This is a genomic window from Streptomyces sp. NPDC058985 (assembly GCF_042740985.1).
Taxonomy (GTDB): domain Bacteria; phylum Actinomycetota; class Actinomycetes; order Streptomycetales; family Streptomycetaceae; genus Streptomyces.
This window is the reverse complement of sequence record NZ_JBHYJX010000032.1, coordinates 1-56,290: the sequence shown is the minus strand read 5'-3', so window position 1 is coordinate 56,290 and position 56,290 is coordinate 1. Positions and strand designations below refer to the sequence as shown.

Sequence of the window (56,290 nt, the reverse complement as noted above, 5' to 3'; positions counted from 1 at the left end):
TCGGCGAGCCAGGACCGGATGTCGCGTTCGAGGGCCTGGACCGAGCGGTGGACGCCGCGCTTGAGTTTCTTCTGCGTGAGTTCGGCGAACCACCGCTCGACCAGGTTCAGCCAGGACGCGCTGGTCGGCGTGAAGTGCAGGTGGAACCGGGGGTGGGCCAGCAGCCACTTCTTGATGTCGGGTGTCTTGTGGGTCGCGTAGTTGTCCAGGATGAGGTGAACGTCGAGGTCCTCGGGGACTTCTTTGTCGAGTTTGGCGAGGAACTTCTTGAACTCTGCCGCTCGGTGGCGGCGGTGCAGGGAGCCGATGACCTTGCCGGTGGCGACTTCAAGGGCGGCGAAGAGCGTCGTGGTGCCGGCCCGGACGTAGTCGTGACTGCGGCGTTCAGGAACGCCTGGCACCATCGGCAGGACCGGCTGGGACCGGTCCAGTGCCTGGATCTGCGACTTCTCGTCCACGCAAAGCACCAGGGCCTTCTCCGGCGGATCGAGGTAGAGGCCGACGACGTCGCGGACCTTGTCGATGAACAGCGGGTCTGTGGACAGCTTGAACGTCTGTGAGCGGTGCGGGGCCAGGGCGAATGCCCGCCAGATCCGCGAGATCGTCGACTGCGACATCCCTGTGGCGGCCGCCATCGATCTGGTCGACCAGTGGGTGGCGTTCTTCGGGGTTTCCTCGAGCGTCTTGACGATGACCTGCTCGACGTCCGCGTCGGTAATCTTCCGCGGGACGCCGGGCCGCGGGTCGTCGCACAGGCCGTCCAGACCTCGCTCCAGGAAGCGGCGCCGCCAGGTGCGGACCGTGTCCGGAGTGACCCGTAACCGGCGGGACACTTCCATAATCGAGTGTCCCTCGGCGCACTCCAGCACGATCCGCGACCGCTGGGCAAGCGCCTGGGCCGTCGTCCGACGACGGACCCAGCCCTCCAACGCAACCCGTTGGGCATCAGTCACTGACAACGGCGGAATCTTCGGACCCGGACGACTCATGCCCAACCAACGACAAATCTTCGACTCAGGTCACTAGACGGTCACCGCTCGTTCTTCTTCCGGAGGAACACCAGCACCGCACCGCCGATGACCACGAGGCCGATCGCCGCGCCGCCGATCAGCGGGGTCGCCCCGGAGCTGCCGGTCTCGGCGAGGTTGGGGTTCGGGGTGGGGGTGACGGCCGTGGCGGGGGCCGGTTCGCCGAGGGTCTGGGTGGTGTCGCCCGTCGTGGCGCCCTGGGTGCGGCAGTCGAGGACGCCGGAGAAGCGCTGCTCGAAACCGGCCGGGCCGCGGATGGTGAAGTCGTAGGGCCGGTCCTCCGGCAGCGGGACGGTCACCGTGCGCGTCTCACCGGCCGCGATGGTGTACTCGGCGTCGAGCAGCGCGAAGGTGAACGGCTCGTCGCCCTTGTTGACGGCGGTGATGTCCAGGCCGCCTTCGGCGCAGTTCTTCTCGGCGGACAGGGCGGGTATCGCCCCCTGGCCGGCCCAGGTGGCCGTGGCCGTCGCCGCGACCGTGGACTCGCTGGAGCCCGCCAGGATCTGGGTCTGGCTGCGGCTCTCGGAGGCGAAGGCCCGGCCGACCGGCACGGTGGTCGACGCCTGGACGGTCAGCTCGGACGTACCGGCCTCGGCGTCCTCGGGCACGTCGAAGAAGATCTGGGCGCCGTCGGTGACCTCGGTGACCGGCTCACCCTTCTTGTCGACGATCCGCACGCCGCTGGTGGTGGCGTCCACCGGGGGCGTCACCGTCGCGCCGCCCGCGTTGGTGCGGACGGTCACCGGACCGATCCGCTCGCCGGGGCGACCCGAGACCGCGGGCGGGTCCAGGGTGAGCGAGGCCGCCGGCTCGGTGAGGCCGCGGGCGTTCTCCTCCAGGTAGTCGGCGAGCCGCTCGGCCTGCGGGTCGGTCGCCTCGACGTCCGTGTGGTCGGAGTAGCGCCAGATGGCCACCTGGGTGCCGGCCGCCGCGTCCTGTTCGGTGAGCCCGCCGCGGACACCCGCCTTCTTCGCGAGCTCGGCGAGGTTGTTGACCTGGGGGTAGGAGTTGTCCAGGATCCAACGGATGCGGCCGGCGTCCTTGTTGGTGCCCAGCGAGGTGCCGCTCCACGGCGTCTCGTAGTACTTGGCGTCCTTCTGCGTCGGGTTCTGGATGTCGACGCAGTACGACTGCAGCATCCCGCCGCCCTCGACGGACATCTCGAACAGGCCGGCCGGCACCTCCTGGTCGCCGTCCTCCCCGTGGATGACCGCGGTGCCGTGCGTCTTGAGCCCGCCTATGGTGGCCGTCGCCCCGCCCTGACCCCCCGCTCCGTCCTGGGCGGCGGCCGGTCCCGCACCGGTCACCAGACCGGCGACGGCGGCAGCGGACACCAGGGCCGCGGCGGCGGTACGCGCCGTCCTCCGGCCGGGCAGAGACAGCGCAGCGAGCGAAGAAAACACCAAATTCCCCTTCGAGCAGGACCCGTTGGCGTGGGGGGAACGGTCCCACCAGCAGAATCAGCAGCCCCACAGGGCTCGTTCGGCATCCTAAGGACCTGACGGACCGTGACCCCGGGTGATGTCCGCCCGCGCGGTGATCCGAATCGGAATCGTTATCGCCGACCGGCCCTGTGAGCAGGGCTTATCGACAAATCCACCCGGGCTTGCCCGGGCGCATGGGTCGATAAGCCCGTACTTCGGTCAGTTCCGGCGGACCACTCGTGTCAGGCCACGGCGGCGGGCTCCGGGCGTTGTTCGAGGTCCGTGACGGCCGGCTCCCCCGCCGGTGTCTCCCAGTTGGGCTCCGGCCGCGGCGGGGAGGCCGAGACCTCCGGCGCCTCCGCCTTCCCGGTGCGCCTGAACGCGGCCGTGCCGCGCGCGAGATCGTGGCCGATCGCCACCGCGTCGATGTCCGCCGAGGTCCAGTTCTGCCCCTCGCGCACGTCCGTACGGACCTTCAGCCTGCCCTGGACGACGACGGGGTCGCCCACCGCCAGCGACGCCGACGCGTTGGCGGCGAGCTGCCGATTGGCCCACACGGTGAAGAAGTTGGTGTGACCGTCCGTCCAGGCGCTCTTCTCGCGGTCCCAGTAGCGCGCGGTGACGGCCAGCCGGAAGCGCGCCGACGGCCCGTTCGCCAGCTCCCGGAAGACCGGCTGCGTGGCCACGTTGCCCACGGCGCAGATCATCGTCTCGTTCATCGCGAGTCCTCCCTCCCGCACGGGCCCGTCCCGTACGGCTGCGTCCGGCGACCGCGTTCGTCACGACCGCCGCGAGGCCAGACTGCCCCGCCCGGCGCCCGGCCCGCCGAGGGCTGTGGACCGTCACCCCGCCTGTGGAGAACTCCCTCACCCGTGCGGGTGAGAGTCGCCGATCCGCTCCGAAGCCGAAGCCGCAGTCGGAGGCAAAGTCGGAGTCGGAGTCGCCGATCCGCGCCTACCTCGCCGCAGTCCCCACCCCCGTGACCCGCCCGTATTGCTCCCGCACTTCCCGGTACCGCAGCAGTTCCGCCGCCAGCGGATCCAGCACCCTGGCCCGGCCGCACCCGGCGGCCGCCTCCCGCAGCAGGCGTTCCGCCTCCTGGCCGTAGCGACGGGCCGGTCCGCGCGCCGCCATGCGGCAGGCCCACTCGATGAGGGGGCCGCCGATGATGCCCGCCAGCATCAGCAGCACCGGCACGCCCAGGTTCGGCGGCAGGAAGCCGACGATCTGGCCCAGCAGCCACAGGCCGCCCACCAACTGGATCAGGGTCATGGACGCCTGGGCCAGCACGGCCACCGGCCACCAGCCCGGCCGCGGTGGGCGCCCCGGCGGCAACCCCGTGCGCTCCGCCAGCTCGTCCAGGGCCTCGGGCAGCCCCTGGGCGCCGCGCACGGCCGCCTCGCGCATCGCCTGCGCCCACGGCGCCGGCAGCCCGGCCGACGCCCGCTCGGAGACCGTGCGCACCGCCTGCTCGACGCGCTGCCGTGCGGTGGCCTCCTCGTCCGGCTGGGCGCGCAGCTGCAGCCGCCCCGTGGCCGGTTCACGCCGCTCGTGGTACCAGCGCCACAGCCGCAGCCAGGGCGTGCCGCACGCGCGGTTGGCGTTGCGCAGCCAGGCCCGCTCGGCCGCGTCGCCCGCCGCGGTGGCGCCCACCGCGTCCGCGAGCCGGTCCGAGAACTCCTCCCGGGCCTCCTCGCTGAGGCCGGTCCGCCGCCCGGTGACGTACACGGAGCGCAGGCGCCGGGCGGCGGCGTCCACGTCGGCCGCGATACGGCGCGCCGGGGCCTGCCGCTCGGCCACGAACTGGCCGAGCACCTCACGCAGCTCGCCGATGCCCTCCCCGGTGAGGGCGGACAGGGCGAGCACGGTCGCGCCGGGTTCGCCGTACTCCCCCAGCGCGACGCCGTCCTCGTCGAGCAGGCGGCGCAGATCGTCCAGGACCTGTTCGGCGGCCTCGCCGGGCAGCCGGTCGATCTGGTTGAGGACGACGAGGGTGACCTCCGCGTGGCCCGCCATCGGCCGCAGATAGCGCTCGTGGAGGACCGCGTCGGCGTACTTCTCCGGGTCGACGACCCAGATGACGGCGTCGACCAGCTCCAGAATGCGGTCCACCTGCTCGCGGTGCTGGACGGCCGCCGAGTCGTGGTCGGGCAGGTCGATCAGGACCAGTCCGCGCAGCGGCGACTCGGAGTCGGGGTGCTGGATCGGGCGGCGGCGCAGGCGGCCGGGGATGCCGAGGCGGTCCAGGAGGCTGGCGGCGCCGTCGCTCCAACTGCACGCGATGGGCGCGGCGGTGGTCGGCCGGCGGACGCCCGTCTCGGAGATCGTCACCCCGGCGAGGGTGTTGAACAGCTGCGACTTGCCGCTGCCGGTCGCGCCCGCGATGGCGACGACGGTGTGCTGCCCGGAGAGCCTGCGCCGCGCGGCGGCCTCGTCGAGGACCCGCCCCGCCTCGGCGAGGGTCCCGCCGTCGAGCCGGGTCCGGGAGAGGCCGACCAGCTCGCGCAGGGCGTCCAGCCGGGACCTGAGCTGTCCGTCGTAGGCGAGCGGCATCAGGGCGGCCGAGGTGGCGGCGGGCCTGCTGGGCAGGACCGCGTACTGCTCCGTGCCACCGTTCTCGTCCACCCGCCGCGCGATCAGCCCGTCACCCCACGCACCCTCCCCGTCCCCGGAACCGGGGCCGGAGCCCGAGCCGGAGCCGGAGGAACCACCGGATCCGGAAACTCCACCGGGACCAGACGGACTACCGGAGCCGGACGGACCACCGGAGCCAGACGGACCACCGGGACCGGACGGACCACCGGAGCCGGACGGACCACTGGCGACACGCTCGGCCCTGGCCGCCCGCCCTCTCCCTCCCGCACGTTCCGTCCCTCCCGCATGTTCCGTCCCTCCCGCATGTTCCGTCCCTCCCCCACGTTCCTTCCCTCCCGCACGCTCAGCCCGTCCCGCGCCCTCGGCCCCGCCCGCCCCGTCCTCGTCGGCCACGCCCCCCGTACGGCCCCCGCGCCGCCGCAGCCAGGTCCCCCGCCCCGGTGGTTCCTCGGACGCGCGCTCGGCGCCGTCCGCACGCGTGGTCTCCGGCTCCGTGGCGCCCCCCGGGTCCCGGCCGTCCCCGGGCTCCGTGTCGCCGGACTGCCCCGTCCGGTCCGACTCCTGGGTCGTGTGGTCGGTGTGCTCGGCGGGGTCCTGGTCAGTGACGGCGGTCACCGGTCACCTCTCCTTCTGCAGTACGGACAGCGCGGCGATGAGTTCGGCCTGCGGCTCGGGATGCACCTCCAGCCCGTCGAGCGGCGCCAGCCGGCGCTCGCGCTCGACGTGCAGGACGCGGTCGACGTGTTCGTCGAGCAGCCGTCCGCCCCGGTCGCGCAGCCGCAGCGCGCCGTGGGCGCCGAGCCGCTCGGCGAGCCGCTCCCCGGCGACCCGCGCGCGTCGTCCGCCGAGCAGCACGGTGGCGACCAGCCCGGCCACCACCCCGGGGTCCGGCGCGAGGTTCCGGTCCAGCTCGCGGACCTCGTCCTCGGCGTACTCCTCCAGCTCCCGCCGCCACCGCCGTACGGCCAGCCCGATCCGGTGCTCGGCGCTCTCCGGGGTGGGGTCGTGGCGCGCGAGTTCCGGGGCGGCCGCGGCCGGTTCGCCCCGCCACGCCTCGTCGACCCGCTCGTCGGCGGCGGTGACGGCGCACAGCAGCAGCGCGCTCAGGCTCTCCACCAGGGAGTCGAGGAGCTCCTCCGGGGAGCAGTCGAGGGGAAAGGCCCGCCAGCGCTTCAGGGCGTCCCCGGCGAGCACGGCGCCCGCCTGCAACCGCCCCCGCACGCGCGCGTGCTCACCGTCGTACGCCCCCTCGACGGCGGCGGTGAGCCGCAGCGCGGCGGCGTACTGGGCCGCGGTGGCCCCGGCCAGTTCGGGCATCCGGGACTTGAGCGAGTCCAGGATGCCGTGCGCCGTACGGGCCATGGTGTGGTGCCGGGCCTCCAGGTCCTGGGCCCGGTGCACGAGCCAGGACCGCAGCGGCGCCACAGCGCTGGCCGGCAACAGCCCGCCGCCCCAAGCCGATTCGGGCAGTTCGGGCACGGTGAAGCGGGGTACGTCGCCGAGTCCGGCCTTGGTGAGCAGGGCCCCGTACTGCCGGGACACCTCGGCCACCACCTGGTGCGGCACCCGGTCGAGGACGGTGACCAGGGTGGCGTCGTACTCCTTGGCGGTGCGCAGCAGGTGCCAGGGCACCGCGTCGGCGTACCGGGCGGCCGTGGTGACCATCACCCAGATGTCGGCGGCGCAGATCAGCTCGGCCGCCAGAACGCGGTTGTCGGCCACGAGGGAGTCGATGTCGGGCGCGTCCAGGAGGGCGATGCCCGGCGGCAGGGTGTCGGCGGTCTCGACACGCAGCACGCGCGCGGGGTTCTCGCCGGGCAGGAGCAGGTCGTCGTCCGGTTCCCGGTGCGGCACCCACACGCGCGTGAGGTCGGGCAGCACCCGCATCCCGCTGAACCAGTGGTGGTCCTCCGGATGGCACACCAGCACCGGCGTGCGGGTCGTGGGCCGCAGCACGCCGGCCTCGCTGACCCGCTGCCCCACGAGGGAGTTCACCAGGGTGGACTTCCCGGCGCCGGTGGACCCGCCCACCACGGCCAGCAGGGGCGCTTCGGGGTCCTTCAGCCGGGGCATCAGGTAGTCGTCGAGCTGGGCGAGCAGCTCGTCGCGGTTGGCACGCGCGCGTGGCGCACCCGCCAGGGGCAGCGGAAAGCGTGCGGCCGCGACACGGTCGCGCAGCGCGGAGAGTGCGTCGAGCAGCTGAGGCCGTACGTCCAAGGTCACCACATGTGAAGAATGCCCAATTTTGAGGGAATTCTGAAGCATATGAGCATGATGAGCATGTCTGCGCGCCGACCGGACACTCCGGACGGAAGCCACTACTGGGACGTGAGCGCAGTCCAGGCATAACGAGTGGACAACACCCGATGCGCGAGCGGCCAAAAGCGATGCACGATTCGTACCTGCCTGCGATTATCAGAACCGCTTCACCGAACCTCCACATCGAGCCACGGAGGGGAAGCATCAGGGACATGGAGCCGGGAGCCCTATCCTTGTCCCCGGCAACGTCACGGATCCGCCCACACCCGGGCACCACGAACGAGGCCACCACACCAGGCCCCCGTAGCTCAGTGGATAGAGCAGGCGCCTTCTAAGCGCTTGGCCGCAGGTTCGAGTCCTGCCGGGGGCGCCACTGCCCGTTTGGCGAGGGGGACAGGACCGCGTGCGACTGCGTTGCGCCCTACTCGACGACTTCCAGCGGGTGGCGACCGAGATCGCCGACTGGTCCCCGGTCGCCGACGACGTGGACATCGTGTCCTTCGACACCCATTTCGGCGACGAGGACGCTCTCGCGGCCGCCCTCGCCGACTTCGACATCGTGGTCACGCTGCGCGAGCGCGTGGCCTTCCCCGGATCGCTGATCGCCCGGCTGCCCCGGCTGAGACTCGTCGTCGCCTCCGGCATGCGCAACAGCGTGATCGACTACGCCGCCGCCGAGGCGCACGGCGTCACCGTGTGCGGCACGGCCTCCTCCTCGGCCCCGCCCGTCGAACTGACCTGGGCGCTGATCCTCGGCCTGGCCCGCGGCATCGTGCGGGAGGGCAACGGGCTGCGCGAGGGCGGCCCCTGGCAGCAGACGGTGGGTGCCGACCTGCACGGCCGCCGCCTGGGCCTGCTCGGCCTCGGCAAGATCGGCAGCCGGGTGGCCGGGGTCGGCCTCGCCTTCGGCATGCGGGTGAGCGCGTGGAGCCTACATCTCACCCGGGAGCGCGCCGACCAGGTGGGCGTCGAACTCGCCCCCTCCAAGGAGGCGCTGCTGCGCGACGCCGACTTCGTCTCCGTCCACCTGGCGCTCGGCGACCGCACGCGCGGCCTGCTCGGCCCCGCCGAACTGGCCCTGCTCAAGCCGACGGCCTATCTGATCAACACCTCGCGCGCGGCGATCGTCGACCAGGACGCCCTGCTCGCCGCGCTGCACGAGGGCCGGATCGCCGGCGCGGGCGTCGACGTCTTCGACACCGAGCCGCTGCCCGCCGGCCACCCGATGCGCACCGCCCCGCGCCTGCTGGCGACGCCCCACCTCGGCTACGTCTCACAGGCCAACTACGCCACGTACTACGGCCAGGCTGTGGAGGCGATCCGGGCCCACCTCGACGGGTCCCCCGTACGCCGCCTGCCCGTGGCCCCCGCTCCGGACGCTCAGGCGGTTCCCACCCGGCCGGATTCCGCCGGGCGCGCGTAGATTCCGCCGCTCCGGCGCAGGTGTCCGAAGTCCACCAGATGGCGCCGGAGCGTCACATGGTCGACCTCGCCGTCCTCGCACCAGGTCCGCAGCTTCTGGTCGACGGTTCGCTCGGGGTACTCCACGCCGGGGGCGAAGGTCCGCTCGGCGATGTGCCGCAGCACCACCTTCTTGCGCGTCCAGCGGGCGGGGAGGCGAACCAGGCGCCCGTCCTTCACGAAGGTCCGCAGGATCATGCCGGTGCGGTCGCCGTCGGCCGCCGGTGCGGGGTCACCGGCCGGGTCCGCCGCGGGGCGGGCCGCGCGGGCCAGCCCCCTGAACCGGTCGTGTGCGACGACGAGTTCACCGCCGTCCCCGGACACCACCACGCCCTGCTCCCGCAGTCGGCGCAGCGCGCCCGCCGTCTCCTTGGCGGACAGTCCGGCCATCCGGGCCACCTCCGCGCTGCCGCCGGCGCCCAGGGCGACGGCGGCGAAGGCGCGCACCCTGCTCTCCTCGGAGAAGAGGCCGGGCAGCGCGGCGAGCGCGGACGGCTCGGAGGGACCGGACGGATCGGAGGGATCGGAGGGATCGGAGGGATCGGTGGACGCGTCGGGCAGGGCGTTCGACATGGCGGGGAGGCTAGTGGACCTCCGCGCGGGAGTGGCACTGGTTTTCCACCGCCGTCCGCTCCCCCGCCGTCCCTCGCCTCTCTGCAAAAAGGGTGATCCTCACATTCTCCCCGTGACCCGCTTCGACCAGGTGCGTTGAACCGGCCGCGCGGCGGCGCGTCCTGTCGCCGTGTTCCCCGAGTCAGAAGGAGAAACCGTGATGTCTCGCATCGCGAAGGCTGCCGGCGTCGCTCTCGGCGCCGGCGCCGTGGTCCTCAGCGGCACCGGCCTGGCCATGGCGGACGCGGGTGCCGAGGGCGCCGCCGTCGGTTCGCCCGGCGTCCTGTCCGGCAACGTCATCCAGGTCCCGGTGCACGTGCCGGTGAACCTGTGCGGCAACACCGTCAACATCCTCGCTCTGCTCAACCCGGCGTTCGGCAACGCCTGCGAGAACGGCGCCGACGACAAGGCGGACACGAGCGACAAGAAGAAGGACACGAGCGACAAGAACGGCAAGAAGGGCAAGAAGAACGCCGGCTACGGCGGCTGAGCCCCGTAGGCACCCGAAGAGCCCCGGCCTTCCCGGCCGGGGCTTTTCCCGTGGGTCCCCCCGGGCGCACCGACGGATCCCGCCGGCGCACCGGTGGATCCCTCAGGCGTAACGGTAGATCCGGCCGACGTCCTCCAGCTCGTCCGGCGTCACGTTCCACGGCGGCATCGGCTCGTGCCGGGCGACGATCCGTCCGCGCTGCGCGCTGCCCCGGCCCGGCGGCTTCGCGGGCAGGTAGCGGGCGCCTCGGTGACGGGCCTGCCAGCGGGACCACTGGAGGTCGACGAAGGCGTGGTGCAGCCAGAACACCGGGTCGTTGACGGAGGCGCCGCCGACCATGACCCCGCCGACCCACCGGTGCACCCGGTTGTGGTTGCGCCAGGAGACACTGCCACGGCCGGTCCCCCACCCCTCCAGCTTGTTGCGGAACCCCTTGCGGACCGTGGAGTCGTAGGGCGCGGTGTCGTACACCGGATCGTCGAGGGCCCACTCCAGGTCACTCCTGGTGGGCAGCTTGAGGGGATCGCCGGCCCGCCCGAGGTCCCGGGTGAGGTACTCGGTGTCGGTGACGTTCACCTTCAGCGTCCAGTTGCCCTCGGCGTACGCGAACGGCCCGGTGGTGACCCGGTGGTCGGAGCGTCGCCCGGTGCCGCCCAGGAAGTCGGCGGTCCAGGGCGCGGACGTGGTGCCGCGGTCCTTCGTCCAGTCCCAGTAGGGCACGGTGACCGACGAGTCGACCCGGCGCAGCGCCTCCTCCAGGTCCAGCAGGAACTTGCGGTGCCAGGGCAGGAAGGAGGGCGCCATGTGCGCCGTACGCAGCCCGTCCTCGCCGTCCGAGACGTAGTACTCGATGTGGGTGCGGACGAACTCGTCGTACTCGCCGCGCCGTTTGATCTCCAGCAGCGCCTTGACGAACCGCCGCCGCTCGGTGCGGGTCAGCGTGCTGACGTCCTTACGCGTGTACGCCATGCCGTCCCCCGGAACGGTGGTCGTGCCCCTGAGGGTCGTGCCCCTCGACGGCCGGCGTGTCGCGCAGGTGCTCGACGGGACCGAGTTCGTCGACGGCGCGGCGGGCCGCGGAAAGGGGGGTGGGGTACGACCGGTAGTGATCGATCATGGTCAGCCAGCTGCCGTCGGCCCGGCGCATCAGGTGCAGCGGACGGCCGTCCACGGTGACGTGCCAGGTGCCGGCGCGCCCCGCGGCGGACCAGACGCCGCGGATCCGGCGCCCCCGGTAGGTCTCGTCGAAGGCGCCGCTCCCCGCGGGCTCGGCGGTGTGCGGCTCGGGGCGGGAGGCGGCGACCAGCGGCGTCAGGGTGACCGCGAGAGCCGGGGCGAGCAGCCCTCGCATCAGCTGGCGCCGGGTGCCGTGCGCCGGACCGCCTCTCGCCCGGCTCTCCGCCCCGCGATCCTGCTCCTGCTCCTCCTGCTCCTGCTCCGTGGCGCTCGTTGTCACGCCCGCGTCAACGGCCATGGCTCGCTCCTCGTCCGGTTCCGGTGGTCCGCACCACTAACCGGCCGACGGGCCACTCGGTCACCGCTCGCAGGGCCAGTCGGAGCACGGGACGGCCCGGGCGCGTGAACGACGCTGCGGGTCAATACACCTAGAGCCCCGGTCCGACGCCCAGGTCGGCCACGGGAACCGCCTGGACGACGGGGGCCGCCACACCGGCCTCCGGGAGCTTGGCCGCCGGCAGGCCGAAGGCGTCGGCGCGCGGCGCGGTGAGCGGCGCGTCCAGGGACAGACCGGGTGCCAGGGTGCGCAGCCCGGCGGCGGGGGCGTCGAAGGCGGCGTGGTCGAAGTTGTCGCCGAGGACGCGCGGCACGGGCTGGCGCAGGTCGGCGCCCGGCAGCCCGCCGTGCACCGGCAACTGCGGCAGTGTCCGCTCCGGCAGCAGCCGGCCCTCGACGTAGCGCGGCCCCTCGGGTGCGCCCACCGTGGGCACGGGCAGCTCGCCGGTCATCTCCGGCAGTTCCATGCCGAGGGCCGTCTCCGCGCCGCCCAGGGGCACGGGTACGGGGATCGCGTCGGCCGCGGCGGCGGGGGCCGCGGCCGCGCCCACGGCTGCCGCCACTCCGGTGACGACGGCGGCCAGGGTTCGTCTGGTGGTCGGCTTCATGTCAGGCACGGTCCCTTTCGAGAATGCGGGAAGGCGGGAGGAACGGGCGGGAAGAGCGCACGCGGAAACGGCCCGGGGCTCAGCCGCGCAGCGGGATGCCCCCGAGCCGGCCGCTCTTCGAGTTCAGGTCGGTGGTCGCGTCCTTCACGGTGTGCAGCACGGAGTCCTTGTTCTCGGTGTCGAGCGCGTTCGACTGGTGCTTGAGCGGCATGACGTCGATGGGCTCCGCGGTCAGCGCGTTCACGGCCCCGTTGAGGCTGGTGGGCGTCAGCCGCGCGGTGTCGGCGTCGTAGGCGAACGCGGGCACGGCGGAGCCGGCGACGACCAGGGAACCGGCGACGACCGCGGCGGCCTTGAGGGACTTCATCGTGTTCCTTTCTTCGGCGACCCGTGTCACCGGAGGAAATACTGACGCCCTCTCCAACGACCTGTACCGGGCACGGAAACTCCACCGTCCGGAAGACATATGAGATCTCCGGACCCTCGAAAGGCGGAAGGACGGAAAGGCGGAAATACAGAAGGGCCGTCGCGCGACCCCCGAAAGGGGGTGACGCGACGGCCCGGGGACGCGCGGGGCGTCAGGAGGGGTTGGCCGGCAGCGGGTTCGCCGGGACCGCGGCTTCCGGCGTGGTGGCCTCCGGAGCCGCCGGGAGGGCCGGCAGACCGGCCAGGTCCGCGGCGGGCATGCCGTTGGCCACGAGCGTGGCGGCGACGACGTTGGAGATGCCGGTCATCACCTCGTCAATGGCCGGGCTCACCTGCTCGGCGTTGCCGGCGGTGGTGGCCTTGACCAGCGCGTCGATCCGCTTCTGGAGGTCGGCGTAGGCGGTGGCCGCCAGGTCGGGCGCCGCCGCGGTCTGGTCCTCCGCCACGACGGGCGCCGGCAGCGTGACCGGGTTCCCGGCCTGCGGCGCGGTCACGGCCGGCGGCTGGGCCGGGGTGGTCGTGCCGGGCAGGTTCACCGTGTCGCTCGCGGCCGCGTCGTCGGCGTCCGCGTCGGCCGCGTCGGCCTTGGCGAGCGCGTCCTTGACGGCGGCGGCGAACTGGTCGGCGTCGGCGGCGGTGAGCCGGCCGTCGTCGGCCTTGAGGACGGCGTTGAGCAGGTCGGTGACGGGCGTGAGCACTCCGCCCAGGCCGGCCAGGCCGGCGACCTGGCTCTGCAGTTCCGCCATGTCGGGCAGGGGTTCCTGGGACACCGCGTGGGTGCGTTCCCGGGCCGATTCGCCATCGGCCGCCATCACCGCCGGCCCCGAGAGACCGATCAGCAGGCCGGCGCAGAGAGCGGTGGTGGCGATTCGTCGTGCGGGCAGACGCATGGGGGTTCCTTTCGGTGGTGCGTCGGATCTTGTGCCCACCGTGAAAGCGCCTCTGCCGCTCTGCAACCGATCGGTGACCGCGTGTACTCGCCCGGATTTCCCGTCTCCGGCGTCTTACCTGGTGAGACGCCCTGTCAAGGTCCGTAGGCCGTGTCGGCGTCCGCACCCCCCATTCGGGGCAGTGTTCCGCCGTCCGCACACAAACGCGGACCGGCCGCCCGGTCGCGGAGGAACCGCGGTACGGACGGCCGGTACGGGAAGGCGCGAGCCGAGGTCAGTCGTTCTCGCACTCGTTGCCGAACGCCGGGTTCAGCAGGCCGATGACGTCGACGGTGTTGCCGCAGACGTTGACCGGGACGTGGACCGGGACCTGCACCACGTTGCCGGACAGGACGCCCGGGGAGTGGGCGGCGGCGGCCTTCGCGCCGCTGTCGGCAGCGGCGACACCGGCGGTGCCCGCCACCGCGGCGGCGGCGACGGAGGTCAGGGCCAGGCCCTTCGCAATACGCGACATGGAGAAGTGCTCCTTGGGGTTGTCACACACATCCGGGCGGCTGCCCGGCGCACTGTCAACGCGCGGCGCCCACGCGGGTTGTGCCGCCAAAGGGGTGATCTGACGAAGGGCCGGTATTCACAAATCCAACACACTTACCCCGTTTCACCGTATTAGTACGGATAGCGGCTAGAGTCCCACTTCGTTCCCCCACTCCATCGACGCCTCCCCGTCGCACCACTCAGGGACATCGGCCGAGGGCACTCTCCGAGAACTCCCGACGCGGCGGTGACCTGCCGGTTTCCGGCTCGTTTGGCAGCGGGACGCGGCGTGCGCCGGCGTACGCCGCGGCGCGGCCGGCGCCCCGCCGTCAGACGCGTTCTCGCACGTCCCGAGCAGTCTCCGTGAACGAGGAAACGCGCATGCACCTGCCACCGACCGGCTCCCGGCCACGGGTTCTGCATGTCACCCAACCGGTGGACGGCGGGGTCGCCCGGGTCGTGACCGACCTGACGCGGGCTCAGCTCGCCGCCGGGCTGAGTGTCGCGGTCGCCTGCCCCGACGGGAACCTCGCGGACCGCCTCCGCGCCCTGGGCGCCGACGTACGCCACTGGCCGGCCACCCGCTCGCCGGGCCCGGCACTCGTGCCGGAGGTGCGCCGGCTCGCCCGGGTGACCGGGGCCGTGTGCCCGGACCTGGTGCACGCGCACAGCGCGAAGGCCGGTCTCGCGGCGCGGCTCGCGGTGCGGGGGCGGATCCCGACCGTTTTCCAGCCGCACGCCTGGTCGTTCGAGGCGGTCGGCGGTCCCGCCGGGGCGCTCGCTCTGTGCTGGGAGCGGTGGGGCGCGCGATGGGCGGCGCGGACGGTGTGCGTGAGCGAGGCGGAGCGGCGGCGCGGGGTACGGGCCGGGGTCCGCGGACGCTGGTCGGTGATCCCCAACGGCATCGACACCGACCGCTTCCCGGCGTGCGGAACGCCCGAGGACCCGGCCGATGCCGACGGCGTGCGGCTCCGGCACGGCGTCGGCCCGCAGGCCCCGTTGGTGGTCTGCGTGGGGCGCCTGTGCCGGCAGAAGGGCCAGGACGTCCTGCTGGCCGCGTGGCGTTCGGTCCTCGCGCGGGTGCCGGACGCCCGGCTGGTCCTGGTCGGCGACGGCCCGGACCGCGGTCCGCTCACCGCACAGGCTTCGGCGTACGGCTTCCTGGACGGCGCCCGGACGTCGGTGGTCTTCGCGGGCGGTGCGGACGACGTCGCCGCCTGGTACCGGGCCGCCGACCTGGTCGTCCTGCCGTCGCGCTGGGAGGGAATGGCGCTGGCCCCGCTGGAGGCGATGGCCTGCGGGCGGCCCGTGGTGGTGACGGACGTGGACGGGGCCCGCGAGGGCCTGCCGCCCGCTCTGGAGCCGCACTGCCTGGTGCCGCCCGAGGAACCCGCGACACTAGCCGGCGCGGTCGCCGCCCTGCTGCTCGACGCGCCGCTGCGCACGTCGCTCGCCCGCCAGGGACACGCGCACGTGCGGTCCGCGCACGACGTACGGCACACGGCCGCGGCGGTCGCGGCGGTGTACGACGCCCTCCTGGGGGAGGCACGGACGACCGGGACGTGCCTCGCCGACGGCTGCGGGGCGACAGGCGCGGACCTGCCCCTGCCGCACGACGCCCCGGCCACCCCGGACCCGTCCCTCCCGCACGACGCCCCGGCCACCCCGGACCCGTCCCTCCCGCACCACAGCCCGGCCACCCCGGACCCGTCCCTCCCGCACCACAGCCCGGCCACCCCGGACCCGTCCCTCCCGCACCACAGCCCGGCCACCCCGGACCCGGCCCTCCCGCACCACAACCCGGCCACCCCGGACCCGGCCCTGCGTGGCGACGGACCGTCCGACGCCCTCCGTCTCCTCCCCGGCGACCGGCCCGCAGGCATGGGCCGGCCGGCCGTCGTGCCCATCGAGTACAGGGAGTCCACCCACCCGTGACCGCGGAAAGCACCGTCCCCACGCCCTCCGGCCAGGCGCACGACCTCGGCCCGTCCCCCGTCGCGGTCCTGCCGCCGCGCACCCGCCCCGCCGGCTTCCGGCTGCCCGCCGGGCGCACCGCGTCGCGGCCTGACTCACCGCTGCCGCTGCTCGTCGCGGACGGCACGGCGGCGCTGCCGGGATCGCTGGCCCTGACCGGCACCCCGTACCAACCGCTGCTGACGGCACTGCTGGTCGGTGCCTCGCTGCTGCTGCGCCCGCGCCCGGACCCCGACCGGCGGCCCGCGGGGGTGCTGGACGACCTGCCCGCCCTGTGCGGGCGGATCGCGGTGGTCTGGCTGGCGCTGGCGGCACTCGTCGCGGCGTACGACCCGCCGCAGGCGCTGTCCGCGCCCACCCTGCTCCTCGGCTTCCTGCTGCACGCGGCCACGGGCTGCGCCGGGCGGGGCGCCGTGCACCGGCGGCACCGTACGGCGCTGGCGAACCGGCCGCACGCGGCCCTGGTCGTCGGTCCCGCCGCTACCGCGCAGCGGGTGGCCTCGGCGCTGCTGCGCCACCCCCGCTGCGGGGTCCGTCCCGTCGGCGTCGTCACCGACGAACCCGGCGGCACCACCGGCCTGCCCGTGCTGTCCACCGGCGAGGAGGTGCGGCGGGCGGTGGTGCAGAACGGAGTGCGCGACATCCTGACCGTCCACCCTTCCGTACCCACCCGGCAGGAACCGCTGCTGCGGTCGCTGGCGGAGTCCGGCTGCGTGGTGTGGGAGCTGGACGCGGACCTCCCCGCGCGGGACGGCCGGGAACGGCTCGCAGGTTTCTCCCGCCGCCGCCTGGAGCCGGGCGCCCGGCGACCGGCCGGCGCCGGCAAGCGGGTGCTGGACGTGACCGTGTCCGGGCTGCTCCTGCTCCTGCTCAGCCCCGTGCTGCTGGCCTGCGCGACGGTGCTGCGGATGGTCGGCGGGCCGGGCGTGCTGTTCCGGCAGGAGCGCATCGGCCAGGACGGCAGGCCGTTCACGCTGCTGAAGTTCCGCACCCACCGCCCGGCCGACGAGCACGAGTCGGCGACCCGGTGGAGCGTGGCGGACGAGCGCCGGATGCCGTGGTTCTGCCGCTTCCTGCGGCGCACCTCGCTGGACGAGCTGCTCCAGTTGTGGAACGTCTTCCGGGGCGACATGAGCCTGGTCGGCCCACGCCCCGAACGGCCCTTCTTCGTGGCCCAGTTCAGCCAGACCTACCCCGGCTACGCGGCCCGGCACCGGGCGCCCGCCGGCATCACGGGCCTGGCCCAGATCAGCGGGCTGCGCGGCGACACCTCCATCGAGGACCGGGCCCGCTTCGACAACGCCTACATCGACGACTGGTCGCTGTGGCAGGACGTCTGCATCCTGCTGCGCACCGCCGTCGCGCTCGTGCGTCCCACGGGGAGCTGACCGAGGTGGCCCACGCCCTTCCCCTGCGGCCGGCGGCGCGCGTACGGCGGCTGCCGCCCGTGCTGGCCGTGGTCGCGGTGGTCGCGCTGCTCGCCCTGCCGCTCGCGCCGGACGGCGGGGGCGGCATCGGGGACGCGCATCCGGCCGACGCGGTCTCCGCGCTGGTGGTGCTGTACTGCGCGCTGCGGCTGGTACGGGACCGGCGCCGCCCCCTGACCCGCAGGGCGGCCGCGGTGCTGGGCCTGCCGGTGCTGGGTCTGGCCGTCGCCGCCGTGGGCGCCGTCTCGCCGGGGGCGGCGCTCGAGGGACTCGGCCGCTACCTCCAGGTCTTCGTCCTCGTCCCCGCCGCCGTACTGCTGCTCCTGCGGAACCGGGACGACGCACGGCTGCTCGCCTGGTCGATCGTGGGTCTCGCGGTGTGGCAGGGGGCGGTCGGCGTGCACCAGTACGTGACCGGCACCGGCGCCTCCTACCAGGGCGAGCCGATCCGGGCGGTGGGCACCTTCGGGGCGCAGGACGTGATGGGGATGGCGACCGTGGTCTCCCTGGGCGTGGTCTGCGCGGTCGGTCTGGCGCTGGGGCGGACGCCGGTGCGGCACCGGCTGCTCGCCGCCGGGTGCGCGCTCGTCCTGCTGCTGCCGCTCGCCCTGTCGTTCAGCCGGGGCGCGTGGATCGCGACGGCGGTGACCTGCGCGGCGCAGCTCCTGCTGGCCGGGGCGCGCCGGGCACTGGCGGTGGGCGCGGCGGCGGTCGCGGCGGGCGTGGTGCTGGTGGGCGGGCTGGGTGTGGGTACGGCGATGCTCCAGGAGCGGGTCGGCAGCATCACGCAGGTCACCGACGCGCCCGACCAGTCGGTGACCGACCGCTACACGATGTGGGCGGCGGCGGCCGGGATGTGGCGCGAGCGGCCGCTGACCGGGGTGGGGCTGAAGGCGTTCCCCGAACACCGCGACTCGCACGCCTCCCTGGCCCTGTCCTCGGGGAGCGAGACCGACGGCGCCGGTGCCGGGTACCACCGGCAGCCACTGCTGTCCCCGCACAACATGTACCTGCTGGTGCTGGCCGAACAGGGCCTGCTCGGGCTGCTGGCGCTCGCCGGCAGCTGGCTGGCGCTGCTCGTCCTGGGGCTGCGGCGGCTGCGTGCCGTACGGCGCGCCGGGACGGCCGGGCAGGACTGCGGGCTGGTCGCCTGCGGGCTGCTTGTGTGGCAGTTGACCGACTTCGCGTACGCGGACATCGGCGGGCCCTCGACGGTGCTGACGGCGGTGTGCTTCGGCCTGGCGGCCTGGTGGGCGCTCGGGTCCGCGCCGCGTGAGCGGGTGGCACAGCGGTGAGGACCACCCCGCCGCGCGCGGCGGACGGGGCGTCGGTCCCGCCGGCCCGGACCGCCCCGCCGGAGCCGGACGTCGCGGCCGAGACGCGGTCCTCCCGGAGTTTCCTGGCCCGGGCCGCGCTGGTCACCGCCGTGCTGTCGGTGGCCGGGTCGGTGCTCGGGCTGGCCCGGGACCAGGCGCTGGCCCGGCTGTTCGGGGCGGGCAGCGAGACGGACGCCTTCCTGGTGGCGTGGACGGTGCCGGAGTTCGCGGCGACGCTGCTGATCGAGGACGGTCTGGCCTTCGCGCTGGTCCCGATGTTCAGCCTGGCCCTGGCCCGCCGCGCGCGGGGCGCCCCCGGCGACCCTGTCCGCGAACTGGTCGCCGCCACCCTGCCCCGGCTGCTGCCGGCCTTCGTCGCGGTCGGCGCGCTGGTCGTCGTCTGCGCTCCGGCCCTGGTCCGGGCCCTCGCACCGGGCCTGGACGACCACGCCCTGGCCGTGGACTGCACCCGGCTCACCGCCACCTGCGTCGTCAGCTTCGGGCTCGCCGGGTACTGCAGCGCGGCGCTGCGGGCGCACCGCCGGTTCCTGGCGCCGGCGGCGATCTACGTCGCCTACAACACCGGCATCATCACCGCGATGTTCGTGCTCGGCGGGCGCTGGGGGGTGCGGTCGGCGGCGGTGGGGGTCGCGGCGGGCGGTCTGCTGATGGTGGTGGCGCAGGCGCCGTCGCTGCTGCGGCAGTTGCGGCGCCGCGACACCGGCGAGCGGCTCGCGGACGCCGGGGACCCGGCCCGTCCGCTCGCCCTCGCCCTGTTCTCCACCGTGCTGCTCTTCGCGGTGTGCCGGCAGTCGCAGATCCTCATCGAGCGCTTCCTCGCCTCCGGGCTGCCCGCCGGGGCCATCTCGCACCTGAACTACGCGCAGAAGGTGGCGCAGATCCCGATGACGCTGTCGCTGATGCTGTGCACGGTCACCTTCCCGGTGGTGGCCCGCGCCATGGCCGACGGCGACACCGAACGGGCCCGCGAGCGCGTCGAGCGGGACGTGGCGCTGGCGGCCTGCCTGGTGCTCCTTGGCGCCGCCACCGTGGTCGCCTGCGCACCGCAGATCATCGAACTGCTCTTCCAGCGCGGCGCCTTCACGGCGGCCGACACGGCGGCGACCGCGGGCGTCATGCGCGTGTACGCCCTCGGACTGCTCGGGCAGACCGTGGTGGGCGCGCTGGCCCGGTCCTACTTCTCGGCGGGCCGCGCCTCCTGGTACCCGCTCGGCGCGATGGCCGTCGGCATCGCGGCCACCGCCGGCGTCGGCGCCTGGGCCGTCGGCGAGTGGGGGGTGACCGGCATCGCCGCCGCCAACGCCGCCGGCATCACCGTCACCGGGGCCCTGCTGCTCGCCGGGATGGGCCCGCGAAGCGTCCCGGTCCGGGTCCGGCGGGTCCTGGGCGACCTGGCCCGGCCGGTGCTGGCGGCGGCCGTGGCGACCGGCGCGGGCGCGTGGGCCGCGGGCGCGGTGACCGGCCTCGCCGCCTCCCCCGCTCTCTCCACCGGCGTCCGCGCGGCCCTCGCGCTCACCGCGGGCGCCGTGACCGTCTGCGGTGTCTTCGCCCTGCTCGGCCTGGTGCTGGGCGTCCAGGGCGTGCGCCCCGCCCTCCTGTCCGTCCGCTCCGTCACACGAAGGATTCCGCATGGCCGCTTCGGCTTCCGTAGATCCCGTTGACACCCGCACCGGGGGCCGTCCGCGCCCCGGCTCCGTCCCCTGGGTGGCGATGTACCACTCCGTCGGCGACGCCACGGACGATCCGTACCGCGTCACGGTCACCCCCGGCCGGCTGGACGCGCAGCTCGGCTGGCTGCGGCGGCGCGGGCTGCGCGGTGTGCCGATGACCGAACTGCTCGCCGCGCGGGCCCGCGGCGAGGGCCGGGACCTGGTGGGGCTGACCTTCGACGACGGGTACGCCGACTTCGTCGAGCACGCCCTGCCGTGCCTGCGCCGCTGGGGCTGCGGCGCCACCCTGTTCGTCCTGCCGGGACGGCTCGGCGGGGTCAACGCCTGGGACCCGCTGGGCCCGCGGAAGCGGCTGCTGACCGCCGACGGCATCCGGCACGCCGCCGCCGAGGGCGTGGAGATCGGCTCGCACGGACTCTCCCACGTCGACCTGACCCGGGCGGACGACGCCGCGCTGAGCGCCGAGACCGCCGAGAGCCGGGCGCTGCTGACGGAGTTGACGGGCGCTCCGGTCGCCGGCTTCTGCTACCCGTACGGCACGGTCGACGCCCGTGCCGCCGAGGCCGTGCGCACCGCCGGGTACGGCTACGCCTGCGCCATCGACCCCGGCCCGCTGACCGGCCGGTACGCGCTGCCGCGGGTGCACGTGGGGCAGCACGACACGCCCGTACGGCTGCTGCTGAAGACGCGGCTGCACCGGCTGCGCCGCCGTCCCGTGGCGGGGGTCTGACGTGCCGGACCTCAAGGCGCTGCACATCATCACCGGCCTCGGCGTGGGCGGCGCCGAGCAGCAGCTCCGGCTGCTGCTGCGGCATCTGCCGGTCGACTGCGACGTCGTGACGCTCACCAACCCCGGCCCGGTCGCCGACGGACTGCTGGCGGACGGCGTCCGGGTCGTCCACCTCGGCATGACCGGCAACCGCGACCTGGCCGCACTGCCCCGGCTGGCCCGTCTCATCCGCGCCGGCGGCTACGACCTCGTGCACACGCACCTCTACCGCGCCTGCCTCTACGGACGGCTCGCGGCCCGCCTGGCCGGCGTACGCGCCGTCGTCGCCACCGAACACTCCCTCGGCGACTCCCAGATGGAGGGCCGCCCGCTCACCGCGGGCGTCCGCGCCCTGTACCTGGCCGGGGAGCGGCTGGGCAGCGCCACCGTCGCCGTCTCCCCCACCGTCGCCGACCGGCTGAAGCGGTGGGGGGTGCCGGCGCCCCGCATCGAGGTGGTGCCCAACGGCATCGACCTGGCCCGCTTCCGGTTCGATCCGGTCCAGCGCCTGCGCACGCGCCGCCGCCTGGGCCTGCCGGAGGGCGCGTACGTGATCGGCGGTGTCGGCCGGCTGACCTCGGCCAAGCGGTTCGACGTTCTGGTCCGGGCGCTGGCCGAACTGCCGGACGACTGCTGGCTGCTGCTGGTCGGCGGCGGTCCCGAGGAGCACGTGCTGCGGCGCACCGCCCGCGAGGCCGGGGTCGCCGACCGCGTCCTGCTCACCGGCGAACGCCCCTACGTCCCCGACGGCTCCCCCGGGCCCGACCTGCCCTCGCTGGCCGCCGCGATGGACGTCCTCGCGTCGCCCTCGCCGGAGGAGGCCTTCGGCCTGGCGGTCGTGGAGGGCCTCGCGTCGGGGCTGCCGGTGCTGTACGCGTCCTGCCCGGCGATCGAGGACCTGCCCTCCGGGCACGCGCCGACCGCCCGGCGGGTCACCGGCGGCGCCGGGGACTTCGCCCGCGCCCTCGCCGAGGTCCGGGCCGGCGCCGGGCCCGGTCCCGGGCCGCGCACGGTTCCCGAGGCCGCCCGCCACTACTGCGTCACCCGCAGCGCCGCCCGGCTGATGGACGTGTACGCGACCACCCTCACGCACCCGTTGTCCCCGGCACCCCAGGGAGTCACTTCCACATGACCGAGCCCCTCACCCAGTCCCCGGCCCAGTCCCCGGCCCAGCCCTCGGCGGAGCCCGAGGCCGGGCCGCCCGCCCGCCCGCGCCGCGCACGGGCCGCCCTGCACCGCGTCCGGAACCGCCTGCGGTCGCTGCCGCCCTGGTCGCCGCTGGCGGCGGGTGTCCTGGCAGGCGGGCTGCTCGGCGCCGGCTACGGCCTGCTCACCACCCCGCAGTACACGGCGACCGGCTACGTCGTCGCCGTCCCCACCGACAAGTCCGACCCGGCGACCGCGCTGGGCTTCGCGCAGGCCTACGGGCGGGTCGCCACGCAGCTCGCGGTGCTCGGGGACGCGCAGATGTGGGCGGACGTGCCGGTGGCCCGGCTCAAGGAGAGCGTGCGCACGGCGACCTCGCCGGACGCGCCCATGGTCTCCGTGACGGCCACTTCCGCAGACCCGGAGGAGGCCGCGGACATGGCCAACGCGGTCGCCCGCGCGCTGACGCGGCACGCGGCGGCCTCCGTCGACGACACCCACGTGGAACTGCGGCAGTTCGCACGGGCCACCAAGCCGACCGAGGCGTCCTCCGCGTCCGCCGCGGTGACCGGCCTGGTGGGCGCGAGCGCGGGCGGGCTGCTCGGCGGGCTGGCACTGCTGGCCCGCCCGCGCCGTGCCCCGGCGGACGGCGCGGGCGCGACAGCGGCCGTGCCCGGACCCGCCTCGGCGGCCGGCGTCCGCGGGCAGCTGTGACGGACACGAGGGCGCGCACGGCCGCGCCGCCGGCCGGCTGCACGACCGAACTGGTCACCGACGAGGCGCACTTCGCCGACCTGGCGCCGCAGTGGTCGCGTCTGCACGCCCGGTGCGAGGCCGCGACCCCGTTCCAGAGCCACGCCTGGCTGCACGCGTGGTGGCGCTCGTACGGCACGCGCGGCCGGCTGCGGCTGGTGCTGGCCCGCGACGGCCGCGACCTGGTCGCCGCCGCACCGCTGACGCTCGTACGGCGTCCGGTACCCGCCCTGGTGCCGCTGGGCGGGGCGATCTCCGACTACGGCGACGTCCTGCTGGACGACGAGCGCGGCCCGGACGCGGTGGCCGCGCTCACCGAGGGCCTGTCCCGGGCCGCCCGCACCGCACTGGTCGACCTGCGCGAGGTACGGCCGGGCGCCGCCGCCGAACGGGTCTACGAGCGCTGGCGCGGTCCCCGCCGACGGCTGGCCGACTCGCTCTGCCTGGAGCTGCCCGCCCTCCCGATGGACGAACTGGTCGCCCGGCTGCCCTCGGGCAAGGCCCGCCAGCGGGTCCGTGCCCAGCTGCGGCGGCTGGACTCGCTCGGTGTCAAGAGCCGGACGGTCCTGCCCGACGAGGTCGACGCGGCACTGCGGCGGCTGCTCGAACTGCACCGGTTGCAGTGGCAGGGCCGGAAGGTGACCGGCGAGCACCTCAAGCCGCGGTTCCGCGACCACCTGGTGCGGGCGGTACGGCCGATGGTGTGCGCCGGGGACGCGGTGGTCACCGAGTTCCGGATGGACGACGAGGTGGTGGCCGTGGACGTGACGCTGCTGTCCCGCCGGCTGGCCGGCGGCTATCTGTACGGCGCCCACCCCCGGCTGCGGGAACGCAGGGCGGACGTGGCGGTGATGCTGCTGGACGCGTGCGCCGAGCACACCCGGCAGCCGGGGCGCGGCACGCTCAGCCTGCTGCGGGGCAACGAGCCGTACAAGCACCACTGGCGCCCGGACACGGTGTCCAACCAGCGGCTGCTGCTGGCCCGCCGGCGCACCGCCCCGCTGCTCGCGGCGGCCCTCGGCGACGCCGCCGCGCGACGGCGGGGCAAGGCGCTGCTGCGGCGCCCGGAGCGGAAGGAGGGCGACGGTGGCGGCGGCACCTGACGAGCCCGGCCGCCACCGTCGCGTAGGGCTACTCGTCGCGGGAGAACCAGTCGAGGCGCAGGCAGAGCTTCCCGCCGAGCCAGTACTCGACCCAGTCGCCCAGCTCCAGCGGCGAGCAGCCGGCCGGCGGCCTGGGCGTGGTCTCCGGCACCACGGGCACGGGCGGCGCGGTGGGCGTCGCGGGTGCGGTGGGCTGCGGGGTCCCGGGTACGGGCTCGTCGGTGCGGCCGAAGAGCACGGACCGGTAGACGGCGGTGGAGCGGGGATTGTCGTCGCACTGCCACACGCCGTGCGGGCAGTAGTCGGTGACCGTGTTGTAGACGGGCTGGTGCTCGTCCATCCAGGCCAGCATGCGCCGCATGTACTCGGCGTTGTCGCCGTTGCGGAACAGCCCCCATTCCGGATAGGAGATGGGCTTTCCGTGCTTCTTCGCGAAATCGACGTGTGCCTGGAGTCCGTAGGGTTCCTTCACCTGTTCGTCGAACTTCATGCCGCGTGGCTGGTCGTAGGAGTCCATGCCGATGATGTCGACCGTCTCGTCCCCCGGGTAGCACGTCGTCCAGGGGACGGCGTCCCGGCCGCGGCTCGGCGTGAAGTCGAACCGGAACTTCTGGCCGGGCACCGCCCGCATGGTGGTGACGATCCGCTTCCAGTACGTCTTCCAGGCCTCCGGGTCCGGCCCGCACCGGTGGGTGTAGGTGATGCCGTTCATCTCCCAGCCGAGCACCAGGACCGTGTCCGGGACCTTGAGGGCGACGAGCCGTTCGGCGAGGGCGCGGAAGTGGTGGTCGAACTCCCCGGCGGCGCCCCGGCGCAGCAGTGCGCGCACCTCGTCGTCGCCCACCCCCTCCTCGTTGCGCTCCATCATGGGCACGTTGAGGACGAACATCCGGTCCGCCTTGCGGGTGCGCCAGTCGGCCCACGCTTCGAGGAAGGTGGGGGCGCCCTCGATGTTGCTCCAGCGGTCGCCGGGGAGATAGGTGTGGCCGACGCGGAGTTCGGCGTCGCCCAGCCACTGGCTGAGCCCGGCCATCCGGGCCACGCCGCGCGGGCCGTAGTCCAGGTACGCGCCGAACGCGGGGGTGGCGGGCTTCTTCGCAGGTGCTCCGGGTGCCGGGGCCGCGGGCGTGGGCGCGGGTGCCGGCGGGGTCGGTTCGGCGGCGGCCGTGGGGCCCGCCGCGGCCACCAGCGCCGCCAGCGCGACCGCCGCCGCGACGCCTGCCGGCCGCCTGGACCGGTTCCGTGAATGCCGTACGGACATACCGGCTCCTTTCCTCGCCGTGAATTCCGCTCCGTTACTGACACTCAGTCATATGAAATGCCATCACGCCACCGCCGCTACGGCTTTCGAGTGCGCCGATCGCCCGCACCGGTGAACCGATTCGAAGACGAAGGAAGTTTCCTGTGTCGCTGTTCGACACCCGCGTCCCCGCCGTTCTGCTGCGGACCGACCGGAATCCCTTTCACCACGGAACACTGGGCGCCGTGCGGTCGCTCGGCCGGGCCGGAGTGGACGTGCATGTGGTCGCGGACTGCTCGCGCAGCCCCGTCCGCGCCTCCCGCTACCTGACGGGGCTGCACACTCCCCCGCCGCCCGGCGCGTCGCCCGCCGACATCACGGCGGTCCTGCGCCGGGTGGCGGCACGGATCGAACGTCCCGCCGTACTGATTCCGATGGACGACGCGTGTGCCGTGGCGGTGGGAAGGGCGCGGGCCGAGCTGGCGCCGGCGTATCTGCTGCCGGACCAGCCGGGCGACCTGCCCGGACGGGTCGCCGACAAGGCGGAGCTGGCCGGGGTGTGCGCCCTGCTGGGCGTGCCGCACCCCGAGACGCTGGTCCCTGACGGGCCGGCGGAGGCGGCGCGGGCCGCGTGGCGGCTGGGTCTGCCGGTGGTGGCGAAGTGGAGCCGGCCCTGGCTCGTGCCCCCGGGCGGCGGGCTGCGCAGCACCGTGCTGGTGCGCTCGGCACGGGAGGCCGGGGAGCTGTACCGGAGGGCCGAGGAGGCGGGGAGCCGGCTGCTGCTCCAGGCGTTCCTGCCGCCGGGGCCGGACCGCGACTGGTTCTTCCACGGGTACGCCGACCGCTCGGGCACGGTCCGGGCGGGCGGCCCGGGCCGCAAGACCCGGGCCAGGCCGCGCGGTGCCGGTCTGACCGCGGTGGGCCGCTGGACGCCCAACCCGCAGGTGCAGGCGCTCGCCGAGCGGGTCACCGGCGAGCTGGGCTACCGGGGCGTCTTCGATCTCGACTTCCGCCGCTGCGGTGCGACGGGCGGCTACCACCTGCTCGACTTCAACCCGCGTCCCGGCGCGCAGTTCCGGCTCTTCACCGACTCCGCCGGACTGGACGTCGTACGGGCCCTGCACCTGGACCTGACCCACCGGGACCTGCCGGACGGGGTGCCGCGGCCGGGGCGGACCTTCGTGGTGGAGAACTACGCGCCGCTGAGCGCGCTGCGACCGGCGCCCGACGGGCGGGAGCTGGCCTGGCACGCCCCCGACGACCGGGCGCCGGGCCGGGCCCTGTGGACCCTGTGGGGCCGCCACGTGACCGGCCGGGTGCTGGACCGCGCGCGCAGCCGGCGCGTGCGCCCGGCGGACGAGGCCCCTGCCCGCGCCCGCGTGGTGCGCCAGGCGGGCGCACCGCGGGCCGACCGGGCGGGACAGCCGGACCGCCCGGGGGGCGACCGGGCGGGCAGCCACTGACGCGGGACACGGCCACGGCAACGCCCCCGGTGGCCCATGCGGGCCGGCCGGGGGCGTCGGGGTGGAGCGGGGGTCAGCGCGTGGCGGTGGCCCGGGCCCTGCGGTACAGGATCGCTCCGCCGGCGATCAGCACGGCACCCGCGGCCGCGGCGCCCAGCGTGCCCTCGCTGCCGGTCTCGGCCAGGACGGGCGGCTGCTCGGTCTGCGGGGCGGGCGGAGTCTTCTCCTCCTCGGCGGGCGGCAGGGGCTCCTCCTCGCTCGGGGGCGGGGGCGGCTCCTCCTCCGTGGGCGGGGTGGTGGGCGGCGGGGGCTCCTCCTCGCCGTAGCCGGGGGGCTCCTCCGAGCGGTTCTCGCACTCGTTGCCGAAGACCGGGTTGAGCGCGGCGATCAGGTCGGCCGTGTTGCCGCAGAGGTTGAGCGGCACCTCGATCGGGAGCTGCAGGGCGTTGCCGGAGCCGACGCCCGGCGAACCCACGGCGGTGGCGCTCGCGTCGGCGCCGCTCCCGCCGGTGCTGGAGGCGTCGGTGCCGGAAGCGTCGGCGTCGGACGCGTCGGTGTCGGACTCGGCGGACGTGTCCCCGCCGGAGCCGCTCTTCTTGCTCTCGTCCGAGTCGTTCTCGCACTCGTTGCCGAAGGCGGGGTTGAGCGCCGCGATCACGTCGATCGTGTTGCCGCAGGCGTTCACCGGCACGTCGACCGGGGCCTGGAGGGCGTTGCCGGACGCGACGCCCGGGGAGTTCTTGGCGGCTCCGTCCGCTTGCGAGTCGGCCAGGGCGGGGCTGCCGCACAGGGAAAGGATGCCCGTCGCGGCGGCAGCCGCGACCATCCCCCTGCTCAGAGTCTGTCGCACTCTCGTTGTCTTCCTGCTTGTAGAGATGGCTGGAGAACGATCCGGAGGACAGGCTGCGGAAAGGGGAAGAGCCGGCCCCGAACCAAACGAACTGGCCAAGGCCGGCCGGGACGCAGCCGGTCGGTGCGGAACGACGTCAGTCGTTCTCGCAGTAGTTGCCGAACGCGGGGTTCAGCAGACCAACGACGTTGATGCTGTTGCCGCACGCGTTGACGGGAACGTGCACGGGAACCTGGACGACGTTGCCGGACAGGACGCCCGGGGAGCCGATCGCAGCGCCCTGGGCGTCGGCGTCGGCGAAGGCCGGGGCGGCCATGCCGAGAGCCATGATCGCGCCCGCGACGACGGCAGCGGTTTTCTTCATGAACTTTCCCTTCTCTGCGGTCATGCCTGAATGGCAGCCGAAACCGCGCGAGCACAGCATTGACGGCTCGCACCATGACCTGCAGCCTGCAAACGAGGAATTGACGGCCGGAGCAACTACCGAACGTGGGACACCCCGAAATTCACTCGGATGCCTCACGCCACGGCCCGGCCACTCCCCCAGAAGGGCGACGACGTCAACCGCTTCTCGGCGAAACCCCGGCCCGGGAACGACCGGGCGGCCCACGGGGAAGTCAGCGGGCCGCCCGGGCTGGGCGGGAGGGAACTCAGTCCCGGCCCTCGCCGTTCGCCGACAGAACCGACAGGTCCTCCAGGACGTGCGACAGGGCACCGTCCCGCTTGGCCTGCGTGGAGTTGTCCGCGCACTGCTGGTTCAGGTCGTCCGACAGGACGTTGATGTCCTGGACCGGCACGAGGTTGATGACGGCGGCGTTGATGTCCTCGACGCCCACGCACGGCTTGTTCAGCGTGCCCTCGACCAGCGACAGCTGCGGGCTCATGTCGCCCTTGGTCGCCGAGTTGCCGAACGCCGACTTGGCGCCGTTGCCGTTGGCCACGGCCGGCCCGTTGTCGTCCCCGATGGCAAGAGCCTGAGGAGCGGCGGCAGCCGACATGCCGATCACAGAAGCGGCAGCCGCCGCGGCGACCATTGCCTTCTTGAGCACTTCGCGTTCCTTTCGTCGTAGCGACGCACTGTCCTACGGCCTGATCAACCCGGTGCGCGATGATTGGTTTCGGGCGTTCACCCGGTTGGGCCTCCGCCGGATTCCGAAACGGGTCACTCGGATCGCCGGAATACCGGTGGAATCAAGCAGTCGTACGGACTCCCCGTGTCCGCCGACCGAGTGAACGGGAGAAACCCGGCCGGACTCGTGGAGTTGACCAGTGCGCTCCGGTGGACGGGGTTTCCTCAGAAAGGACTGGCCAGTGATCAAGAAGGTAGCCGCCTACGCGGCGATCGCCGCCTCCGTCATGGGCGCCTCCGCTGCCGCGGCCCCGCAGGCGATGGCGATCGGCGACGACAGCGGGCCCGTCTCGGCCAACGGGAACGCGGCCTCTCAGTACTTCGGCAACTCGGCGACCCACGGCAACATGAGCCCGCAGATGGCGCTCATCCAGGGGTCGTTCAACAAGCCGTGCATCGCGGTCAGTGACATCCCGGTCAGCGTCGTCGGACTGATCCCGATCCAGGACATCCCGGTCCTGTCGGACGACCTGAACCAGCAGTGCGCGGAGAACTCCACGCAGACCAAGCGCGACGGTGCGCTGGCCCACCTGCTGGAGGACGTGTCGATCCTGTCGGCGAACGGCGAGGGCGGCAAGGGCTGACATCGGCCGAGGGGCGGGCCGCCGGGCACAACGGCGGCCCGCCCCTTTCGCGTGTCAGCGCCCGGGCGGCGCGTACAGGGCCTCGATGGCGTCCGCGTACGCCGCGACGGCCGCGTGCCGCTTCACCTTCAGCGACGGGGTCAGCAGCCCGTTCTCCTCGGTGAACTCGCCCTCGACCAGGCGGAAGGCGCGGATCGACTCGGCCCGGGAGACCGCCGCGTTGGCGTGGTCCACGGCCTTCTGGACGTCGGCCCGCATCCTCTCGTCCCGCACGACCTCGGACATCGGGGTGTCGGCGGGCAGCTTGCGCACCGACAGCCAGTGGGCGACGGCGTCCGGGTCGAGGGTGATCAGGGCGCCGACGAAGGGGCGGTTGTCGCCGACGACGAGGCACTGCGCGACGGGCGGGCGGCTGCGCAGGCGGTCCTCCAGGACGGCCGGGGAGACGTTCTTGCCGCCGGAGGTGACCAGCAGGTCCTTCTTGCGGCCGGTGATGGTGAGATAGCCGTCGTCGTCGAGGGAGCCGAGGTCGCCGGTGGCGAACCAGCCGTCGGTGAGGGCCGCGTCGGTGGCCTCCCGGTTGCCCCGGTAGGCGCCGAAGACGATGCCGCCCTTGACGAGCACCTCGCCGTCGTCCGCGATGCGCACGGTGGTGCCGGGGACGGGCGGGCCGACGGTGCCGGGGCGGGGGCCGAGCGGCGGGACGATGGTGGCGGCGGCGGTGGTCTCGGTGAGGCCGTAGCCCTCGTAGACCATGATTCCGGCGGCGTAGAAGAAGAGGTTGAGGTCGCGGTCGAGCGGCGAGCCGCCGCTGATGGCGTAGCGCATCCGGCCGCCCAGTTCGGCCCGCACCCGCCGGTAGACCAGCAGGTCGTACAGGGCCCAGCCGGCCCACAGCCCGAGGGCGGGGCCCTTGCCGCGGCCGAGGAAGCGTTCCAGGTGGGCGCCGCCGAAGCGGACGGCGAGGCGGTGGGCGCGCTCGAAGGAGGCGCCGCGGCCGATCTTCTCGGCGGTGGCCCGGCCGGTGTCGTGGATCTTCTCGAAGAGGTACGGGACGCCGACCAGGAAGGTGGGGCGGAACGACTTGAGCGCGGGGCGCAGTTCGTCGGGCCTGATGCTCGGGAAGTGGCCGATCTCGATGCGGGCCAGCAGGCAGGCGATCTGGATCGTGCGGCCCAGGATGTGGGCGAGCGGCAGGAAGAGGAGCGTCGAGGCGGTCTGGCCGGTGACCTCCTTGAAGATCGGGTGCAGCAGCTCGACCGTGTTGGCGGCCTCGGCGTGCAGGTTGGCGTGGGTGAGGACGCAGCCCTTGGGGCGGCCGGTGGTGCCGGAGGTGTAGCAGACGGTCGCGACCGTGTCCGGGGTCAGGGCGGTGCGGCGCTTGGTGACCTCCTCGTCGCTCACGCCCCGGCCCAGGGCGGTGAGGTCGGCGAGCGCGCCCGCGTCGAGTTCGAAGGCGCGCGGGCGTTCGGGGTGGTCGGCGGTGCCGGCCAGGACGGTGGCGGTGTGGGCGGCGGTCTCGGTGACGAGGTGCCGGGCGCCCGAGTCGCGGACGATCCACTCGACCTGGTCGGCGGAGGAGGTGGCGTAGACGGGGACGGTCTGGCCGCCGGCCGCCCAGATGGCGAAGTCCAGGACGGTCCACTCGTAGCGGGTGCGGGACATGACGGCTACCCGTCCGCCCGGTTCCAGGCCGGCTTCGATCAGGCCCTTGGCCACGGCGGTCACCTCGCGGGCGAACTCGGCCGCGGTGACGGGCCGCCAGGCGCCGTCCACCTCGCGGCGCAGGACCACCGCGTCGGGGGCCTCGGCGGCGTTGGTGAACGGGATGTCGGCGGTGCTGCCGGTGGTGGGGCGTGGCGCGAGGGGTGCGGTGCGGGCCTCGCGGACGGCGCCGTAGGCGTCCCTGACGGTCTCAGTGCTCGCGCGGGACACCAGGTCACCGCGGTTTCTCGCCCGTTTCAGGTCCTTGCGTACGCCCATGTCGGCTCCCGGTCGCTGATCGGCTGGCGTGGTGTCGTGCGCACCCAGACTTGCTTACTCCTGAGTAAACTTACTCAGGAGTAAGCATAGGTCAATGGGTGCGGGCGGACCGATGCGCCTCAGGTCAGCCGGTTCGCCGTGCCGATCGCCTCCGCCAGCCGCCGGACGTCCTCGTCCTCGGTACGGCCGGCCAGGGAGCCGGCGCGCTCGGCGAGTTCACCGAGGCCGGGCGCGCCCGGCAGGGAGCCGTGGCGGGTGTCGCCGTCGTAGGAGGACGAGGACGAGGAACGGAGCGCGTCCGCGAAGTACGCGGCGGTCGCGGTGACCCGCAGGCCACGGTCCGCCTCCCAGACCGAGTCGCCGAGGGCGTCGGTCTCCACGTCGCCGGACTCCTCGTGCGGGGTGCGGCTGCCGGGGTCGAGCCAGCGGACGGTGGCCGTCGCGAGGTGTCCGTCGGCGCCGGGCCGGGTGCGCACGGCGTACAGCGCGGTGACGGTGTGGCCGGGGCCCACCTCGCCGCCGTCGACGCGGTCGTCGCGGAAGTCCTCGTCGGCCACCCGCCGGTTGTCGTAGCCGACGAGGCGGAACTCGGCGACCGTCTCCGGGTCGAAGGCGACCTGGGCCTTGGCGTCGCGGGCGGTCAGCTCGATGTGGCGCGGGAGCTGCTCGCAGAAGACCTCGCGGGCGTCCTCGGCGTCCGAGACGTACGTGGTGTGGCCGTCGCCCCGGTCGGCGAGGCGTTCCATCAGGGCGTCGCCGTAGTCGCTGCCGACGCCGACCCCGAAGAGGGTGATGCCGTGCTCGCGGCGCTCGTCCGCGATGCGTTCGAGGATGGTGTCGGCGTCGGTGTCGCCGGTGTTGGCGAGGGCGTCGGAGACGAGGACGACGCGGTTGGTGGCGCCCTCGCGGCGGCCCTCGACGGCGGTGTCGTAGCCGGTCTCGACGCCCGCGCCGAGGTTGGTGGACTCGGTCGGCTCCAGGCTGTCGATCGCGTCGTGGACCCGGCCGCGGTGATCGCCGAGCCGGGTCATCGGCAGCACCGTCTCGGCCTCGTCGCTGAAGGTGACGAGCGCGACCGAGTCGTCGTCGCGCAGCTGGTCGGTCATGGTGGCGAGGGAATCCTGGGCGAGGTCCAGACGGCCGGGCTCGCCCATCGAGCCGGAGACGTCGATGACGAACGTCAGGGCGGCCGGCGGGCGTTCGCCGCGCTGCTCGGCGGTGCGGGTGGCGAGGCCCACGCGGACCAGCGACCAGTCCTCCTCGTCGGTGCGGGCGCCGTCCACGCTCACCGTGAAGCCGTCGCCGTCGGGACGTTCGTAGTCCTGGCGGAAGCTGTTGACGAACTCCTCGGGCCGGACCGTCGACGGGTCGGGCAGCCGGCCCTCGGAGAGGGTGCGGCGGGCGTAGCCGTAGGAGGCGGTGTCCACGTCGAGGGCGAAGGTGGAGAGGTGGTCGGGGTCGGGGGCGACCTCCCGGGAGTCGCCGTTCCCGCCCGTCTCCCCGGCCTCCCCGGTGGATGTACCGCCGCGCGGGCCGTCGGGCGCGGGTGCGTAGCCGCCGCCCCGGGAGTCGGCGGCGGTGTCCTTCGCCCCGCTTGACGCGTCGCCCCCTCCCCCGCAGCCGGTGAGCAGCAGGCCGCCCGCCGCCGTGAGCGCGAGCAGCGCGCCGACCGGCCTTCGTGTCCGGTACCGCTTCATCGTCCCTACCCCCTGGTTCCGTTGACGCCGACGTACGTGACTGTGACGGCGGGGCGGGGCGGAACGTGCGGGACGGAGCGTCACGGGTGCGTCTCGAAGTGGGCACGACGGCGTGCCGGCGAGACCGGTGGGTGACCCTCCGGTGACCGGACCGAAGTCCGCTCACCGGAGGGCCTGTCGTCCTAGGAGACCACGTCCTTGCGGGAGAAGTTCCGGAAGGCCAGGGCGAACAGGACCAGTGCGTACGTCACCGAGAGCGAGGTGCCCTGGATCAGGCGGGTCCAGTCCAGCTCGGGGCGGACCGTGTCCAGCCAGGCGTACTGCCAGTGGGCGGGCAGGAAGTCCCGCCAGTCGCCGAGGGCGGTCACCTCGTCCAGGACGTTGCCGATGATGGTCAGGCCGACCGCGCCGCCGACCGCGCCGAGCGGGGCATCGGTCTTGGTGGAGAGCCAGAACGCCAGCGCGGCGGTGACCAGTTGCGAGACGAAGACGTACGCCACCGTGAGGGCGAGGCGCTCGGCGGCGGTGCCGGTGGGCAGGCTGCCGCCGGTGGGCAGCTCCAGCGGGCCCCAGCCGTAGGCGGCGGTGCCGACGGCGAGGGCGACCAGGGGCAGCAGGACGATCGCGGCGAGGCTGAGGGTGAGGGCGACGACCAGCTTGGACCAGAGCAGGCGGGCGCGGGGTACCGGCGCGGCGAGCAGGTAGCGCAGGGAGGACCAGCCGGCCTCGGAGGCGACCGTGTCCCCGAAGAAGAGGGCGACGGGCACCACGAGCAGGAAGCCCGCGGAGGCGAACAGGTTCACCGCGGCGAAGTTCGCCCCCGACGCGGTGGCCGAGTCCATCAGGCTGACCTGGTTGTTCGACCCGCCCGGCTCGCCGCCGATCCGGAAGGCGACGAGCAGCACGAACGGGAGGGCGAACAGGATGCCGCCCATGACGAGGGTGCGCCGCCGCTTCAGCTGCCGGACCATTTCGACCCGGACGGGCAGCGTGCGGCCCGCGCGGTAGCCCTCGGCGACCTCCTGGGCGCCGGTGGGTTCGGCGCGTTCGGCCAGCGTGCTCATGCCGAGTCTCCGATCAGGGTGAGGAAGGCGTCCTCAAGGCGCCGGTGGGGGCCCACCGACTCCACGGGCACGTCCAGGCGGACGAGTTCGGGGATGAGGTCGCGGGCGGTGCCGGTGGAGTCGAGGCGGACCAGGAGACCGCCGTCGGTGATGGCCGCCGAGGTCACGCCGGGCAGCGCGGCGACCTTCTCGACGAGGGGCGCGTCCACGCGCGCGTGGGTGCCGACCAGCAGGGTGTCCCCGGAGCCGACGATCTCGCCGACCGGACCGGCCTGCACGAGCCGGCCGTGGTCCATCACCACCAGGTGGGTGCAGCTCTGCTCGACCTCGGACAGCAGGTGGCTGGAGACGATCACCGTGCGCCCGGCCGCCGCGTAGCGGATCATCACCTCGCGCATCTCGCGGATCTGGGGCGGGTCGAGGCCGTTGGTCGGCTCGTCCAGGATGAGCAGGTCGGGCAGGCCCAGCATGGCCTGGGCGATGGCCAGACGCTGGCGCATGCCCTGGGAGTAGGTGCGCACCGCGCGGGCGAGCGCGTCACCGAGGCCGGCGATCTCCAGGGCCTCGTCGAGGTGGGCGTCCTCGGCCGGGCGTCCGGTGGCCCGCCAGTACAGCTCCAGGTTCTCCCGGCCGGACAGGTGCGGCAGGAAGCCCGCGCCCTCGACGAAGGCGCCGACCCGGGAGAGCACCGGTGCGCCGGGGGCGATGGCGTGGCCGAAGACGCGGATGTCGCCGCCGTCCGGCGCGATCAGGCCCATCAGCATGCGCAGGGTCGTCGTCTTGCCCGCGCCGTTCGGCCCGAGGAGGCCGAGCACCTGGCCCTTCTCCACGCGGAAGGACAGGTCCCGTACGGCGTACCGGTCGGCGGACTTGGCGTACCGCTTGGTCAGGCCGGTGATCTGGAGGGGTACGCCGGCCAGCGCGGGGTCGGGGGGCGGGGCCGAGGTGCGGCGGCGGGCGGTCAGCAGCAGGGCCGCGGCGACGGCGGCTCCCGCGAGGGGCGCCCACCAGACCCAGGCGGGCAGCCCGGCCGTCGCACCGGTGTCACCGAGGGCGGCCGGTACCGACAGGCCGCCCTCGAGGGAGACGGTGTAGGTGGCGGGGGCGGCCGGTGAGGCGTAGCCGAGGTCGGTGGAGGCGAGGACCAGGCGCAGCTTGTGGCCGCGCTCCACCTCGTGGTCGACGGCGGGCAGGGTGACCGTGACGTCCTTGCCGGCCTTGGCGTCCGCCACCCGCAGCGGCGTGACCAGTTGCGACGGGAGCACCTGCTGGGCGCCGCCGGGGCCGACGTCGTACACCTTGGCGAAGAGCACGGCGTCCTCGGCGGTGGACTGCACGCGGAGGGTCGCGGTGGGCGAGCCGGTGATCTGGAGGTCCTCGCGCAGGGGCGCCGACTCGAAGGCCGCGTACTGGCCGGGGAAGTCGAGGGAGATGCCGACGCCGAGCGAGGAGAGCCGGGAGAGGCCGCCGGAGCCGCCGATGCCGGGCAGGGCGGAGACGGCGGGCGGGGCGGCCCCCGCCGGGTTCTCGAAGGTCTGCTCGCGTCCGCGCAGTTCGATCGCGCGCGGCTCGCCGCCGAGGCCGGGGTAGGAGTCGGCGCTCACGCCCTCCAGGCGGGGCTCGCCGTCGCCGCTGCCGGTGCCGACGGTGCGGGAGACACGGAAGGCGGGGCCGGTGCCGGCGGACTCGTCGCCCTTCAGATAGCGGTCGAACCACGCGCCGGTGCGGGCCTCGACGCGGTCGGTCTCCAGGTCGCCGCCGTCGTGGCCGCCCGAGACCCAGTCGACGTCCACGGGGGCGCCGTTGGCGCGGATCGCCTTGGCGGCGGCGTCGGCCTGGCTGAGCGGGAAGAGCGAGTCGGTCTGGCCCTGGACCAGCAGTGCGGGTACGTCGATCCGGTCGCCGACGGCCTGCGGGCTGCGCTCCTTCAGGAGCTTCACCGCCTCGGCGTCCGGTGCCCCCTTCTCGGCGACGCGCTGGTACATGCGGCAGAGCGCGGGCTCGAACTTCTCGCAGCCGCCGCCCATGTTGACGAAGATGCCGGCCCAGAGCTTCTTGAAGACGCCGTTCGGGAAGAGGGCGTCCGCCAGGTTCCAGTACGTGATGGCGGGGGCGATGGCGTCCACGCGGTCGTCGTGCCCGGCGGCCAGCAGCGCGACGGCGCCGCCGTAGGAGCCCCCGGCCATGCCCACGCGGGGGTCGCCCTTGCCGTCCAGCCGGACCTCGGGCCGCCCGGCGAGCCAGTCGATCAGCCGGGACACGTCGGCGACCTCGCCGTCCGGGGCGTTGAGCCCGATCTTCCCGGTCGACCTGCCGAAGCCGCGCGCCGACCACGTCAGGACCGCGTACCCGTCCTGGGCGAGGCGCTCCGCCTGGTCCCGGACGTCGGCCTTGCTGCCGCCGAAGCCGTGCGCGAGCAGGACCGCGGGGCGGCGACCGCCGGAGCCGGCCGTGAAGTACGAGGTGTCCAGGCGCACTCCGTCGCCCACTTCCACGACCCGGTCGGCGCGGTGCACCGGGGGCGGGTCGTCGCCGGCGACGGCCGTCCAGGTCCCGGCACCGGCGAGCACGACGACGGCGGCCGCGGCGGACAGTATCCGCCGCGGCCCCCGTAGCAGCCCTCGCACGCGGGGCAGTCGAAGATCCATGCGTCAACGGTACGGGCAGCCGCCGAAAACCGGGGCCCTCCCGGGGGTGAACCACCGCCCCTCCCAGGGGCGTACGGGCGCGGTGGCGCGTACCGCGGGCGCGGTAGGCCGGGTCACGGCCCGGCGGGCTCCCGTACGTCGTCGCGTACGTCGTCGGGGACGGAGACCAGCCAGCGGGTGGCACGGCGCGGGCGCAGGTACAGGGCCCAGTACAGGGTGGCGACGGCCGCGATGCCGCCGGTCCACAGCAGGTGGGCCGTCTCCTGCTGGGTCAGGATGTAGGCGAGGACCGCGATCAGCAGGACCGGCACCGCCGGCCACAGGGGCATGCGCCACGCGTGCGCGTGCCGGTGGGCGCCGCGCCGGGACAGCAGGGCGGCGACCGCGACCAGCAGGTACATCGCGGTCACGGAGACGCCGGTGACGCCGTACAGGGTGTCGAGGTTGACGTAGCACAGCGCGGCCCCCGGCACGCCCACGGCGAGGGTGGCGACCCACGGGGAGCCGAACCGGCCGAGCCTGGCGAAGAGCCCGTTGACCGGCGCGGGCCAGGCCTTGTCGCGGGCGGAGGCGAACAGGACGCGCGAGTTCTGGATGACCATCACGATGCCGGCGTTGATGATGGCGAGGGCCACGCAGAGGCTGACGAAGGTACCGACGGCCGAGTTGGACCAGGCGGTGACCATGGCGCCGATGTCGCCGCCGGTCAGCTCCGCGAGGTCGGAGGCGCCGAAGGTGATGGCGACGACCGGGACCAGGATGATCACCGTGGAGATGGCGAGGGTGGCCAGCACCGTGCGGGCGACGTTGCGGCGCGGGTTCTCCAGTTCCTCGGAGAGGTAGACGGCGGTGGAGAAGCCCTGCGTGATGAAGAGGGCGATGGCGAGCCCGGAGACGACCAGCATGCCCGTCACGGGGTCCGTTCCGCCGCCCGCGCCCCCCACCTCCATCGACGTGAGGCTGCCGGGGCCGCGCTCGGCGTGGGCGAAGCCCAGCACGGCGACGACGGCCGCGGCGATGACCTCCAGGACCAGGAAGACGCCGGTGATCCAGGCGTTGGCGCGCAGGTCGAGCAGCCCGGCGAGGGTGGCGAGCACCATGACGCCAGCGCCCGCCAGGGACGGGTCGAGGTGCAGGATCGGTTCGAGGTAGTCGGCCGTGCCCATCGCGATCACGGGCGGGACGATCATGACGACCAGCAGGGAGAGTACGAAGACCAGCCAGCCCGCCAGGCGCCCGGCCATCGTCGACACCATGGCGTACTCGCCGCCCGCACTGGGGACCAGGGTGCCCAGCTCCGAGTAGCAGAACGCCACGGCGACGCAGAGGAGCGAGCCGACGGCGATGGTCAGGGCGGTGGCGGTGCCGAGCGAGCCGAAGAGGTCGGGGACGACCACGAACAGCGTGGACGCGGGGGTCACGCAGGAGAGCGTGAGGAGCGTGCCGCCGACGACCCCGATGGACCGCTTCAGCGTCCGCGACCGGTCCGGACGGTCCCCGAGGTCCCCGAGGTCCTCGGGTGCCGTCGCGGCGGGCTGGGCGGGACGGAGCGTGTCGGTCATACGCGGTTTCCGATCGACTCGTGCGGCACGGTGCGCGGCGGAGCGCCACCGCCTCCGGTTCGCTCCCGCGGCAAGATGGAATACCGACGGAAACCAGTGCGTCAATGGGTGTTCGTCTACGGAATCAGTCGTCTGAGATGCACGTAGCTTTCGAAAACGGCATCGGATGCGTAGGCCCAGCGGCCGTTCCGGGTGCGCGGGATCCGTTGCGGACGGAGGAAAAAAATACGGCCGTCCGTATAACGGACGGCCGTACGGGGCTTCCCGGGCTTTCCCGGGGAGTGCCTCAGTGGGTGCGCGGGAAGCCCAGGTCCACGCCGGCGGGGGCGTCGGCCGGGTCCGGCCAGCGGGTGGTGACGACCTTGCCGCGGGTGTAGAAGTGCGTGCCGTCGTTGCCGTAGATGTGGTGGTCGCCGAAGAGCGAGTCCTTCCAGCCGCCGAAGGAGTGGTAGCCCACGGGGACCGGGATCGGGACGTTCACGCCGACCATGCCGGCCTCGATCTCCAGCTGGAAGCGGCGGGCCGCGCCGCCGTCCCGGGTGAAGATCGCGGTGCCGTTGCCGAACGGCGAGGCGTTGATGAGGGCGACGCCCTCCTCGTAGGTGTCCGCGCGCAGCACGCACAGCACCGGGCCGAAGATCTCGTCCTGGTAGGCCTTCGCCGTGGTCGGTACCCGGTCGAGCAGGGAGATGCCGATCCAGTGGCCGTCCTCGTGGCCGTCGACCGTGTGGCCGGTGCCGTCCAGGACGACCTCGCAGCCCTCGGCCGCCGCGCCCTCGACGTAGGAGGCGACCTTGTCGCGGTGCGCCTTGGTGATGAGCGGGCCCATCTCGGACGCCGGGTCGTTGCCGGGGCCGATCTTGATCTTCTCCGCGCGCTCGCGGATCTTCTCGACCAGTTCGTCACCGACGGCGCCGACCGCGACGACCGCGGAGATCGCCATGCAGCGCTCGCCCGCCGAGCCGTAGGCCGCGCTCACGGCCGCGTCGGCCGCCGCGTCGAGGTCGGCGTCGGGCAGCACCAGCATGTGGTTCTTGGCGCCGCCCAGCGCCTGCACGCGCTTGCCGTTGGCGGAGGCGGTGGTGTGGATGTAGCGGGCGATCGGGGTCGAGCCGACGAAGGAGACGGCCTTGACGTCCGGGTGCTCCAGGAGGCGGTCCACGGCCGCCTTGTCACCGTGCACGACGTTGAAGACGCCGTCCGGCAGCCCGGCCTCGGACAGCAGCTCGGCGATCCTGACGGCCGCCGACGGGTCCTTCTCGCTCGGCTTGAGCACGAAGGTGTTGCCGCAGGCGATGGCGAGCGGGAACATCCACATCGGCACCATGGCCGGGAAGTTGAACGGCGTGATGCCGGCGACCACACCGAGCGGCTGGCGGATCGAGGACACGTCGACGCGGGTGGCGACCTCGGTGGACAGCTCGCCCTTGAGCTGCACGTTGATGCCGCAGGCCAGGTCGACGATCTCCAGTCCGCGGGCGACCTCGCCGAGCGCGTCGGAGTGCACCTTGCCGTGCTCGGCGGTGATCAGCGCGGCGATGTCGTCGCGGTGCGCGTCCAGCAGCGACCGGAACCTGAAGAGGATCGAGGTGCGCTGTGCCAGCGAGGACTGGCCCCAGGCCAGGTACGCCTCCTTGGCGGCGGCGACCGCGGCGTCCACCTCGTCGACCGAGGCGAAGGCGACCTTGGTGGTGACCGCGCCGGTGGCCGGGTCGGTCACCGGCCCGTACGTGCCCGAGGCGCCTTCGGCGGGCTTGCCGCCGATCCAGTGGTTGACGATGTTCGTCATGACCGAGAACTCCTTCACAGATGGCGGCGACGGGTACCGACGTGCCGTTCGTACAGCGCAGGGCCTTCGACCACGGACGGTCCGGTCGCGGTCTGGGCCATGTCTCCATCTCACCAGGAGTGGGCCTTCCCATGCGCCCGACACAGTGTCTGCGGTTTGGGTGCGGGCGTAGACACATGTTGCGGGCGTACGGCGGGGCGGGGCGCCGTGAGCGCCCGCCGCACGGATGATTCGGCTCGTTGTTCGGATTGTCGCTCGTTGTACTGGAATGTGGGCGACACAGTGGCCGTCGCGTGTATGGGGCGCCGCCTTGATCAAGCTGGTGTCTTCTGCGAATGGAGACGCCGTCATGCGAGTTTGCGACATTCAGCGGTGTGAGGTGCGGCCGGGGCGGCTGGTCGAGTTCACCTTCAGTGAGGCGACGGTGGGGGCCATGGCGTCACTGGCGCCGGACCCGCGGCCGCCGGCGTATATCCAGGAGTCGCACATCAGGACGGCGCGGTCGGTCCGTGAGGGTGGATTGTTCGTGCCGACGTGGCTGGGGGCGGCGTTCGATCTGCCGGGCCGGGTGGATCTCGATGTGCTGGAGCGGGCATTGCGGGGCTGGACGCTGCGCCATGAGACGCTGCGCAGCGGCTTCAGGTGGGCCGGTGACGAGATGCAGCGGTTCACGCTGCGCGAGGGCGATGTCTCGCTGCGGCGTGAGGTGGTCGGTGACTTCGCGGACGCGGGCGCACTGGTCCGATATCTGCAGAACCGATTCGACACGGCGGCGGACGCGCTTCGCTGGCCGAACCTGATTTACACCGCGGTCGTCCGGGACGATTCCACGAGCGTGTACATGGCTTTCGATCACACGAACGTGGACGCCTACTCCCTGCAGCGCATTCCGGAGGAGATCCACGAGCTGTACACGGCGGGTCTCACGGGGCGGCCCGTGGCCGGGATGCCGACGGGGAGCTATGTCGATTTCTGCCGGCAGGAGCGGACGGACGCGGACGGGATCGGTGACACCCACGCGATCGTCGCACGCTGGCGGGAATTCATCGGCCGATGCGGTGGGCGGCTGCCGGCGTTCCCCGTCGATCTCGGCCTGCAGCCCGGTGATGTGCTTCCCCCGCAGAAGCTGGTGTGCGAGCCGCTCACCGACGCGCACGCGGCCGCGGCGTTCGAGGCGCACTGCCGGCCCTACGGCGGCAGCCTCGTGGGGATCCTGGCCGCGACGAGTCTGATCGTCCATGAGATCGGCAGCCAACCCGTCTACCGCACGGTCGTTCCGTTCCACACCCGGCTGAAGTCGGCGTGGTCGGATTCGGTGGGCTGGTACGTCGGGGGCGCACCCATCGAGGTGCCCGCGGCGCGGGACTTCCGCGGGGCGCTGGAGACGGTCCGCGCCGAGTTGCGGGCCAACCGGTCGCTGGCGCGCATCCCACTGGCCCGGGTACTGCCCCTGCTGGGCGGGGATTTCCGCCCGACCTCGCCCGACTTGTACTCGATCGTGTCGTACGTGGACGCCCGCCTGCTCCCCGGATCGTCCCGCTGGACCGAGAGCAAGGCGTACGGGCTGATCAGGGTTTCGTACGGCGACCAGGTGTGCGTATGGGTCAACCGGCTGCACGAAGGACTGTGGTTCGCCTGCCGCTACCCGGACACCGACGTCGCTTACAAGAACGTGCGCCGGTACGTCGAGATGCTGCGGGACGTGATCGCGTCCGTGTCCGCACATGACGCTTCCCCGCCGCGCAGCAGGCGCCCCGTTGACGCAACGCCCCTGCCTTTGAGCGGTGTTGGTGCGACGCCGGGACACACATGACAGCAAATTCACACGATGTGAAGTCATCTGATGCAGAGCAACCCAGCTTTTAATAGGGGGATTTACTGCCACTCGGTGACGCCGTCAATTCATTGACCCCGGAGAGGGACGCGCAGCACGGAAGGCCCTTGATTACTGATAGCGTTCGGCCAGTCACGGTAGGCAATCAGCCTCTCTGTACGAGCGAAAATCCGAGGGTCTTATGCGCAAGCTTCAGCATGTCGTGATCGCAGCGGTGGCAGCGGCGGGTGGCCTGTCGGCCGCCGGCGCCGGCACCGCCGTCGCCGACACCTCCGACAACGCGCCGAAGGTGTACGACCTCTACCGCCCCTACCAGGAGTGCAGCCCGCAGACGGTGTCCCAGAACGACGTCCCGATCGGCGTGCTCGGTATCGCCGGGACCCTGGACACGACCTGCGACCAGTACAACTACGACTTCTCCGGCTGAGCCCGGCCCGCCCGGCGCCCGGGTACGCCGCACTCCTACGAAGGAAAGCGCATCACATGTTCAGCAGGAAGAAGATGACGGCGGTCTCGGTGCTCGCCGGCGGTCTCGCCCTGGCCTGCGCCGGCCTCGCCCACGCGCACGCCGGGAAGGACCCGGGAACCTGCACTCGCGACCTCTTGGGTGGCTTCACCTGCAGCCAGCGGATCCACGGTCAGCTCTCCGAGGACGGTGAAGTCCCCCATCAGGAGACGTGCACGCCGGTGCAGCCCCTCACGCTGCCCGCCGCCCTGGGCCAGGGGCAGTTGCAGCTGGGCCCCAAGGTGACCTGTTCCCCCACGACGACGGGCGCGACCGACGAGGTCGAGAGCGGGCAGGGGCCGTTCGGCCTGCAGCCCCAACTCCTGCATGGGTGACCCTTCCGGCAGGCATGGCGCCTGAGCGGGCGGCGCGGCGCATGGGTCGACACGACGCGTTAGCACAGATCCCGACATATGACGAAATGCGTGTATAGGCTAACGCTCAGTAGTCAAGCCGGGCTTCGTGCCCGAGTACGGAAAGGTCACTCATGCGTAAGTTTCAGCGTGCCGCGGTCGTAGCCATGGCGGTTGCGGGGCTGTCGGCGTTCGGCGCCGGGGCCAGCTTCGCCGGCGAGGGCGACGCGCCCGCACCGGTCTCCGCCGTGGCCAACTCGTCGGCCAACGCGCTGGCGGTCAGTGGCGGTTACTACTTCACGCCGCCGGCGCAGCCGCAGGCCCAGCCGCAGGCCCAGCCGGAGCAGGAGCGGCACGCCGAGCCCGAGCAGTACGGCCACGAGGGCGAAGGCCAGTAAAGACGTTACCGAGAGTTCATTCTTTCGGTGCCGCCATGGGCCCACCGGCCCGTGGCGAACGCAGCCCGGACACGCCACAGTTACTCAGTGTGCGCGTCCGGGCTGCGGCCCATTCGGGCGCCGGTCGCAGCTCACAGCGCGTCCAGGCGCCGACTGATCGGTTCCGACACCTTCACGGGCCCGGGCGCACACCGGTCAACGGCAACCAGCGCCCGGGCCCTATCCGGTAAAGGAATGCAGCACATGTTCACTCCGCGGAAGATCGCCGCCATCTCGGGGATCGTCGGAAGTCTCGCCGCCGCCCTCTGCGCCGGCGCCGGGCACGCGTACGCGGACGGAGGCGCCGACGACTGCGAGAGCAGGGACGGGGTCTGCGTCCGCAAGAGCGAGACTCGTATCGACAAGGACGGCGAGCACATCCTGAGGCAGGATCAGAGCTGCTCGACGACCGACAGGCCGAACGTGGTCTTCCAGGAGCACCAACTGCTGGGCGACGGGGGGTCGGCCAGTGCCGGGCCGGTGGTGGACTGCTCCAACACGGCGAAGCTGCCGAAGGGGTTCAAGAAGCCGCACTTCGTATGAGCACTGCCGGCGAATGCCGGGCCGGGATCATTTCCGGCCCGGCATTTCTTTGCCCGCCCGCGAGATGTCCTTGCCCGCCCGCGAGCGATTACGACACGAACGAACACCGACGCCCAAGGGGCGCTCAACTCATGCAAAAAGCGGGCGTCCCGTAACCGGGACGCCCGCAGCCCACGCCTGTGGGCCGGACTTTCAGCCGCCGACCGCGTTGTTGCAGCCCATCGTCGAGCCCAGGGAGGCCTTCTGCGCGCCCGGGCTGCCCTCGCCGTTCAGCAGGTTGCCGCCCAGGCCGTTGCCGATGCCCACCTGACCGAGGATGTTGACGTTGCTGTCGTGCGACCCACAGCTGCTGGTCTGGCTGACGGTGTAACCGCCGTTGCCGCCCTGGTCGGCATGGGCGGTGCCGACACCCAGGAGCCCAGCGCTCCCGAACGCGGCGACGAGGACGGCGGCCATGCGGAGGTTGTGCATGTCATCTCCGGTGGAGTGAGGTGGAGAACGATCGGCTTTGGTACGGCAGCGAAGACTGATGCGAAAACGGTCCCGGCGCCTGCCCTGAGGGCCCGGTGCCGGGACCGTTCACTGGCTGACGCCGTGGCGTCGGCCCGGAAGGTCAGAAGGCGCTGTTGTTGCAGCCCATGGTGGAACCGAGGTGGGTGGACTGGGCGCCCGGGTTGCCCTCGCCGTTGAGGCCGTTGCCCAGCAGGCCGTTGAGGATGCCGACCTGGCCGAGGACGTCGAGGTTCAGGTCGTGCGACCGGCACTGCGAGCTCTGCGAGATCTTGAACTTGTCGCCCTCGCCACCATGACCCTGGTCGGCGTGGGCCGTGCCGCCCACGAGCCCGATGCTGCCGAGCGCGGCGACCAGAACGGCAACGTTGCGAAGCTTGCGCATTTCATCTCCGGTGAGGTGAGTGGGTGCGATCCGGGAGAGATCGACTTTGTACAGTGCTGGAGATTAATGCGAAATATGGACAAAAAGGGCAACGACGCGCCGCTCTCATCGTGACGCGGCAAAAGCACCCGAAAGACCTATCGCGTACTGCCGGGCCTCGACGCCCGGCCGCCGACTGCCCTACTGCGCCTGCGCGCTGGCGAGGGAGTTCGCCTGGCTGTTGGCCTGGGTGCAGTCGACGCCCCGGGTCTGGGAAGCGGCGAGCAGCGCGACCGGCACATTGGCGGCGAGCAGGTTCTGCGGGCTGCACTCCTGGGACGGACGGAACAGGTTGGCCTGCTGCACCGGACCCCCCTGCTTCGGCTGCGGGGCCTGCGGAGAAACCTGGGGGCTGATCTGCGGGTTCAGCTGAGGGTTGAGCTGCGGGCTGACCGTGGTGCCCCGCTGGGGAGCCGCCTGCTGCGGCGCCTGCGAGCCGTACGACTGCACGGACGCCTGCGCCGAGCTGGCCGAGGCGGCCTGGGCGTCCGGCTGCGAAACGGGCGTCGGCACGGCCCCGTTGTGGCCGACCGGAGTCACCGCGGCGCTGGGGCCGGCCCCGGCGGCGGTCAGACCGCCGGCCGCTGCGACGATGAGCGCGACGTGCTGAAGCTTGCGCATGAAATCCTTTGGCCCTTCATTGACCTGTGCACGGACTTGGCGAAATGCGTTATGCAACAGTGCAGTTGTGCTGCACTGCTGCCTTGGACGGCTGCAATGGACCGTCATTACCTGCCCCGTGCGGAACGAGGTGGGCGAGAGCCCGGATACGGGCTCGGCGCCGCCGTCACCCGTTTGACGCAAGGGGCGCGCGGGCCTGGCACCAACTCCCTTTCTGACAGCGGCAAATGGGTGACGGGCTTTCCTGTGCCGTGACCAGGATGAGGAAACCCTCGTTCCCCGTGGGGAGGGCAGCGTCCGTGGACCTGAGCAGGGGAGCAGGGGATTCGCTGCTGACTCCGACGCGAAGTCCGCGTGCTGCTCAACTCTGACCGCTGCTGACGAGGCGGTGCGAGTATCGCGCCGACTGCACGCGTGACGCGCTGAATTCAGTGGATTTCCAGTTCAGGTATCGAAGGGCCGAGGGTTTCATGCGCAAGCTTCACAAGGTCGCGCTCGTGGTGGCAGCAGCCGGCGGTCTGACCGCCGCCGGCGCCGGCGCCAGCCACGCCGCACCCGTCGGACAAGTCGGTGCCGCTCCAGCATCGACTCCTGACTACCCGGCCACGTACGCCGCCCCGCAGCCCCAGCCGACCGGCCCCTACGCCGCGGCCGGGACGCAGGGAACGGCTCAGGCCACCGCCACGCCGCAGCAACAGCAGTACGCTGCTCCGGCACCGCAGCCGTACCCACAGCCGGCGCCCCAGCCGTACGCCCAGCCGGCACCGCAGCCATACGCCCAGCCCGCACCGCAGCCGTACGCCCAGCCGGCACCGCAGCCGGCACCTCAGCAGTACGCCGCGCCGGCACCGCAGCCGTACGCCCAGCCCGCGCCCCAGCCGTACGCTCCGCCGGCGCCCCAGCAGACGGGCCACGCCTACGCCGCGGCCTCCTCGCACGGGACGGCACAGGCCTCCACCTCGCCCTACCAGCAGCAGGCGGCCCCCATGCAGGCGGCTCCCATGCAGGCGCCCCAGGCCGCCCCCGCGCAGCCGCAGGTCGTGCCGCAGGTCGTGCCACAGGTGATGCCGCAGGTCGCCCCCCAGGTGGCCATGCCCCAGGGCTTCGCGGCAGAGCCCCCCGCGCAGGTCGCCCCCCAGTTGAACCCGCAGGTGAACCCCCAGGTGAACCCGATCCTCAACCCGCACATCTCGCCGGCGGACGCACCGCAGCTGTCCCCGGTCGGCCTCGGACAGGTCGCGGCACCCCCGCTCGGCCAACTGGGGCTCCCCCGACTCGGCTGACGGCCCTCCGGCGCAGCCGCCCGCAATCGACACTCCTGTGTTCCGACACCCCATCCGCTCGACCAACGGAGAACCCATGCGCACGTTTCAGAAGGCAGTCCTCGTGAGCGCCCTGCTCGGCAGCGTCGGCGCCCTCACCGCCACCACTGCCGTCGCCGCCGACGACTGGGGCCGCGACCTCGACATCACGCAGGGCACCGAGTGCCGTTCGCACGACATGAACATCGAGGTGCTCGGCAGCGTCGGCGCCCTCACCGGCCTGGCGGGCAACATCCTGAACGGCGAAGGCAACCCGGGCGCACAGCAGAACCACCTCGGTTCCGACATGGGCTGCAACAGCCAGGCGCTCTGACGTCTCCCCCGGCCGAGCGCCGGGGTCAGTGCGGCCGCAACACGCCATGGGCACCGGAAGGATGCGACATCCCTTCCGGTGCCCAGCCTGTGCGGCGTCCGGGTCAGCGGGTGGCATCCGGGCGGAAGCGGCGGTACAGGACACCACCCGCGAGGAGCAGCGCGGCACTCCCGGCGACGGCGCCGGCCGTGAGGTCCGCTCCGGTGTGGGCCAGTACGGGCGCGGCCGGCTCGGGGCCGGGCTGGGTCCAGACGTGGGCCGGAGTCTTGGGGGCCGGGGTACTCGGGACCGCACGCTCCGGGGCGGCAGGCTCCGGGGCCGGGGTGTTCGGGGCCGGTCGGGCCTCGTCGTCGGGGCCGTTGACGGACTCGTTGCCGAAGACCGGGTTGCCCAGGCCGACCACACTGACGCTGTTCCCGGACACGTTCACCGGCAAGTCGACCGGGAGTTGAAGACCGTTGCCGGAGAGCAGCCCGGGCGAATCGGCAGTGTGGCTCTGAGCCGACGCACCGCTGGAGGCCGCCTCTCCGGTGCTCTCCGGAGAACTGGCGCTGGAGGCGGCCGTTCCGCTGCCGCCCGGCGAACTGCCGTTCCTCGCACCGCTTTTGTTCGCGCAGGAGTTGCCCGCGGCCGGGTTGAGCAACCCCGCGACGTCCACCGTGTTGCCGCAGATGTTCACCGGCACGTCCACCGGGACCTGGATGGCGTTGCCGGAGAGCAGCCCGGGCGAGCCGTCCGCCGCGGCGTCGGCGCCGGCTCCGTCGGCCGCGAAGGCGGAGGACACCGGTAGTGCCAGGGCCATCACGCCGGACGCGGCGGCGGCGAGTACACCGTTTCGGGTAGCCAGTCCCATGAGTTTCTGCCTTCCTGACGATTCGCGGGCAATCACCCGCGCCCCGTCAAACGTGAGGGAGCCCGGCAGAGTTATGGGTAACGCTTTCGAAGCCACCCTCGGGCACTAGTCTTCAGGCGCCTCGCCGCCCGGAAGAAGCTGGAAAGGAGCCTCCGGAAACGACAGACGGCGGGTAATGCGGAGCCGGTCGCGGCCGTGTCACAAGTACCACCGTCGTGTCACAACTGTTGTGCCTTAACGGACCTTCCGTCACAGGCGCGCACGGGCCCTCTCCGGCCGTCACTCCCGGTCGTTCACCCGGCACACGCTTGGTGATCGCCAGCGCAGCGCCCGGCTCCCCCCGGTGGCCGTCCCCGGCCGCCGCCGCGGCGCGCGCGGGGAGGTGCGACTAGTGACCGACCGAAGGCTCTGGTCCTACAAGGACATCGCGGCCCACATCCGGGTGCAGCCCGACACCGTGCGGTCCTACCGCAAGCACGGACTGCTGCCGCCGCCCGACCACGTGGAGGGCGGCAAGCCCTACTGGTACGCGGACACGATCCGGGCCTGGGTGGCGTCCCGTCCGCGCAACCGGAACCGGTAGAGGGCCCGGGACGCGCGGGGAAAACCGTTCTGTGCCCCACCGCCGCGTGGGGCACAGTGCCGCCCATGGACTTCTCAGCGAAACCCGTCCTCACCGGCGAGCGGACCGTCCTGCGGCCGTTCACCGCGCGGGACGCGGACGTGATGTGGGAGATCGTCAACGACCCCGAGGTCGTCCACTTCACGTTCGAGCCCGGCACCGAGATCACCCGGGAACGGCTGCGCTCCTGGTACGGCGTGCGCACCGCCGACCCCGACCGCCTGGACCTCGCCGTCACCGACCGCGCGACCGGCGAACTCGTCGGCGAGGTCGTCCTGTACGACTGGGATCCGGCCGCCCGCAGCTGCACCTTCCGCACCCTCATCGGGGCCCGGGGCCGCGGCCGAGGGCTGGGCAGCGAGGCGACCCGGCTCATCGTCGGCCACGCCTTCGAGCGGGTCGGCCTGCACCGCGTCCAGTTGGAGGTCTACGCCCACAATCCGCGGGCCCGCCGGGTGTACGAGAAGGCCGGTTTCGTGGTGGAGGGGATACGCCGGGAGGCGGCCCTGCGCGACGGCGTGTGGGTGGACGACGTCCTGATGGCGGTCCTCGACCACGAGTGGACCGTGCACGGAGGCGTCGCGGGTGACGGGTGAGGCCGAGTGGGGCCCGGCGAGGTCCGCTTCGATACCCCCTAGGGGTACAGTGGAACGCAAGTGGTCCACGCTGGACCACGGGTACCCGCCGTGCACACCCCGACGAGGAGTAACGACATGACCGCCCAGACCGACACCCAGGGCTCCGTCACCACCGTCTACAAGGTGAGCGGAATGAGTTGCGGACACTGCGAGGGCGCCGTCTCCGGCGAGATCTCCGAGATCGCGGGCGTCACCTCGGTGCAGGCCGTCGCGTCCACCGGCGAGGTCACCGTCGCCTCCGGGGCACCGCTGGACGACGACGCCGTGCGCGCCGCCGTGGACGAGGCCGGCTTCGAGCTCGTCGGCCGGGCCTAGGGGTATCGGCCCAGCACCGACGCTGCGGCGCCCCGCAGTAGCCATCGTCCCCCGGCCGGGCCGCGTACGGTCCGGCCGGACCCGTCTGGAGCCCGGACCATGACCAGCACCACCGCGGACACCGCCACGACCGCCCAGGCCGCCGAACCGGACCTCGCCGAGGTCGAGCTGCTCATCGGCGGGATGACCTGCGCCGCCTGCGCGGCCCGGGTCGAGAAGAAGCTCAACCGCATGGACGGCGTGACCGCCACGGTGAACTACGCGACCGAGAAGGCCCGGATCACCCACCCGGCGAGCACCACCGTCGCCGACCTGATCACCACCGTCGTACGCACCGGGTACACCGCCGAGGAGCCCGCGCCGCCGCCGGAGCCCGAGAGTCCCGAGGACGCGGCGGCGTCCGGACCCGCCGTCGATCCCGAGTCGGCCGCCCTGCGCGGACGTCTGATCGTCTCCGCCCTGCTCGCCGCCCCCGTGGTGCTGCTGGCGATGGTCCCGGCGCTGCAGTTCGACAACTGGCAGTGGCTCTCGCTCACCCTGGCGGCGCCGGTCGTCGTCTGGGGCGGGCTGCCCTTCCACCGCGCCGCCTGGACCAACGTCCGGCACGGCGCGGCCACCATGGACACGCTGGTCTCGCTCGGCACGCTCGCGGCGTTCGGCTGGTCGCTGTGGGCGCTGTTCTTCGGGGACGCGGGCATGCCGGGCATGCGGCACGGCTTCGACCTCACCGTCTCCCGCACCGACGGCGCCTCCGCGATCTACCTGGAGGCCGCCGCCGGGGTCACCGTCTTCCTCCTGCTCGGCCGCTGGCTGGAGGCCCGCTCCAAGCGCCGGGCCGGGGCCGCGCTGCGGGCGCTGATGGAGCTGGGCGCGAAGGACGTCGCCGTCCTGCGTGAGGGCCGCGAGGTGCGGATACCGGTGGCCCGGCTGGCGGTCGGCGACCGCTTCGTCGTCCGGCCGGGCGAGAAGATCGCCACCGACGGGACGGTGACCGAGGGCACCTCGGCGGTGGACGCCTCACTGCTGACCGGCGAGTCCGTGCCGGCCGACGTGGGCGTCGGCGACGCCGTCACGGGCGCCACGGTCAACGCCGGGGGCCGGCTGGTGGTCGAGGCGACCCGGGTCGGCGCGGACACCCAGCTGGCCCGGATGGCGCGGCTCGTGGAGGACGCGCAGAGCGGCAAGGCCGAGGTGCAGCGGCTGGCCGACCGGGTGTCCGGGGTCTTCGTGCCCGTCGTGCTGCTGATCGCGGCCGCCACCTTCGGCGGGTGGCTGGGGGCAACCGGGGACACCGTCGCCGCGTTCACCGCCGCCGTCGCCGTACTGATCATCGCCTGCCCGTGCGCGCTGGGCCTGGCCACGCCGACCGCCCTCATGGTGGGCACCGGCCGGGGCGCCCAGCTCGGCATCCTCATCAAGGGTCCCGAGGTCCTGGAGTCCACCCGGCGGGTCGACACGGTCGTCCTGGACAAGACCGGCACCGTCACCACCGGCCGGATGACCCTGCACGAGGTGTACGCCGCCGAGGGCACCGGCGAGGAGGCGGTGCTGCGGCTCGCGGGCGCCGTCGAGCACGCCTCCGAACACCCGGTCGCCCGCGCCGTGGCGGCCGGCGCCGAGGAGCGGGTCGGCCCGCTGCCGGACGTCGCGGACTTCGTGAACGTCCCCGGGCGCGGCGTGCGCGGGCGCGTGGAGGGCCGTGAGGTGGCCGTGGGGCGCCTCCACGACGAGCTGCCGCCCGAGGTGGCCCGCGCCAGGGACGAGGCCGAGAGCAAGGGCCGTACGGCCGTCGTGGTCGGCTGGGACGGCGCGGCGCGCGGCGTGCTCGCCGTGGCGGACGCCGTCAAGGAGACCAGCGCCGAGGCGGTGGCCGAACTGCGGCGGCTGGGCCTCACGCCCGTGCTGCTGACCGGCGACCACCGGCGCGTCGCCGAGTCCGTCGCCGCCGCCGTCGGCATCGACGAGGTGATCGCCGAGGTGCTGCCCGAGGAGAAGGTCGCCGTGGTGGAGCGGCTGCGGGCGGAGGGCCGTACGGTCGCCATGGTCGGGGACGGCGTCAACGACGCGGCCGCGCTGGCCACCGCCAACCTGGGGCTGGCGATGGGCACGGGGACGGACGCGGCGATCGAGGCGGGCGACCTGACGCTGGTCCGCGGCGACCTGCGGGTGGCGGCGGACGCGATCCGGCTGTCCCGGCGGACCCTCGCGACGATCAAGGGAAACCTCGTGTGGGCCTTCGGCTACAACGTGGCCGCGCTGCCGCTGGCCGCCGCCGGGCTGCTGAACCCGATGATCGCGGGGGCGGCGATGGCCTTCTCCTCGGTGTTCGTGGTCACCAACAGCCTGCGGCTGCGGGCGTTTCACTGAGGTCTCGATGCGGTGGCCCCTCTGGAGTCCGGCACGTACCTCACATAAGCTCTTCACAAGGCTCGCGCATCTTCCTTACGCTGGAGCCCCGGTCGACGTATCGGGTCTCTTGCGCCGGTAAGGGACATATGCAGCATATGCAAGAGACGCAGATCACAGTGATGCGAACGTAACCATCGAAGGGGTTCGAAGGTCTAAGTTGGCGATGTCAGGGAGCGTCTTGGGGGGCGTGAACTGGCATCTGGGGATGTCTTGGGGGACTTTCCCAGAGCTGCGTTGCCGGGACACGTACACCGGAGAGCTTTGAGCGGCCCTCCCGGGCGTGCGCTGTCCCGGCAGACCGCACGACACGTATGAACGCACGACACGTACGAGTACGACGCGTACGAGCACGACACAGCGAATTCAGGCGCTGTCCTCACAGACGCCCGGCCGGATCCCGTGGGGGGAATCCGCACCGGGACATGGGAAGGCGCCCTGGATCGTCGGCCCGTGGGGGGACCGGCGCCAGGGCGCCTTCTGCTGTTCCGGGACACGGACGCGACGGTGCGCGCGCACTCCGGACACGAGGGACACGAGAGAGCCCCGTACCGCTTCGGGGCGGTGCGGGACTCTCCTGGTGCGCGTGCGGGGGTGCCTTGCGGCTCAGCGCTCCTCGACCGGGACGAAGTCGCGCTCGACGACGCCGGTGTAGATCTGGCGCGGGCGGCCGATGCGGGAACCCGGCTCCTTGATCATCTCGTGCCACTGGGCGATCCAGCCCGGAAGGCGGCCGAGGGCGAACAGGACCGTGAACATCTCGGTCGGGAAGCCCATGGCCCGGTAGATCAGACCGGTGTAGAAGTCGACGTTCGGGTAGAGGCTGCGCGAGACGAAGTAGTCGTCGGAGAGCGCGTGCTCCTCCAGCTTCAGGGCGATGTCCAGCAGCTCGTCGGACTTGCCGAGGGCGGAGAGCACATCGTGCGCGGCGGCCTTGATGATCTTGGCGCGCGGGTCGAAGTTCTTGTAGACCCGGTGGCCGAAGCCCATCAGGCGGACGCCGTCCTCCTTGTTCTTCACCTTGCGGATGAAGGAGTCGACGTCGCCGCCGGCGTCGCGGATGCCCTCCAGCATCTCCAGCACCGACTGGTTGGCGCCGCCGTGCAGCGGGCCCCAGAGGGCGTTGATGCCGGCCGAGATCGAGGCGAACATGTTGGCCTGCGAGGAGCCGACCAGGCGGACCGTGGAGGTCGAGCAGTTCTGCTCGTGGTCCGCGTGCAGGATCAGCAGCTTGTCCAGGGCGGAGACCACGACCGGGTCGAGCTCGTACTCCTGCGCCGGGACGGAGAAGGTCATCCGCAGGAAGTTCTCGACGTAGCCGAGGTCGTTGCGCGGGTAGACGAACGGGTGGCCGATCGACTTCTTGTACGCGTAGGCCGCGATCGTCGGAAGCTTCGCGAGCAGCCGGATGGTGGAGAGGTTGCGCTGGCGCTCGTCGAACGGGTTGTGGCTGTCCTGGTAGAAGGTCGACAGCGCCGAGACCACCGACGACAGCATGGCCATCGGGTGGGCGTCGCGCGGGAAGCCCTTGTAGAAGTTCTTGACGTCCTCGTGCAGCAGGGTGTGCTGCGTGATGTCGCCCTTGAACGAGGAGAGCTGGTCGACGGTGGGCAGCTCGCCGTTGATCAGCAGGTAGGCGACCTCCACGAAGGAGGAGCGCTCGGCCAGCTGCTCGATCGGGTAGCCGCGGTACCGGAGGATGCCGGCCTCGCCGTCCAGATAGGTGACGGCGGATTTATAAGCGGCGGTGTTGCCGTAGCCGCTGTCCAGCGTCACCAGACCGGTCTGGGCGCGGAGCTTCCCGATGTCGAAGCCCTTGTCGCCGACGGTGCTGTCGATCACCGGGTAGGTGTACTCGTCGTCGCCGTACCGCAGTACTACCGAGTTGTTGGTGTGCTCGCTCACGTCTTCCCTCACCGACGTAGTGCCTCATCTTCGAGGTGCCCTGACTGTCTCTACCATCCCCCACTTGGCTCAGGAGAGTGCACTCGGGGTCGACCATCGGGCCTATCGGCGGCACTCAGTGCCGCCAACTTGCTCATCCTGCCCCCTCTTTCCCCCTTCCGGAAGTGCTCTGTGACCTTTGCGACTCGTTTGATCGATCATTTTTTTCACACGGGTCAGGAGGTTTACCGGAAGGTTTCAGGGGCGAGGGCCCGCCAGCCGGAAGTCGAGCGCCGTACAGCGCCGCCCGGCCGAGACCGTGCGCACCGCCTGCCCGATCGCCTTGCGGGAGCCGACGAGGACGACCAGCTTCTTGGCCCGGGTGACCGCCGTGTACAGCAGGTTCCGCTGGAGCATCATCCAGGCGCCGGTGGTCACGGGGATGACGACCGCCGGGTACTCGCTCCCCTGGGAACGGTGGATGGTCACCGCGTAGGCGTGGGCCAGTTCGTCCAGTTCGTCGAATTCGTACGGAACCTCCTCGTCCTCGTCCGTCAGTACGGTGAGGCGCTGGTCCACCGGGTCGAGTGAGGTGACCACGCCGACGGTGCCGTTGAAGACGCCGTTCTCACCCTTCTCGTAATTGTTGCGAATCTGGGTGACCTTGTCGCCGACCCGGAAGACACGGCCGCCGAACCGCTTCTCCGGCACGTCGGGGCGGCCCGGGGTGACGGCCTGCTGGAGCAGTCCGTTCAGCGTGCCCGCGCCGGCCGGTCCGCGGTGCATGGGAGCGAGGACCTGGACGTCCCGGCGCGGGTCGAGGCCGAACTTGGCGGGGATACGGCGGGCGGCGACGTCCACGGTGAGGCGGCCGGCCTCCTCCGTGTCGTCCTCGACGAAGAGGAAGAAGTCCTTCATGCCGTCGGTGACGGGGTGCTGCCCGCCGTTGATGCGGTGGGCGTTGGTGACCACGCCCGACTGCTGCGCCTGCCGGAAGACCCGGGTGAGCCGGACGGCCGGGACGGGACCGCCGTCGGCGAGCAGGTCCCGCAGCACCTCCCCCGCGCCGACGCTGGGCAGCTGGTCGACGTCACCGACGAGCAGCAGGTGGGCGCCCGGGGGGACGGCTTTGGCGAGCTTGTTGGCGAGGAGGAGATCGAGCATGGACGCCTCGTCCACCACGACGAGGTCGGCGTCGAGCGGCCGGTCCCGGTCGTAGGCGGCGTCGCCGCCGGGCTTGAGCTCCAGCAGCCGGTGGACCGTGGACGCTTCTGTGCCGGTCAGCTCGGCGAGGCGCTTGGCGGCCCGGCCGGTCGGGGCGGCGAGGACCACCTTCGCCTTCTTGGCGCGGGCCAGCTCGACGATCGAGCGGACGGTGAAGGACTTGCCACAGCCGGGGCCGCCGGTGAGGACTGCGACCTTCTCGGTGAGGGCGAGCTTGACGGCCGCCTCCTGCTCGGGGGCGAGATCGGCACCCGTGCGCTGCTTCAGCCACCCGAGCGCCTTGTCCCAGGCCACGTCCTGGAAGCCGGGCATCCGGTCCTCGTCGGTGCGCAGGAGGCGGAGCAGCTGGGCGCTGAGGGACAGCTCGGCGCGGTGGAAGGGGACGAGGTAGACGGCGGTGACGGGGTCGCCGCCCTCCGGGTCGGGGATCCGCTCGCGCACCACGCCGGGGTCGTCGCCGTCCTCCGCCGGCTCGGCCGCCAGTTCGGCGAGGCACTCGATGACGAGGCCGGTGTCCACCTGGAGCAGCTTCACCGCGTCGGCGATGAGCCTCTCCTCGGGGAGATAGCAGTGCCCCTGGTCGGTCGCCTGCGAGAGCGCGTACTGGAGCCCCGCCTTCACCCGGTCCGGGCTGTCGTGGGGGATGCCGACGGACTGCGCGATCTTGTCGGCGGTGAGGAAGCCGATGCCCCAGACGTCGGCGGCGAGCCGGTAGGGCTGGTTCTTCACGACGGAGATCGACGCGTCCCCGTACTTCTTGTAGATGCGGACCGCGATCGACGTCGACACCTCGACGGTCTGGAGGAAGACCATGACCTCCTTGATCGCCTTCTGCTCCTCCCAGGCGTCGGCGATCTTCTTGGTCCGCTTGGGTCCGAGGCCTGGGACCTCGATGAGCCGCTTGGGCTCCTCCTCGATGATGGTGAGCGTGTCCAGCCCGAAGTGCTGCGTGATCCGGTCGGCGAAGACCGGCCCGATGCCCTTGACCAGGCCGGAGCCGAGGTAGCGCCGGATGCCCTGGATGGTGGCCGGCAGGAGGGTCGTGTAGTTCTCCACGTGGAACTGCTTGCCGTACTGGGGATGCGACCCCCAGCGTCCCTCCATCCGCAGGGACTCCCCGGCCTGCGCGCCGAGCAGCGCGCCGACGACGGTGAGCAGATCACCGGCGCCGCGGCCGGTGTCGACACGGGCGACCGTGTAGCCGTTCTCCTCGTTGGCGTACGTGATGCGTTCCAGGACGCCGGTGACTTCGGCGAGACCCGGCCGGCTCCCCCGGTCCGCACCACTTTCCGCGCCGGACACCGCCCCACCTGCCCCTTCGCGCCCTTGTTCCGAGTACTGGAAGGAGGCTACCGGCAGCCGCTGACATTGATCCTGATAGTCAGGTTCCGGTGGTCGTGACTCTGCCGCTGACTGAGGTCCTGCTGGACTGTCCTCTGGCTGTTCTGTCCGGCCACCG

51 protein-coding genes and 1 tRNA gene (1 of these 52 cut by a window edge) are annotated in these 56,290 nt (G+C 72.8%); 24 read left to right on the top strand and 28 right to left on the bottom strand.

The window, feature by feature from the left end:
• From ACFW01_RS25405 to ACFW01_RS25385, 5 genes are all read right to left on the bottom strand, one after another.
• Window positions 1-989, bottom strand: the 5' portion of a protein-coding gene (locus ACFW01_RS25405) for an IS630 family transposase (RefSeq protein ID WP_384506868.1). It extends 103 nt beyond the left edge of the window; the window shows 989 of its 1,092 coding nt (coding positions 1-989); the start codon lies at window positions 987-989; the stop codon falls past the left edge of the window.
• Between the two features lie 41 nt (window positions 990-1,030).
• Entirely contained in the window at window positions 1,031-2,431 is a 1,401-nt protein-coding gene (locus ACFW01_RS25400; protein WP_234960283.1) for a Cys-Gln thioester bond-forming surface protein, read from the bottom strand.
• Between the two features lie 263 nt (window positions 2,432-2,694).
• A complete protein-coding gene (locus ACFW01_RS25395; RefSeq protein WP_384506865.1) occupies window positions 2,695-3,171 on the bottom strand; it encodes a single-stranded DNA-binding protein in 477 nt (158 codons plus the stop codon).
• A gap of 235 nt (window positions 3,172-3,406) precedes the next feature.
• Window positions 3,407-5,662, bottom strand: coding sequence for a GTPase (locus ACFW01_RS25390; protein WP_384506862.1), 2,256 nt, complete (start codon window positions 5,660-5,662; stop codon window positions 3,407-3,409).
• 3 nt (window positions 5,663-5,665) lie between these two features.
• Window positions 5,666-7,273: a dynamin family protein gene (locus ACFW01_RS25385; protein ID WP_122620055.1), complete on the bottom strand. Its 1,608-nt coding sequence runs from the start codon at window positions 7,271-7,273 to the stop codon at window positions 5,666-5,668.
• Window positions 7,274-7,603: 330 nt separating this feature from the next.
• Between ACFW01_RS25385 and ACFW01_RS25380 the strand changes: the two genes are divergently transcribed.
• Window positions 7,604-7,679, top strand: a tRNA-Arg gene (locus ACFW01_RS25380).
• A 30-nt stretch (window positions 7,680-7,709) separates the two neighbouring features.
• Window positions 7,710-8,729: a D-2-hydroxyacid dehydrogenase family protein gene (locus tag ACFW01_RS25375; protein WP_384506857.1), complete on the top strand. Its 1,020-nt coding sequence runs from the start codon at window positions 7,710-7,712 to the stop codon at window positions 8,727-8,729.
• On the opposite strand, the gene ACFW01_RS25370 is transcribed toward ACFW01_RS25375, so the two are convergent.
• Window positions 8,687-9,340: a DUF2087 domain-containing protein gene (locus tag ACFW01_RS25370; protein ID WP_384506854.1), complete on the bottom strand. Its 654-nt coding sequence runs from the start codon at window positions 9,338-9,340 to the stop codon at window positions 8,687-8,689. The two genes, ACFW01_RS25375 and ACFW01_RS25370, sit on opposite strands and share 43 nt — an antisense overlap.
• 199 nt (window positions 9,341-9,539) lie before the next feature.
• Between ACFW01_RS25370 and ACFW01_RS25365 the strand changes: the two genes are divergently transcribed.
• On the top strand, window positions 9,540-9,869 hold the full coding sequence (locus ACFW01_RS25365) for a chaplin (RefSeq protein ID WP_234960277.1): 330 nt from the start codon (window positions 9,540-9,542) through the stop codon (window positions 9,867-9,869).
• A gap of 102 nt (window positions 9,870-9,971) precedes the next feature.
• Here the strand turns inward: ACFW01_RS25365 and ACFW01_RS25360 are convergent, their stop codons facing one another.
• The 6 genes from ACFW01_RS25360 to chpG all read right to left on the bottom strand — a co-directional run bounded on the left by ACFW01_RS25360 (window position 9,972) and on the right by chpG (window position 13,819).
• On the bottom strand, window positions 9,972-10,838 hold the full coding sequence (locus tag ACFW01_RS25360; RefSeq protein WP_234960276.1) for a tyrosinase family protein: 867 nt from the start codon (window positions 10,836-10,838) through the stop codon (window positions 9,972-9,974).
• The gene (locus ACFW01_RS25355; protein ID WP_384506850.1) at window positions 10,822-11,343 is read right to left on the bottom strand and encodes a tyrosinase family oxidase copper chaperone; all 522 of its coding nucleotides are present in this window, start codon (window positions 11,341-11,343) and stop codon (window positions 10,822-10,824) included. Before ACFW01_RS25355 ends, ACFW01_RS25360 begins: the two co-directional genes overlap by 17 nt.
• A gap of 130 nt (window positions 11,344-11,473) precedes the next feature.
• A complete protein-coding gene (locus ACFW01_RS25350) occupies window positions 11,474-11,989 on the bottom strand; it encodes a hypothetical protein (RefSeq protein ID WP_384506846.1) in 516 nt (171 codons plus the stop codon).
• 79 nt (window positions 11,990-12,068) lie between these two features.
• Window positions 12,069-12,356, bottom strand: coding sequence for a hypothetical protein (locus ACFW01_RS25345; protein WP_234960273.1), 288 nt, complete (start codon window positions 12,354-12,356; stop codon window positions 12,069-12,071).
• Window positions 12,357-12,567: 211 nt separating this feature from the next.
• A complete protein-coding gene (locus ACFW01_RS25340; RefSeq protein WP_234960272.1) occupies window positions 12,568-13,305 on the bottom strand; it encodes a hypothetical protein in 738 nt (245 codons plus the stop codon).
• A gap of 274 nt (window positions 13,306-13,579) precedes the next feature.
• Window positions 13,580-13,819, bottom strand: coding sequence for a chaplin ChpG (gene chpG / locus ACFW01_RS25335; RefSeq protein WP_161332816.1), 240 nt, complete (start codon window positions 13,817-13,819; stop codon window positions 13,580-13,582).
• 401 nt (window positions 13,820-14,220) lie between these two features.
• On the opposite strand from chpG, the gene ACFW01_RS25330 reads away from it, so the two are divergent.
• The 8 genes from ACFW01_RS25330 to ACFW01_RS25295 are packed head-to-tail and all read left to right on the top strand — an operon-like array spanning window position 14,221 to window position 24,018.
• Complete coding sequence (locus ACFW01_RS25330) at window positions 14,221-15,774, top strand: glycosyltransferase (protein WP_384506842.1); 1,554 nt, start codon at window positions 14,221-14,223, stop codon at window positions 15,772-15,774.
• Complete coding sequence (locus ACFW01_RS25325) at window positions 15,771-17,201, top strand: exopolysaccharide biosynthesis polyprenyl glycosylphosphotransferase (RefSeq protein WP_234960271.1); 1,431 nt, start codon at window positions 15,771-15,773, stop codon at window positions 17,199-17,201. The genes ACFW01_RS25330 and ACFW01_RS25325 overlap by 4 nt, the downstream gene beginning before the upstream one ends.
• A 5-nt stretch (window positions 17,202-17,206) precedes the next feature.
• A complete protein-coding gene (locus ACFW01_RS25320) occupies window positions 17,207-18,535 on the top strand; it encodes an O-antigen ligase family protein (RefSeq protein ID WP_384506839.1) in 1,329 nt (442 codons plus the stop codon).
• Window positions 18,532-20,238, top strand: coding sequence for a murein biosynthesis integral membrane protein MurJ (murJ, locus tag ACFW01_RS25315; protein WP_384506836.1), 1,707 nt, complete (start codon window positions 18,532-18,534; stop codon window positions 20,236-20,238). Before ACFW01_RS25320 ends, murJ begins: the two co-directional genes overlap by 4 nt.
• Before the next feature lie 49 nt (window positions 20,239-20,287).
• Entirely contained in the window at window positions 20,288-20,977 is a 690-nt protein-coding gene (locus ACFW01_RS25310) for a polysaccharide deacetylase family protein (RefSeq protein ID WP_384506982.1), read from the top strand.
• Window position 20,978: 1 nt separating this feature from the next.
• Complete coding sequence (locus ACFW01_RS25305; protein WP_384506833.1) at window positions 20,979-22,148, top strand: glycosyltransferase; 1,170 nt, start codon at window positions 20,979-20,981, stop codon at window positions 22,146-22,148.
• The gene (locus ACFW01_RS25300) at window positions 22,145-22,876 is read left to right on the top strand and encodes a lipopolysaccharide biosynthesis protein (RefSeq protein ID WP_384506830.1); all 732 of its coding nucleotides are present in this window, start codon (window positions 22,145-22,147) and stop codon (window positions 22,874-22,876) included. Before ACFW01_RS25305 ends, ACFW01_RS25300 begins: the two co-directional genes overlap by 4 nt.
• Window positions 22,873-24,018, top strand: coding sequence for a GNAT family N-acetyltransferase (locus ACFW01_RS25295; RefSeq protein WP_384506827.1), 1,146 nt, complete (start codon window positions 22,873-22,875; stop codon window positions 24,016-24,018). Before ACFW01_RS25300 ends, ACFW01_RS25295 begins: the two co-directional genes overlap by 4 nt.
• A 28-nt stretch (window positions 24,019-24,046) precedes the next feature.
• Here the strand turns inward: ACFW01_RS25295 and ACFW01_RS25290 are convergent, their stop codons facing one another.
• Window positions 24,047-25,279, bottom strand: a complete 1,233-nt coding sequence (locus ACFW01_RS25290; protein ID WP_384506824.1) for a glycoside hydrolase family 26 protein — start codon at window positions 25,277-25,279, stop codon at window positions 24,047-24,049.
• 143 nt (window positions 25,280-25,422) lie between these two features.
• Between ACFW01_RS25290 and ACFW01_RS25285 the strand changes: the two genes are divergently transcribed.
• The gene (locus ACFW01_RS25285; RefSeq protein ID WP_384506821.1) at window positions 25,423-26,721 is read left to right on the top strand and encodes an ATP-grasp domain-containing protein; all 1,299 of its coding nucleotides are present in this window, start codon (window positions 25,423-25,425) and stop codon (window positions 26,719-26,721) included.
• A gap of 73 nt (window positions 26,722-26,794) precedes the next feature.
• Here ACFW01_RS25285 and ACFW01_RS25280 read toward each other — a convergent pair whose 3' ends face one another.
• The 3 genes from ACFW01_RS25280 to rdlA all read right to left on the bottom strand — a co-directional run bounded on the left by ACFW01_RS25280 (window position 26,795) and on the right by rdlA (window position 28,620).
• A complete protein-coding gene (locus tag ACFW01_RS25280) occupies window positions 26,795-27,547 on the bottom strand; it encodes a chaplin (protein WP_384506979.1) in 753 nt (250 codons plus the stop codon).
• 160 nt (window positions 27,548-27,707) lie between these two features.
• Complete coding sequence (gene chpD, locus ACFW01_RS25275; RefSeq protein WP_234960263.1) at window positions 27,708-27,935, bottom strand: chaplin ChpD; 228 nt, start codon at window positions 27,933-27,935, stop codon at window positions 27,708-27,710.
• A 286-nt stretch (window positions 27,936-28,221) separates the two neighbouring features.
• Window positions 28,222-28,620 carry a rodlin RdlA gene (gene rdlA / locus ACFW01_RS25270; RefSeq protein WP_234960262.1) on the bottom strand — a complete coding sequence of 133 codons (399 nt, stop codon included), beginning with the start codon at window positions 28,618-28,620 and terminating at the stop codon, window positions 28,222-28,224.
• Window positions 28,621-28,882: 262 nt separating this feature from the next.
• Between rdlA and rdlB the strand changes: the two genes are divergently transcribed.
• The gene (gene rdlB / locus ACFW01_RS25265) at window positions 28,883-29,284 is read left to right on the top strand and encodes a rodlin RdlB (RefSeq protein ID WP_161326877.1); all 402 of its coding nucleotides are present in this window, start codon (window positions 28,883-28,885) and stop codon (window positions 29,282-29,284) included.
• Between the two features lie 54 nt (window positions 29,285-29,338).
• On the opposite strand, the gene ACFW01_RS25260 is transcribed toward rdlB, so the two are convergent.
• The 6 genes from ACFW01_RS25260 to mmsA all read right to left on the bottom strand — a co-directional run bounded on the left by ACFW01_RS25260 (window position 29,339) and on the right by mmsA (window position 40,027).
• Window positions 29,339-31,267 carry an AMP-dependent synthetase/ligase gene (locus tag ACFW01_RS25260; RefSeq protein ID WP_384506817.1) on the bottom strand — a complete coding sequence of 643 codons (1,929 nt, stop codon included), beginning with the start codon at window positions 31,265-31,267 and terminating at the stop codon, window positions 29,339-29,341.
• A 119-nt stretch (window positions 31,268-31,386) separates the two neighbouring features.
• Complete coding sequence (locus ACFW01_RS25255) at window positions 31,387-32,964, bottom strand: von Willebrand factor type A domain-containing protein (RefSeq protein ID WP_384506814.1); 1,578 nt, start codon at window positions 32,962-32,964, stop codon at window positions 31,387-31,389.
• 182 nt (window positions 32,965-33,146) lie between these two features.
• Window positions 33,147-34,028: an ABC transporter permease subunit gene (locus ACFW01_RS25250; RefSeq protein ID WP_234960259.1), complete on the bottom strand. Its 882-nt coding sequence runs from the start codon at window positions 34,026-34,028 to the stop codon at window positions 33,147-33,149.
• On the bottom strand, window positions 34,025-36,676 hold the full coding sequence (locus ACFW01_RS25245) for an alpha/beta fold hydrolase (RefSeq protein ID WP_384506810.1): 2,652 nt from the start codon (window positions 36,674-36,676) through the stop codon (window positions 34,025-34,027). The genes ACFW01_RS25250 and ACFW01_RS25245 overlap by 4 nt, the downstream gene beginning before the upstream one ends.
• 113 nt (window positions 36,677-36,789) lie before the next feature.
• Window positions 36,790-38,238 carry an APC family permease gene (locus ACFW01_RS25240; RefSeq protein ID WP_384506807.1) on the bottom strand — a complete coding sequence of 483 codons (1,449 nt, stop codon included), beginning with the start codon at window positions 38,236-38,238 and terminating at the stop codon, window positions 36,790-36,792.
• Between the two features lie 286 nt (window positions 38,239-38,524).
• A complete protein-coding gene (mmsA, locus tag ACFW01_RS25235) occupies window positions 38,525-40,027 on the bottom strand; it encodes a CoA-acylating methylmalonate-semialdehyde dehydrogenase (RefSeq protein ID WP_384506804.1) in 1,503 nt (500 codons plus the stop codon).
• 349 nt (window positions 40,028-40,376) lie between these two features.
• Between mmsA and ACFW01_RS25230 the strand changes: the two genes are divergently transcribed.
• The 5 genes from ACFW01_RS25230 to ACFW01_RS25210 all read left to right on the top strand — a co-directional run bounded on the left by ACFW01_RS25230 (window position 40,377) and on the right by ACFW01_RS25210 (window position 43,699).
• A complete protein-coding gene (locus tag ACFW01_RS25230; RefSeq protein ID WP_384506976.1) occupies window positions 40,377-41,840 on the top strand; it encodes a condensation domain-containing protein in 1,464 nt (487 codons plus the stop codon).
• Window positions 41,841-42,063: 223 nt separating this feature from the next.
• Window positions 42,064-42,288: a hypothetical protein gene (locus ACFW01_RS25225; RefSeq protein ID WP_384506801.1), complete on the top strand. Its 225-nt coding sequence runs from the start codon at window positions 42,064-42,066 to the stop codon at window positions 42,286-42,288.
• A gap of 56 nt (window positions 42,289-42,344) precedes the next feature.
• Window positions 42,345-42,701 carry a hypothetical protein gene (locus ACFW01_RS25220; RefSeq protein WP_234960254.1) on the top strand — a complete coding sequence of 119 codons (357 nt, stop codon included), beginning with the start codon at window positions 42,345-42,347 and terminating at the stop codon, window positions 42,699-42,701.
• Window positions 42,702-42,853: 152 nt separating this feature from the next.
• Complete coding sequence (locus ACFW01_RS25215; RefSeq protein WP_384506798.1) at window positions 42,854-43,117, top strand: hypothetical protein; 264 nt, start codon at window positions 42,854-42,856, stop codon at window positions 43,115-43,117.
• 243 nt (window positions 43,118-43,360) lie between these two features.
• Window positions 43,361-43,699 carry a hypothetical protein gene (locus ACFW01_RS25210; RefSeq protein ID WP_384506795.1) on the top strand — a complete coding sequence of 113 codons (339 nt, stop codon included), beginning with the start codon at window positions 43,361-43,363 and terminating at the stop codon, window positions 43,697-43,699.
• Window positions 43,700-43,891: 192 nt separating this feature from the next.
• Here the strand turns inward: ACFW01_RS25210 and ACFW01_RS25205 are convergent, their stop codons facing one another.
• The 3 genes from ACFW01_RS25205 to ACFW01_RS25195 form a co-directional block, all read right to left on the bottom strand.
• Window positions 43,892-44,170 (bottom strand): hypothetical protein, encoded by a 279-nt coding sequence (locus ACFW01_RS25205; protein ID WP_384506792.1) that lies wholly within the window; start codon window positions 44,168-44,170, stop codon window positions 43,892-43,894.
• Between the two features lie 142 nt (window positions 44,171-44,312).
• On the bottom strand, window positions 44,313-44,594 hold the full coding sequence (locus ACFW01_RS25200) for a hypothetical protein (protein ID WP_234960250.1): 282 nt from the start codon (window positions 44,592-44,594) through the stop codon (window positions 44,313-44,315).
• Between the two features lie 180 nt (window positions 44,595-44,774).
• Window positions 44,775-45,254: a hypothetical protein gene (locus tag ACFW01_RS25195; protein ID WP_234960249.1), complete on the bottom strand. Its 480-nt coding sequence runs from the start codon at window positions 45,252-45,254 to the stop codon at window positions 44,775-44,777.
• Between the two features lie 470 nt (window positions 45,255-45,724).
• Here ACFW01_RS25195 and ACFW01_RS25190 point away from each other — a divergent pair, with 470 nt between their 5' ends.
• Window positions 45,725-46,537: a hypothetical protein gene (locus ACFW01_RS25190; RefSeq protein ID WP_234960248.1), complete on the top strand. Its 813-nt coding sequence runs from the start codon at window positions 45,725-45,727 to the stop codon at window positions 46,535-46,537.
• Window positions 46,538-46,613: 76 nt separating this feature from the next.
• Window positions 46,614-46,889: a hypothetical protein gene (locus tag ACFW01_RS25185; protein ID WP_234960247.1), complete on the top strand. Its 276-nt coding sequence runs from the start codon at window positions 46,614-46,616 to the stop codon at window positions 46,887-46,889.
• 103 nt (window positions 46,890-46,992) lie between these two features.
• Here ACFW01_RS25185 and ACFW01_RS25180 read toward each other — a convergent pair whose 3' ends face one another.
• Entirely contained in the window at window positions 46,993-47,742 is a 750-nt protein-coding gene (locus tag ACFW01_RS25180) for a chaplin family protein (RefSeq protein WP_384506787.1), read from the bottom strand.
• A gap of 391 nt (window positions 47,743-48,133) precedes the next feature.
• On the opposite strand from ACFW01_RS25180, the gene ACFW01_RS25175 reads away from it, so the two are divergent.
• The 4 genes from ACFW01_RS25175 to ACFW01_RS25160 all read left to right on the top strand — a co-directional run bounded on the left by ACFW01_RS25175 (window position 48,134) and on the right by ACFW01_RS25160 (window position 51,684).
• On the top strand, window positions 48,134-48,325 hold the full coding sequence (locus tag ACFW01_RS25175) for an AlpA family transcriptional regulator (protein WP_161326861.1): 192 nt from the start codon (window positions 48,134-48,136) through the stop codon (window positions 48,323-48,325).
• A 65-nt stretch (window positions 48,326-48,390) separates the two neighbouring features.
• Complete coding sequence (locus tag ACFW01_RS25170) at window positions 48,391-48,960, top strand: GNAT family N-acetyltransferase (RefSeq protein WP_384506783.1); 570 nt, start codon at window positions 48,391-48,393, stop codon at window positions 48,958-48,960.
• A gap of 117 nt (window positions 48,961-49,077) precedes the next feature.
• Window positions 49,078-49,317: a heavy-metal-associated domain-containing protein gene (locus ACFW01_RS25165; protein ID WP_122620018.1), complete on the top strand. Its 240-nt coding sequence runs from the start codon at window positions 49,078-49,080 to the stop codon at window positions 49,315-49,317.
• Between the two features lie 99 nt (window positions 49,318-49,416).
• Window positions 49,417-51,684, top strand: a complete 2,268-nt coding sequence (locus ACFW01_RS25160) for a heavy metal translocating P-type ATPase (protein WP_384506779.1) — start codon at window positions 49,417-49,419, stop codon at window positions 51,682-51,684.
• A gap of 645 nt (window positions 51,685-52,329) precedes the next feature.
• On the opposite strand, the gene ACFW01_RS25155 is transcribed toward ACFW01_RS25160, so the two are convergent.
• Together ACFW01_RS25155 and ACFW01_RS25150 are read right to left on the bottom strand one after the other, a co-directional pair.
• Window positions 52,330-53,628, bottom strand: a complete 1,299-nt coding sequence (locus ACFW01_RS25155; protein ID WP_234960243.1) for a citrate synthase — start codon at window positions 53,626-53,628, stop codon at window positions 52,330-52,332.
• Between the two features lie 237 nt (window positions 53,629-53,865).
• Entirely contained in the window at window positions 53,866-56,133 is a 2,268-nt protein-coding gene (locus tag ACFW01_RS25150; RefSeq protein WP_384506776.1) for an ATP-dependent RecD-like DNA helicase, read from the bottom strand.
• Window positions 56,134-56,290 lie beyond the last annotated feature (157 nt).

Excerpts from the sequence above, each read along its gene's own strand:
- ACFW01_RS25160 (WP_384506779.1), top strand. The coding sequence starts at position 49,417 with ATGACCAGCACCACCGCGGACACCGCCACGACCGCCCAGGCCGCCGAA.
- ACFW01_RS25220 (WP_234960254.1), top strand. The coding sequence starts at position 42,345 with ATGTTCAGCAGGAAGAAGATGACGGCGGTCTCGGTGCTCGCCGGCGGT.
- ACFW01_RS25180 (WP_384506787.1), bottom strand. The coding sequence starts at position 47,742 with ATGGGACTGGCTACCCGAAACGGTGTACTCGCCGCCGCCGCGTCCGGC.
- ACFW01_RS25260 (WP_384506817.1), bottom strand. The coding sequence starts at position 31,267 with ATGGGCGTACGCAAGGACCTGAAACGGGCGAGAAACCGCGGTGACCTG.
- ACFW01_RS25170 (WP_384506783.1), top strand. The coding sequence starts at position 48,391 with ATGGACTTCTCAGCGAAACCCGTCCTCACCGGCGAGCGGACCGTCCTG.
- ACFW01_RS25340 (WP_234960272.1), bottom strand. The coding sequence starts at position 13,305 with ATGCGTCTGCCCGCACGACGAATCGCCACCACCGCTCTCTGCGCCGGC.
- ACFW01_RS25245 (WP_384506810.1), bottom strand. The coding sequence starts at position 36,676 with ATGGATCTTCGACTGCCCCGCGTGCGAGGGCTGCTACGGGGGCCGCGG.
- ACFW01_RS25300 (WP_384506830.1), top strand. The coding sequence starts at position 22,145 with ATGACCGAGCCCCTCACCCAGTCCCCGGCCCAGTCCCCGGCCCAGCCC.
- ACFW01_RS25310 (WP_384506982.1), top strand. The coding sequence starts at position 20,288 with ATGTACCACTCCGTCGGCGACGCCACGGACGATCCGTACCGCGTCACG.
- ACFW01_RS25190 (WP_234960248.1), top strand. The coding sequence starts at position 45,725 with ATGCGCAAGCTTCACAAGGTCGCGCTCGTGGTGGCAGCAGCCGGCGGT.
- ACFW01_RS25205 (WP_384506792.1), bottom strand. The coding sequence starts at position 44,170 with ATGCACAACCTCCGCATGGCCGCCGTCCTCGTCGCCGCGTTCGGGAGC.
- ACFW01_RS25195 (WP_234960249.1), bottom strand. The coding sequence starts at position 45,254 with ATGCGCAAGCTTCAGCACGTCGCGCTCATCGTCGCAGCGGCCGGCGGT.
- ACFW01_RS25370 (WP_384506854.1), bottom strand. The coding sequence starts at position 9,340 with ATGTCGAACGCCCTGCCCGACGCGTCCACCGATCCCTCCGATCCCTCC.
- ACFW01_RS25200 (WP_234960250.1), bottom strand. The coding sequence starts at position 44,594 with ATGCGCAAGCTTCGCAACGTTGCCGTTCTGGTCGCCGCGCTCGGCAGC.
- chpG (WP_161332816.1), bottom strand. The coding sequence starts at position 13,819 with ATGTCGCGTATTGCGAAGGGCCTGGCCCTGACCTCCGTCGCCGCCGCC.
- ACFW01_RS25215 (WP_384506798.1), top strand. The coding sequence starts at position 42,854 with ATGCGTAAGTTTCAGCGTGCCGCGGTCGTAGCCATGGCGGTTGCGGGG.
- ACFW01_RS25290 (WP_384506824.1), bottom strand. The coding sequence starts at position 25,279 with ATGTCCGTACGGCATTCACGGAACCGGTCCAGGCGGCCGGCAGGCGTC.
- ACFW01_RS25165 (WP_122620018.1), top strand. The coding sequence starts at position 49,078 with ATGACCGCCCAGACCGACACCCAGGGCTCCGTCACCACCGTCTACAAG.
- ACFW01_RS25350 (WP_384506846.1), bottom strand. The coding sequence starts at position 11,989 with ATGAAGCCGACCACCAGACGAACCCTGGCCGCCGTCGTCACCGGAGTG.
- ACFW01_RS25355 (WP_384506850.1), bottom strand. The coding sequence starts at position 11,343 with ATGGCCGTTGACGCGGGCGTGACAACGAGCGCCACGGAGCAGGAGCAG.
- ACFW01_RS25360 (WP_234960276.1), bottom strand. The coding sequence starts at position 10,838 with ATGGCGTACACGCGTAAGGACGTCAGCACGCTGACCCGCACCGAGCGG.
- ACFW01_RS25395 (WP_384506865.1), bottom strand. The coding sequence starts at position 3,171 with ATGAACGAGACGATGATCTGCGCCGTGGGCAACGTGGCCACGCAGCCG.
- ACFW01_RS25240 (WP_384506807.1), bottom strand. The coding sequence starts at position 38,238 with ATGACCGACACGCTCCGTCCCGCCCAGCCCGCCGCGACGGCACCCGAG.
- chpD (WP_234960263.1), bottom strand. The coding sequence starts at position 27,935 with ATGAAGAAAACCGCTGCCGTCGTCGCGGGCGCGATCATGGCTCTCGGC.
- ACFW01_RS25280 (WP_384506979.1), bottom strand. The coding sequence starts at position 27,547 with ATGGTCGCGGCTGCCGCCGCGACGGGCATCCTTTCCCTGTGCGGCAGC.
- mmsA (WP_384506804.1), bottom strand. The coding sequence starts at position 40,027 with ATGACGAACATCGTCAACCACTGGATCGGCGGCAAGCCCGCCGAAGGC.
- ACFW01_RS25365 (WP_234960277.1), top strand. The coding sequence starts at position 9,540 with ATGTCTCGCATCGCGAAGGCTGCCGGCGTCGCTCTCGGCGCCGGCGCC.
- ACFW01_RS25210 (WP_384506795.1), top strand. The coding sequence starts at position 43,361 with ATGTTCACTCCGCGGAAGATCGCCGCCATCTCGGGGATCGTCGGAAGT.
- ACFW01_RS25345 (WP_234960273.1), bottom strand. The coding sequence starts at position 12,356 with ATGAAGTCCCTCAAGGCCGCCGCGGTCGTCGCCGGTTCCCTGGTCGTC.
- ACFW01_RS25185 (WP_234960247.1), top strand. The coding sequence starts at position 46,614 with ATGCGCACGTTTCAGAAGGCAGTCCTCGTGAGCGCCCTGCTCGGCAGC.
- ACFW01_RS25330 (WP_384506842.1), top strand. The coding sequence starts at position 14,221 with ATGCACCTGCCACCGACCGGCTCCCGGCCACGGGTTCTGCATGTCACC.
- ACFW01_RS25255 (WP_384506814.1), bottom strand. The coding sequence starts at position 32,964 with ATGAAGCGGTACCGGACACGAAGGCCGGTCGGCGCGCTGCTCGCGCTC.
- ACFW01_RS25230 (WP_384506976.1), top strand. The coding sequence starts at position 40,377 with ATGCGAGTTTGCGACATTCAGCGGTGTGAGGTGCGGCCGGGGCGGCTG.
- ACFW01_RS25250 (WP_234960259.1), bottom strand. The coding sequence starts at position 34,028 with ATGAGCACGCTGGCCGAACGCGCCGAACCCACCGGCGCCCAGGAGGTC.